Below are 57133 nucleotides of genomic sequence, written 5' to 3'. Positions count from 1 at the left end.
CTGCTTGCCCCAGCGGGTCAGTGGCCCCTTTGCCCCGCAGCCAAACCTTGATCCCCTACCTTGAGGCCCACCCTAACACCCTTGTCATTCGCTCGCTGACCAAGTTTTTTACTTTACCCGGGTTGCGCATTGGGTTTGCAGTGGGCCATCCGGAGCGCTGGCGACGCTGGCGGCAGTGGCGGGATCCCTGGAGCGTCAATGGCTTGGCGGCAGTGGCGGCGGCAGCGGCTTTGGCTGACGCGGACTTTCGCCAGCGCACCTTGATGTGGTTGCCCAGGGCCCGCGAGCATCTGCTCAGAGGTCTGCAGGCGCTGCCCGGTTGGGATCCCTGGCCCAGCCAAGCCAATTTTGTGCTGGTGCGCTGCCCCCTCTCCGCCACGCAGCTTCAAGAACAGCTGCTGCGGCAGTACCGCATCCTAGTGCGGGATTGCCTAAGCTTCCCAGAGCTGGGGGATCGCTATCTGCGTATTGGCCTAAGAACTCTGCCGGAGCAAGAGCGCCTGCTCTCGGCCTGTTGGGAGATCCTGGAAAATCTCTCTCCTATAGCACCCATTGACTGATAGGGGCTTCTTTGGGGCCAAGCTCTAGAGGCCGGCCTCAGCTCTGTGGCATGGTATTAATGGCGTTGTCTCTGTCCCTTGCCCCAGTCCTGCCGTCAAGCTGTCAACGGCTAGAGTGTGAGGTTGGCTTTGCATACTGGTTCCTAAGCGAGGGAGGGTAGGTTATCTATGGACTTTTCTCCACTTCACTCAGATCCTACTCAGCCCCTGCCGCCGCCTCAGAAAACGCAGCTGACGCCCCAACGAACGCTTTCGGAAGCTCCTAGCCGTCTGCATCTGGATCCGCCCAAAGAAGGGAAACATTTCCGTCTCTGGCCGCGTTTACAGCGCCGGGAGTCCATCTCACGGCTGCGGGGGAGCCAGTCCGCTAGCAGCCTTCCCACCCACCGTCCTTTGCCTGTGCTGATCCAAGAGGTGGTGGAAGATTTAGAGGAAGAAGAAGTGCCCCGCCCTTCTAGAGGAGTTTCGCCCCTGGCGGCTTTGCTGGTTTGGGTGCTCTCTTGGGTGGGGATTGGCTTTGGGGTGCGCTGGCTACTCTGGCCAGAGGAGCTGTCGCTGCCCAAAGCTGAAAAGAAACTTGCTTTGGTGGACTTGGCCCAGCTACCCCTGATTCCCGAGGTGGGGGAAGAGTCGTATTCAGGTGGGGTGACTCCCCCTGAGTTAGCGCTGGGGTTGACCACTCCTTCGGTGGAGGAACTGCAAGTTGAGCCTCTTGAAAATGTCCCCAACCCGCTGGATAGCCTGCAAACTCCTCCCAGCCAGGAGACATGGGTGGAGAAATTGGCAGCTAGCCTGGAGCGTCCCTCCCAAGACAAGCTGCCCCGGGCGGTACCTTTGACCGGCAGCGATCCCGACTCGCTGGGGCCAAACCGCGGCGAGGGCACTTTCTTGGTGCTGACCACCTACTCTGGGGAGGAGAGCTTGGCGCAGGCTCGCCGCATTGCCCGTGACGCCTTTGTTAAAGAGGTGAACGGCCAAAAGTTTGTACAGGTAGCAGCCTTTGCACAACTAGAATATGCCCGCTACCATGCCGAGACCTTGAAAAATCAGGGCTTTAACGTCACGATTGTCGAGCAGTAGCTTGGGCCGTTGAGTTGCAATCACCTTTGGCCTCCCCACAGCTCTTCTAGATAAGCTTGGCAGCGGCGTAGAAGCTGGCGGCTTTCTTCAAAGGTCATTTGTTCCAAAGCTTCGGCATAGGAGCACCAGCGGTAGGCAGCCACCTCCTCTGGTTGAACCTGTAGCTCAGGGGGAGGGAACTGGGTTGGCAGGAGAGCGACGTAGTAGGTAACGGTCTTGGCTACGGCATTCCCGGCGGAATCGGTGAAGGTGTAAACCTCCTGCAGCGATAGAGGCTCGGACTGGCCCGGCAACACTAGAAAGTGATACTCGGTCAGGCCGGTTTCCTCGCGCAGCTCCCGCTGGGCTGCCGCCAGCTCGCTCTCACCCTCATCTTTGTGTCCTTTGGGGAAGGCCCAGTGCCCCTTTTGGTGCTGAATGAGCAGATAGAGATGGGATCCCTGGGCAGGTGGGAGGGGAAGCACTGGGATCACGCCGTAGGCAGCGTCCGTCAGCATGGAAAAGTAGGCCATGTTTTTAGAGATTCTAGCTTTCCTGCCCCCCAAATCCTAGGCCTCAGCAGAGAGGGAGGATGCCAGCAGCTCATCTCCGGAACTGCTGTTGGTGGGGTTCGGGATTCTGGGCTGAGCTTTTGACTATAGCAGGCTAAGCCTAAGGTTTTTCCCGTAGCCTGGAGAACAGGTACACCCCATCGCGATGGTAGAGCAGTCGAAACGAGGTTTCTTTTTGTAAGGCTCGGATCAGAGCATGGGAGAACTCTAGGCTGCTGCGCCATCCTGGATGGCGGCTGTTCAGTAGCACATAATCAAAAAAATCCCACTGGTCAGGGGGGGATCCCTTAAAGCGGCTTTCGTCGGTAAAGTAAATAACCCGCCGGTGGGTGAGGTGGGGGCAGATCTCATGGGTGGTGAGAACGCCCCCTTGAGTGGCGATCTGGGCAAGGGCCTCTCGAGTGGCCTGCCAAGTGTCGAGAGACTGGAGATAGATGGATCCGAAAAAAGTGTATTTGCCCAGAGCCAGAAAAGCCAGCAGCGACCAGGTCAGGGCCGCTTTCTTGGCAAAACGAGCTTGAAAGCAAGGCGTTTTCATCCTTTCAATAATAGCCAGAAATAAGAAGGGGACAACAGGCAGCGCATACTGGTGCACCAGATCCCGATAGGCAGGATTGCTGGAGAGAATGTTCAGCCCCAAAGTTGGCAGAGCAGGGATCCAGGGATCCCAGTGGCGCCAAGAAAGCCCCCAGGCCACGGGGATAATCAACAAAAATCCATAGAATAGGGTATCGAGAGAGAAGAATTTGCCCAAGACTAATGTTGGCTTGAGCACCAAGTTTTGGATGATCTCAGAAACAGAGCTGCCCAAATAGCTATAGTGGGAGATGGCCGCTGGCTCGCTGCCGCTGAAGTGAGGGATAACCCAAAAAGTGGCTATGCCAAACCAGGCTGAACCTAACGCTATGGCCACCCAGCCGGCCACCTGGCAGCGCTGTTGCCAGCGCTTCTGGATTCGCCTGCTTTCGAAACGCAGTAGCCAAACTCCCAGGGCAACAACATTGAGAGACAACACTGCCTTGCAGCCAAGGATACCGCTCAGGCACAGCAAGAACCCCCACAGCTTGCCAGAGCGAATGCAGAGTATAGCTGCCAAAAAAAGGGGAACGGCCAACACCTCTGGGTGAAAATCAAAAAGGTTGGCGTTAAAGATAGCCGGGTAGAGAAGATAGGCGGCGGCAATGGTCTTTGCCTTTCCAGGATCAACCTCGGCCTGGAGCGCAAGATGGTAAACGGCCAGCGCTCCCAAAGTTAGCGCCAGAGATTGGATGCCGAACAGCCAATAAACCGAGGGGACAATGCGGTACAAGAAACTGATGGGATATAGGATGAAGGCCGCATGATCCCCGAGGATGTGGATCCCTCGGATGGTGGAAAAAGGAACTTCTCCACGGCTAATTAGATAAATTGATTGGTCAAAAATTCCAAGGTCATAGCCGCCCGACTGAAATAAGTGATGCCGCACAACGCTGCAGCCCAAAAGAGCCAAGAAAGCGCAGAGCAGCATTGCCAACATAGACATAGGCAGAGGACGATCCTTCAACACTCGCCAAGACTGGGGGATCCCACCGGAGCAGATCCAGTTGCTGCCAACGAACTGTCGGTTCTACCCACCGAAGCCGTATTGCCATCGCAAAAGCTAGGGATTGCTTGAACCCAGACGGCAGTGCAGACAGCTTGGCCCGAAGTCTGAGGCAAAAACCCCGACAGTCTTGCTAGAAGAGGCACCGCGACCGTCCACCGATGAGAAGGAGAGTTGGCCATTGTCTCGGCTGTGGAGGCAGCGCAGAAGCTTGAGAAGGTCTAAAGTTTTGCTTTCTTTCCACCGCCTCTCTTTAGGATACAGGCAGGGTATCCAAAGCCGCTGGGTGGGAATTCTGCATGGGTGAAGCCATCCGCTACGACCTGCTTTTGGTGGGGGGGAGCTGCTCGAACCTAATCCTGGCCCATCGCCTTCTGGATCTAGCCAAGCTCTCTGGGCTTAAAATCTCCATTGCCATTTTGGAAAAAGCCCGGCAATTTGGTGGGCACATTGTCAGTGGCGCTATCTGCAACCCCCAGGTGATTGCCAAGCTTTTCCCAGATTTTGAGAGCCAAGGATTTCCCCACGAGGGGCGGGTGGAGGTGAGCCACCTGAGCATATTGGGATCCCAGGAACGCTGGGACTTGCCAGAGGCAGTGATCCCAAAGGGGTTGCGCAAACAGGGGCAGCTCATCCTCACCCTCAGCCATGTCATTCGCTGGCTGGCCGAAACCCTCCAGGAAAAGGCCAAAGGGATCCCCAACGTCACCCTGGACGTATTCCCTGGCTTTGCCGCCCATGAGATCCTCTATGAGGGGGAGCGAGTCATTGGGGTGCGGGTGAGCGACTCCGGCCAGGTTTATGAAGACTGTGTCTTTGCCGAGCTCACTTGTTTTGGCGACAAGGGGTTTATCTCTAAGGACCTGATCGAAAGATTTCACCTGCGCCCCCGCCCGCAACTGTGGTCAGTGGGGGTCAAGGAGCTGTGGCAGATCCCTGGCTCACTGCAGGGGCAGGTGTGGCATACCCTGGGCTACCCCGTTTTGGATGGCAGCTTTGGCGGCGGCTTTGTCTATGGTCTCAAAGATAACCGCCTGGCTCTGGGCCTCATCATTGGCCTCGACAGCAAAAATCCCAACCTCAACCCGCAGCAGCGCCTGCAGGAGTTCAAAGCCCACCCCTGGATCCAGTCCCTGATTGCTGGCGGCAAGTTGCTCAAGTACGGGGCGGCTGTCATTCCCGAAGGGGGCTACTACAGCTTGCCCACCCGCTTTGGCGTCGAAGGGGCCTTGCTCTTGGGCGATGCCCTGGGGGTGCTGGATGTGGGCAGCCTGGCCGGGATCAACAACGCCATGGAGACCGGTTACCTAGCAGCGGGCCTCATTCACGACGGCTTCTTGAAAGGAGATCTGCGGATCCAAGAGGCCTACCAAAAGGCGGTGATGGAGAGCTCCGTTGGCCAAGATCTCTACCGTAGCCGCTACTTCCGGGAAGCCTTTTTGGAAAACCCCCATCTGCTGGAAGCGTACCTGCCCCAGATCTGCCGCAGCGTGGATGCCGGCCACCCTTGGCTGGGATCCCTGCGCTGGGGCCTGCAGGATCCCGTGCGTCGCGGCAGGGAACTCCTGCGTGCCTATACCCTGCTGACGGGACAGGTCAGCGCCAGCGAGCCGCCCCCACGGGGATATGTGGCCCCCCATGCCGCCATCCAGGCGGACTTTGTGGCCCCCAGCGTTGTGGATCCCGAAACATTGACCACTCGAGCGGGCTATTTCTCGCGATCCGAGGCCGTCTTTTTTGCGGATCCCCGCTACCCCGAAGGCAACCGCCATATCCTCGAGTTTAGCGCCGACACCTGCCGCCAGTGCATTGCCACCTACGACAAACTTAACCGCCCTACCCCCTGCGTGGCCGATTGCCCGGCAGAAGTCCACCACATCCGGGAACGCAACGGCCTCCGCTCCCACGCCATGGCTTTGGAAAACTGCATCCAGTGCCGCACCTGCGAGATTGTCTGCCCCTATCTCAACTTGCGGGTTAACCCCAGCTACGAGGGATCCGGCCCCGATTTCTACGGGCTGTAGTGTCCTCTAGGTTGGCTAGGGCAGCTCTCTGGCCAGTTGGGACGGCCAACCACTAGAATCCCAGTCTGGACTCTAGAGGAGACAGTTCTTGGCCAATCCCTTTAGCCAGAGGCAGTCCTCTTGGAGGAGGACGGGGCCCTTTTTGGGTAGCTACACCCTGAGCCTAGATCCGCACCACCTGTGGGTGCCCTTGGCCTGTTTTGGGGATGGGCTCTGTATTTGGCTGGCCTTCGGGGCAGCTTACTGGCTGCGCAGCCTAGGCCCTCACCAGCTTTTGCCGTGGGATGTTTACGCTGGCTTGGGGTTGCTGACCGTTCTCAGCTACTGGGGCGTTCAGGCCGGTTTGGGAGGATACGGCGAATCAAAGCGCCTATCTCGCTTTGAAGAATGGGCCAGCTTGCTGCTGGGGCTGGGGGTGACCTTCGGCCTGGTGCTGGCAGGGGCCTTCTTCGTGCGCTCCGTCTCGCTCTCACGCTTGGTGGTGGGCTATGCTGGCCTGCTGGCTCTGCTCGGCTTGACAGTAATGCGGGCAGCGCTGCGGCTGGGCATGGGCTGGCTATACGCCCGCGGTCAGGGGAGGCGACGGGTCATCTGGGTGGGATCCGGACTGCTTTTGGCCGAGGTGCTGGAGCGGCTAGAGCGCTGTCCGGCCTTGGGGTTCGAGATCAAGGCTTGGGCCGTGGCTGGGGATCCCTCGGCGCCAGAGCCGGGGCCTCTGCAGAAGCTGGAGCGGCTTGAGCCCGCTCATCTGGTGGCCTATGTACAGGCTCACCCTGAGATCCAGGAGGTGTGGTTTGGGCAGCCCCAGTTGGCCTCTGCGCCCCTCTTGCTGAGCTTGCAAGCCCTCTCCGTTCAAGTGCGCCTGGTGCCAGATTTTCTCAGCTTCTTAACCGTTAACCTCCAGTTTCACTCTCTGGATGGGATCCCGCTGCTGACGCTGCGGCAGCCCCCTCTGCGCTATGCCCACAACCGTTTCCTCAAGCGCGCTGTAGATATCCTAGGGGCCTCCCTGGGTCTGGTGTTGCTTAGCCCGCTCTTCCTGGTCATCGCTCTGCTGGTGGCCTGCAGCAGCCCTGGCCCCATCCTGTATTGGCAGGAGCGGGTAAGCTTGGATGGGCGGCGCTTTTGGATTGCCAAGTTCCGCACCATGCGGGTAGATGCGGAGGAGCCTGGGCAACCGGGCTGGACGCGCCCTGGGGATCCGCGTCGAACCAAGATAGGAGCCTTTTTGCGCCGCACCAATCTGGACGAGCTTCCCCAGCTTTGGAACGTTTTGAAGGGGGAAATGAGCCTGGTGGGCCCTCGCCCCGAGCGGCCCTACTTCGTGGAGCAGTTTAGCCAGGAGATCCCCAAGTATCCAGATCGGCACTTGGTGAAAAGCGGCCTTACCGGCTGGGCCCAGATCCACGGCCTGCGGGGAGACACCAGCATTGCCCGCCGCACCCAGTATGATCTCTACTACGTGCAAAACTGGTCTCTGTGGCTGGATCTGCGCATCCTGGCCATCACCCTCTGGCAAGGGATCCGCGGACGGTTGAACGGATATTAGGGGTTGCTCATGTCCTCCTTGCCCACGCCCCAAGAGCTCCTCTACGAGGGCAAAGCCAAACGGGTCTACCGCACCGCCGATCCCCAGGTTTACCTCTGCCAGTACAAAGACGACGCCACGGCTTTTAATGCCCAAAAGCGGGGATCTATCGCCGGCAAGGGGGAGGTCAACTGCACCGTCTCTAGCCGGGTGTTTGCCTACCTGGCGCAGCAGGGCATCCGCAACCACTTTCTGGCCCAGACCGGCCCTCATGAGATGCAGGTGCGCGCCCTGCGGATCCTGCCCTTAGAAGTGGTGGTGCGCAACCGTGCTGCCGGCAGCCTCTGCAAGCGCCTGGGCCTGGAGCAGGGGCTTCCTATCCAGCCGCCGCTGGTGGAGTTTTACTACAAAAACGACGCCCTGGGGGATCCCCTGGTGACTCCCGACCACATCCGCCTGTTGCGCCTGGCCACGCCAGAGCAAGTGGAGGTGTTGGGATCCCTGGCTTTGGCAGTCAACACTCACCTTCGCGACTTCTGGAGGCGCTGCCGGCTGGAGCTGGTGGACTTTAAGTTGGAGTTTGGCTTGGACGAGGAAGGGCAGATCTGGCTAGCGGACGAAATTAGCCCCGACACCTGCCGCCTGTGGGATCTGGAGGGAGCTGAGCCACGAGTGCTGGATAAAGACCTCTTTCGCTTTGATCTCGGCGATCCGGCAGCCGGCTACCAAGAGGTGCTGCAGCGGGTGCTCCAGGCTACGGATCCCAATCTCCCCTCTCCCTTTGGGAAAGGGGTTGGGGGTGGGGGCTAGAATACTGGCGACATACCCTGCTACACCCGGCACCTTGACGGGATCCCCTGTGACTTCTCCCCGCCCCGACGACCGCTTCCGCCGTCAACTGGCCGACCTGCTGAACACCTGGGTGGAGCAGGGGTTGATCGAACCTGCCCAACGGGATCGCCTGCGGGAGTACTACCAGCTAGAGAGCTTGCCGCGAACAGCCGGCAGCCGCTTTACCCTGTTGCTGCTGCTGTTTGGCGCCGTGCTAGTGGGCTTGGGGGCGATCTCCTTCGTGGCCGCCAACTGGGACGCCATTCCCCGCTGGGTCAGAGCCTTGGGATCCCTGGCTCTCACGCTGGGGCTGCAGGGGGCCGGCTTTCGGCTTAGGCAGCAGGGCTCCCCACGCTTGGGCAGCGCCTTGTTGATTGCCGGCGAGCTGTCTTTGGGGGCTGCCATTGGCCTGACGGCCCAGTGGGTTCAAATCGGGGGATCCCCGGCGGGCTTGTTCTTGGCCTGGGGGCTGGGCAGCCTGGCCATGGCCTACAGCTTGGTCCACACCCCCAGCGGCATCTTGGCCTGTCTCTTATTCGCCCTGGCTGGGATAACTACCCTGTGGGAGGAGGGGATCGGCTCGGCTCTGGATCCTCTCTACCCCTGGCTGGCCCTTGGCCTATTGCTGCCCCTTGCCTATGGGTGCCGCTCCCGTTGGATCTTGGCTTTGGCATTGGTGAATTTCGGCCTGGCGCTAGAAAGGTTGGCAGGGCGCTGGGACAGGTCTGCAGAAAGCTTGACCCTCTGGCTGCTGCTTGGTCTTGCTGTCGTCTGGGGGCTGGGCTTTTGGCACCAACGCCGTGGGCAGTGGCTAGGCCAGATCTTGACCGGAGAAGATGGCCAGGAGGGCGAGCAGGAGCAAGGCTTGGATTTGGACTCGACGGCGGAGGGGCTGGCCTTCCTGGGGTTGGGCTTTCTCCTCTACCTCTGGAGCTTTCGTGAGCTTTGGGACTGGGATCTCAAACCTGTACCCTTAGTCCAAACTGTGGATCCCTGGGCGGGCCTGTCGGCAGCAGGATTGCTATTGCTAGCCGGTTGGAGCTGGTGGCAGGGCTGGCAGGCAAAGAGTTCCCAGCCCGTTTCTGCTTGGCTGAAGGATGCTGCCGTTCTGTTCTCGCTGGTTGCCTTGGCGCTTTTGCTGGGGATCCGCAGCGCCCTGCCTTTGAACCTGACCGCAAAGGTAGCCTTGGCCTTCTTTGCTCCCTGGATCGTGACCCTTTTGCTCGTGGGATTGTCGGCAGTGCTCTGCTGGGAAGGGCTGCAGCAGGGGCGGCGGAGCCGCTTCTGGCAGGGGCTATTGGGCCTGACCTTGGTGGTGCTGACCCGCTTTTTCGAGTACCAGACCAACCTGATGACCAAATCGGCGGTGCTGGTGGTCTGTGGGATCGGCGTGATCTGGCTTGGGCTGAAGTTTGAGAGACGTATCTTCAATGCCTAGGAATCTTTCCTTTGGCTTTCTCAAGAGCTCAAGAGTCAATAGAAGTTTACAAAAATCGCGACACTTAGGGAACTTACTCTTCTCTGAAAAGTCTTTATTGGTAGAAAGTTTCTTGGAGAACGTCAATGAAAAAAACAGGCCTGGGCCTAGGTATACTGGCTCTAGTCTCTTTTGGTTTCTGGAGCTATGGCCCTTCCTCGATTGCCTCTGGTAGAGATCTGTTTTGGGGGCGACCCGCGCCCTCCCCTGTTCCCGAAACTGAGGCCATCGATGAGCTGTTCCGCCAGATCCCCATTCTCCCCTCTCCAAGACCGTTGCCCACGCTCCCCTGCCCTCGGCCCATGAGGTTGCAGTCGGTGAGGCTGCAGGCTCCGCCACCCAGCCCCGCTGTTCCTTTGCAGCCAGAGATTCCAGCCACCATTTGGAGCAATCTCCAGGGTCCTTATGGAACTACCAACTGGTCAGAACCAAACCCAAATAAAGTCTTTGCTCACACTTTTCAATGGAATCCTCCTTGTAAAGCAGGCTGCCGGCTGGGAGGTACTCTGACGTTTGCCTACCGCAACAATTTGCCGGCTAGCAGCAACAGTTCTCCGGATGCGGGCAACGACAAGTACTACGTGTATAACGGCGGCACTCTAACTCAATCGGGGTTCCTATACGCTTCACCTGTTAGTTCGACAGGTCAGACTTTTACCAAAACCCTAACGCTCTCGCCCGCTGAAGTTGCCAACAACAAGGTTACGTTGGTGGTTCAAGACGACACGGCTGTCTTGGAAGCTAAGGTGGAGCTCAACTACTGCTGCTGTGAATGTGAGTTCCCTATCTGAGGCAAGTCCTTGGCAGCAGTAACGGCAGAGGGGGGGATCTAAAACTCTCCCTGCCGTTTTTCTTTCCCTTGGCCAGTTTCCCGAGAGCTAGCCAAGAGAATTTAGCAGCGAGCCCGGGCAAAGATCTCCTGCAAGATCTCGTCGGCTCCCTGCTGCTTCAGCTTCTCCGCCAGGGCCACCCCAACCGCTTCCGGATCGGCGGTGGATCCCGTCTGAGTATCGCGGATGAGCCGTCGGCCATCCAGGTCGGCCACCATACCGGTTAGGTGCAACGCCTCCCCTTGGACTTGGCTGTGGACGCCGATGGGCACTTGACACCCTCCTTCCAAAGCCCGCAGGAAAGCTCGCTCGGCCAAACAGCGGGCTGTCGCCTCCGCATCAGCCAAGGGTCGGATGAGCTCCAGAATCCGCTCGTCCCCCTGCCGGCACTCGATGCCGAGGGATCCCTGGCCAACGGCGTACAGAGACACACTGGGATCCAGCACCTCGTGGATCCGGTCGGTTTTGCCCAGCCGCTTTAGGCCGGCCACCGCCAAAATCAGGCCGTCGTACTCCCCCCGATCCAGCTTGGCCAAGCGCGTGTTAAGGTTGCCCCGCACGTCCTTAAACTGCAAGTGGGGAAAGGCGTGGCGCAGTTGGGCCAGTCGCCGTAGCGACGAAGTGCCAATCACCGTCCCTTCGGGCAGGGTGGCGAGTTGGTAGCCACGCAGCTCCTCCCGCAGCACCAGCGCGTCCAAAGGATCCTCCCTCTGCGTAATCGCTCCTAGTACCAGGCCCTCTGGCAAACGGGTGGGCAAATCCTTGAGGCTGTGCACTGCCAGATCGCTACTGCCGTTGAGCAGACTGACCTCCAACTCCTTGGTAAACAAGCCCTTGTCTCCAATTTTGGCCAGCGCCACATCTAGGATGATGTCTCCCTGGGTGGAAAGCGTGTGCAGCTCCAGCGGCAATCCTGGATGGTGGGCCTGCAACTGTCCCATTACCCAGTAGGTCTGGGCCAAAGCCAGCTCGCTTTTGCGGGAGGCGATCCGCACTGGCTGGGCAGCCCCTGCCGAGGGCCGCAAGGGAGTTGAGGCCAGTTCGCTCATGGCTGCTGCAAAATCCGAGAACACCGTCTTTCACGCTAACTGACTTCGCGCCGCCGCAGGGCAGCGACCTTCAAGATCCTTAATCAAAGCTGCCATTTCGCCCCAGCCCAGACTTTACCGCAGGGATCCCAGCCAGTAGGATAGAGTAGGTGTGTTTTCCTTCGGCTCAGCAGGAGAGGATTTAGTCTGCTGAGCTTTCCTTCCCCAAGTCCAGGGTTTTGAGGGGAGATTTCTACAGCCCCAGTTTGCTCGATTGTCTGCCTGGTATCGGTCTTATGGAAGAAAACAACGTCGGCAACGGCACTCAGTTACTGCTCAAGCGCACCATCCCTGTTAAGGTGGTGGTCACCCCCCTCTGGAAGAAAGAAATGCGGGAGCAATTGGAGCGGCAGATTGAAGCCACCGATGCTCAGATACAGCAACTGGAGTTTCAGGGTAAGCGGGCCATTGCCGAAATCGAAAAGCAAAGCCCTAACCCCAATAGCCCTCAGGTGCTCCAGCAGGTGGAAGCAGTGAAAAGCCGCGTGAACGAGCAAAAGGTTAGGCTCCTGGATCAGAAAAACCAGTTGCTCCAGCAGCTCAACCAACTGAGCGACCTGGAACTGAACCGGGAGGTGCTGCAGGGCAGCGTGGAGAGCTTCTTCTACGTGCAAAAGGGAGACAATCTGATTCAGAAAATGCAGGTGGAGATCCTGCTTGAAGATGGGGTCATCAAGGAAATTCGTGGCAACCCATGAGCTCCCCATTGGGGCAGGAGGGATCCCTTGCTGCAGGGGTGGCAGCCCAGGAGCTTAGGTTTTCAGCCCAACTCGGTGACAACCCGGTGGTGACTATTAACGACCTCTGAACAGCCGCCAGGCCTAGGTTTAGGCAAGCCGGTTGATTTGGGCAAAGCTGTTACCGACAAGATGCTCCCCATGTCTGAGTTTGTCTGGTCAGAGGCGGTTCCCCTTGAGGATCTGGATCTCCCCGAGTGGCTGCTTACCTCAGCCCAGCGCCGCCGGCTTAAAGCTCTGCTAGTTTTGGCGATGGTGTGGGGGGTAGTGAGCCTGATGCATCAGGTAGCCGTGGCCCGTTGGCTTACTGTTGGCCTAGCTACCTTCATGGTTATCCACGTCAACCGCCTGTTTCGCCTACAGCCGGCAGAGCCGCCGCCTCCCTTACGGCTTCACTCCCTGGAAACCCCAGTTGGAGACGAGGTTGACAAGGGATCTCCCAACCTTCCCTCAGAGGCTTTGGCCTTGCAGGAGCCGCCTCTGCCGCGGGTAACGGTGCTGATCCCGGCCAAAAACGAGAGCGCTGTGCTACCGCGGCTGCTGCACAGCCTTAGCCAGCTGGACTACCCTCGCAGCCATCTAGAGCTCTGGGCCATTGATGACGCCAGCAGCGATGCCACCCCAGACATCCTGCAGGAGGCCCAAAAATGGCTGCCGCACCTCCGAGTTTACCGGCGGCCCCCAGGGCGAGGGGGCGGAAAGTCTGGTGCCCTTAACGAGGTCCTTCCCCTGACCCAGGGAGAGATTATCCTTGTCTGTGATGCCGACGCCATTGTGCCCTCGGATCTACTGGTTCGCACCCTGCCTTTATTTGCTCAGCCTCCTCGTCCTGGTCGGCGGGCAGTAGGTGCTGTACAGGTGCGCAAAGCCCTGAGCAACCCCGACGTCAACTTCTGGACGCTGGGCCAGGTGGCAGAGATGGCCTCCGATGCCTACTTGCAACAGCAGCGGGTACTCATCGGGGGTATTGGCGAACTGCGGGGCAACGGCCAGTTGGTACGGCGAGATGTTCTGGAAAAGTGCGGCGGCTGGAACGAAAGCACCCTCACCGACGACCTGGACCTCACCTTGAAGCTCCACCTGGCAGGGGTGGATATTGCCTTCCTCACCGAGCCCGCTATTGTCGAAGAGGGGGTTACCTCTTGGAAAAGCCTTTGGTACCAGCGTTGTCGTTGGGCAGAAGGGGGTTACCAGCGTTACCTTGACTATTGGCCAGGGATCCTCAGCGGTCGCCTAGGCGTGGCCAAGACCGTTGATCTCTGGGCTTTCTTTATCTCCCAGTATCTGCTGCCCATGGCTTTGGTTCCCGATACCCTCTGGGTGCTGTTGACGGGCCACTCCTCAGTGCTGCTTCCCCTGAACGCTCTAGTTATGGGATCCCTGACCCTGGCCTTCTATCGCGGCCTGCGCCAGGTGGAGGGGCTACGCGGGCGGCAACTGTGGTGGCGTACGGTCCTGGGGTTGCTCTACATGCTCCACTGGCTGCCGGTTATGATTGTCACCACGGCTCGGATGTGTGTGCAACCCAAACGGCTGAGGTGGGTGAAGACCGTTCACTATGGCCACTGAACCTGCTCTGTTTTTCCCTGCCATCCTGGTATCCTAGTTCAAACGCAGCTACTCCCTACCCAGCCTAAGTATGGCTCGCCTCTACTACGATACCGACGCCAACCTAGAGTTCCTAAACGGCCAGACGGTGGCCATCATTGGCTACGGCAGCCAGGGGCACGCCCACGCTCTCAACCTGCGCGACAGCGGTGTCAACGTCCTCGTCGGCCTCTACCCCGGCAGCCCCTCTTGGCCCAAAGCCGAGCAGGAGGGGTTGACTGTCAAGACGGTGGCCGATGCCGCTGCTGCCGCTGACTGGGTGATGATCCTCTTGCCCGATGAAGTCCAAAAGGCTGTCTTCCAGAGCGAGATTTGCCCCCATCTGCGGCCGGGCAAGGTGCTTCTATTTGCCCACGGCTTCAACATCCACTTTGGCCAGATTCAACCCCCCCCGGATATCGACGTCATCATGGTGGCTCCCAAAGGCCCTGGTCACCTGGTGCGGCGCACTTACCTAGAGGGGCAGGGGGTGCCCTGTCTCTTTGCTGTCTATCAGGATGCCTCCGGGATGGCGCGGGAGCGGGCCATGGCCTATGCCAAGGCGATTGGCGGCACTCGAGCTGGCATCCTCGAGACCACCTTTCGGGAAGAGGCCGAGACCGATCTCTTCGGCGAGCAAGTGGTGCTCTGCGGCGGCCTTACGGCCCTGATCAAAGCGGGGTTTGAGACGTTGGTGGAAGCAGGCTATCAGCCGGAGCTGGCCTACTTCGAGTGCCTGCACGAAGTTAAGTTAATTGTGGATCTCATCGTCGAGGGAGGGCTGGAGAAAATGCGCCAGAGCATCTCCAACACGGCGGAATACGGCGACTACACCCGTGGCCCCCGCGTCATCACGGAGCAAGTCCGTGCCGAGATGAAGCGCATCCTTGCTGAGATCCAAAGTGGCCAGTTTGCCCGCGAGTTTGTCCTAGAAAACCAGGCAGGTAAACCGGTGTTGACTGCGATGCGCCGCCGCGAGGCCGAGCACCCCATTGAGAAAGTGGGCAAGGAGCTGCGGGCCATGTTTAGCTGGCTGAAAAAGTAAGAAGTTCTTGCTAGACAGGTCTTGTGCTGGATCTAAAGCTGCTGCGGGATCGCCCGGAGGAAGTACGCCAAGCCCTGAACAAGCGCGGGGCTGCTGCCGATTTGGATAGGATCCTAGAGCTGGATGGCAAGCGGCGCCAGTTGGAGACCCGGCGCGTTGCTCTGCAGGCCGAAAGCAACAGCCTGGGCAAGAAAGTGGGCGAGCTCATCCGGCAGGGGGCGGATCCCCAGGGAGCGGAAGTGACGGCCCTGCGGCAGCAAGGAGCAGATCTCAAGGCTGAGATTGCCCAGCTGGAGCAGCGGGAGCGGGAGCTGGAGGAGGAGATACGGACTCTTCTCCTCACCCTGCCCAATCTGCCCTTACCCAGCGTGCCAGTGGGCCAGGATGAGACGGGAAACGTGGAGGTGCGCCGCTGGGGGGATGCGCTAAAACCCACCCACCCCGTTCTTCCCCATGACGAGATTGCCGAGAAGCTGGGCCTCTTGGAGGTTGGCCGTGCCGTCAAGGTAGCCCAGAGCCGCTTTGTGGCCATGGTAGGGGCAGGAGCAGCGCTGGAGCGGGCTTTGATTGCCATGATGCTGGAGCGCCACATTGCCGCTGGCTACACCGAGGTGATCCCTCCTTTTTTGGTCAACAGCGCCGCCTTAGAGGGGACAGGGCAACTGCCCAAGTTTGCCTCAGAGAGCTTTCGCTGTGCTGAGGACGACCTCTGGCTAATTCCGACGGCAGAAGTGCCCCTCACGAACCTGTACCGGGATGAGGTGATCCCGGCCGAACGTCTGCCGCTTTATTTTTGTGCCTACACGCCTTGCTTTCGCCGCGAAGCCGGCAGCTATGGCCGGGACACCAAGGGCCTAATCCGGCTACACCAGTTTCAAAAGGTAGAGCTGGTCAAGATTACCCATCCCCAGCAATCGGAGGCCGAGCACGAAAAACTCGTGCAGGATGCTGAGGCCATCTTACAGATGCTGGAGCTGCCCTACCGGGTGGTGGAGCTGTGTACCGGCGATCTCGGTTTTTCGGCGGCCCGCTGCTTCGATCTGGAAGTGTGGTTCCCCTCCCAAAACCGCTACCGCGAGATCTCCAGTTGCTCCAACTGCTGGGATTTCCAGGCCCGCCGCGCCAACCTGCGCTACAAAGAGGCTGGGCAAAAGGGCACCCACTTCGTCCACACCCTCAATGGCTCCGGCTTGGCGGTGGGACGGACTCTAGCCGCTCTGTTGGAAAATCACCAGCAGCCAGACGGCTCGATCCGCATTCCCCAGGCACTGCGTCCTTTTCTAAGCCCTCGCTTCCTAACAGAAGACGGCACTCTCCAGAGTGCCCCCTGAGCCTTTCTATAGACTTCTTGTTCAGGAAGGAAGGGCGCTGCCGAGGCTTAAGCTAGCCTGGACTAAGTGCCCCTTCTCAGGCAGGGGATCATGTTGCCAAAGCATCGTCCCAAGCAACTGTCACTGGGCCCTCTGGAGTCGGAGATCCTTGAAATCCTTTGGGATCTCGGCAGTGCCAGCACTCGTCAAATCCACGAGCGCATTCTGGCCGACCCGGATCGGGAGCTGGCTTATGCCTCGGTAACTACCGTTTTGCGGCGCCTGAGCCAAAAGGGCTGGGTAAGCTGTGAGCGGCGCACCGATGCCGAGGGGCGGTCTTTGCCAATGCTGTGGCGGCCCCGTCTCTCTCGCCAGGAAGCTGCTAGCCTAAGAGCCTTTGCCCACTTGCAGCAGTTTTTGGCGGTGAGCGACCCAGACACCGTGGCCGCCTTTGCCGACAGCCTGGATCAGGCCAGTGTTTCCCAGTTGCAGGCGATTGCCGAACGGCTGCGAGCAGCCCGCCAGGCTAGGAGGGATCCCCAGTGAGCCACCTGGGCCTGTTGCTGTTGGGCTTGGCCTTCAGTTGGCTGTGGCGAGCCCAAGTGCGGCTAGATAGGGCGGGCTCCTGGGCGCAGCGCTGGCAGTGGGCCTGGATCCACTTCTTGCTGCCGCCCCTGTTTTTGCTAACAACCGCCCTGGCTTTGGCCTGGATGGGGCCACGGGGACAAATGGCTGGAGCGGGAGGGTGGTTTTCCTACGGCTGTGCGCTGTTGGTACTGGCGGCAGCCACAGGCCTGGCCTTGCGCTGGATTGGGGAGTACTGGTGCTCCTGTCAACGCGCCCACCGGCAGGCCCTGGCGCAGGTGAATTTGTGTGGCTTTTCGGCTTACGTTTTGGATTTGGAGATCCCTTTTGCTGCCCAGGTGGGCGTGTGGAACTTGCAATTGGTAGTTAGCCACGGCCTGCTGCAGCAGTTGGATGAAGAACACCTGCGGGCAGTGCTGATCCACGAAGAGGCCCATCGCCACTACCGCGATACCCTGTGGATGTTGGCGGTGGGCTGGCTGCGCCGCTTTAGCGCTTGGCTGCCAAATACGGAGCTTCTCTGGCAGGAGTTGCTGACCCTGCGGGAACTGCGAGCGGATCGCTGGGCAGCCCAGCGGGTGGATCCCTTGGTGCTGGGAGAGGCGCTGCTGCAGGTGGTGAGCTATGGGAGGGGACAGCAGCCGTCCAATGCCTGGGTTGGCTTTGCCCTGGAAATGGACCCCCCTCCAGGAGGGCGCCTGCAAGAGCGCATTGAGGCTTTGCTGCAGCCCAAAGGGCCTGAGGTCTCCGGGCCCTCGCCGTCTCGGGAGAGTTGGGGTTGGCTAGGGTTGGCGCTGTTGCCCCTGCTCGCTATTCCCTTTCACACCTAAAAGTCCAGCTCTGCCTAGTGGCTGCTGCACAGGGGTGGGCAGTTCTTCTTGAGGGCTGAGGGTCTCCAGCGCTGGCAAGGCTGAACCTGGCATTGCCGCAGGGGCAGGGCTCGCGGCGGGATTGACAAGAGCCAACTCCTGCAGCGCCGCTTGGGCTGGCTGAAACTGGGGGTCTAGCTCTAGGCAGCGCTGCCAACTAGCCTGGGCCGCTTCCTGCTGGCCAGTCCGCAGTTGGGCTAGCCCCAAGGTATGCCAAAAGGCAGGCCGCTGGGGCTCCAGTTCTGTGGCCCGTTGGGCGTCGGCTAAAGCCAGCTCCAATTTCCCCAGCTTCAGGGCTTCCCAGGCGCGGTTGTTGAGGGCCACTGCGTCCTCGGGGGTCAGCTGCAAAACCCGCGAGTAGGCCTCCACCGCTTTTTCTGCCTCTTTCAGGTCGCCATAGACCAGCCCTAAGGCAAACCAGCCCCAGGGATCCTGCTCATTGAGGCTGGTTCTCTGCCGACTGGCAGCAAGGGCCTCCTCCAGCCGACCCAAGCGCCGCAGGCTTGTGATCTGGCCAAACCAGCAGGCTACGCTGCCAGGACGCTGCTGCAGTAGGCGTTGGAACTGCTCCAAACTAGCCTCGTACTGCCCCAACGCTTGCAGAACCGCCGCCAGGGCATAGCGGGCCGGAAAGTTCTCTGGCTGGATCTTCAGGGCCTCCTCGAAGTGGATGCAGGCCTCTTTGAGGTAGCCCAATTTCTGGAAAGCCACGCCGCGGGCATACCAGCCTTTGGGGTTGTCAGGGTCATAGCGCAGGGCGCGTTCCAGGGCTTTGCTGGCTAACCGGTACTGCCCCAGGCGCAACAGGGCCACGCCCAAGTTGTATAGCGTCACGGGATCCCGACGGCGCAGTCGCAGCGAGCGCTTGTAACACTCAATGGCTGAGCGCAGCCGCTGGCAGTGGAGGAGGGCATTGCCTTGGTAGCGCCAGACCCGCGCGCTTCTGGGGTTGAGCTTCAAGACCCGGGCAAAACTGGCCGCCGCTGCACTGGGCCGCCGCAGCCGTCGCAGGGCAATCCCACGCGCCAACCAGCTGCGGGGTTGCTTGGGGTTATGTCGCAACGCCTTGTTCAAGCTGTTGAGGGCCAGCTTTGGCCGTTTGAGTTGCAGCAGACGAATGCCGCGATTGTGCCAGGCCAAGGCATCTTCGGGGTTGCTCTCCAGCACCCTGTCGTAGTTGACCACCGCTGCTTTGTACTGGCCCAGGCGCCCCAGAATTAGGGCCAAGCGCAGCCGCGTCTCCTCGTCATAGGGGTTAATGCTCAGGGATCCGTGGTAGCTGTCGATTGCCTCGCGGTAGCGGCCTAACTGCACCAGCACGTCGCCGCGCCGACTCCAGGCCAGGGCAAAGTTGGGATCCATGTTCAAGGCGCGGTCGTAGGCAGCTAGAGCCTCGGTTAGGTTGCCTCGCTTGCGCCACTCCTCCGCTCGCTCAAACTGGATATCGGCGCTATTCCACTGAAACAGGCGCTGAAGAAATTGCAAAATGGCAATCTTGCGTGCCCCTTCCTCTGGCGTAGCGGAAGGCAGTTCGCCGGTGGCAATGCGCAGGATGGCTAGCTGAATGGCTCGTAGAAAAGCTTGGAACCCCCGCACTTCCTCATCCTCAGGAGGTTCCTCACGGCGGCGGTAGTGCAGCCGAAATCGCTGGAGATCCCCAGGGGCGGGAAAGCTGGGGTCCAAAAAGTGCATCAGCTCGCGGGCCCGGTACTCAAACAGCACCGGGTCTTCCTCAGAGCCGCTAAAATCCACCAGCGGCGCTTCTGCCAGGGGCTGAGGCAGCTCAGTGGGCGTGTGGAGCAGGGTCAAGAGACGCTGGTTTTGCCGGGGCGGGGCGTGGGAGAAGCCACTGTAGAGCTCATCTCGGGGCCAGGGATTGGCAACAAACTCCGGCGAGGCCACCACCCCAATCCAGCGGCACTGCTCGATGGCCAGTTGCAGTTCCAGCTTGCGGTTATCCCCGGGTTGCAGCATCCAGCGATCGAACCAGACCTTGAAACCCTCTCGGTCCAGCCGCTCGGCCAGTTGCCGTACCCAGCGGGTCTGGGCGCGGTGGTAGCGCAGAAAGAGATCGAATTTGTAGGGTCCTGAGGACATGAACGCCCCCTTGCTGCCTCCTTCCAGCTTATCTTTGCTACTGCCTCAGTGGCTTGGGGCTGTAAAATATCGCGAGGACAGCGCTTCTGTGCTGCGTCTTTTTCCGTGAAACCCGTTCCCCTTGGCACCCGTGGCACTTGGCAAGGGATCCCTGGCCCTGAGCACACGGCAGAGGCCCTGGGCAACCTGGGTGTGCAGGTCATCGCCTCCCCGGCTCTGTTGGCGCTGATCGAGCGATGTGGCCACACCACCTTGCAGCCCTTCTACGAGGCAGAAGAAGCTGCCGTCGGGATCCGCTTTGCCCTAGAACACCGCTCGGCGGCGGTAGTGGGGGATCCCTTGCAGGTTGAGGTTGAAGTCGTGGCTGTGGAGGGAAGGCGCGTTCAGTTTCAGGCAGAGATCACCCAGCAGGGGCGACTGGTAATGCAGGGATCCTATACCTGTCAGGTGATTGATTTGCCCCGTTTTCTAGCCCGCTATGGATTGACGTTAGGGGATCCCAGTCGGTGCTCAAGCTCCTAGGAGGATAGCTGCTGGCCAGCTTTGCGGGAGTTTGCCTCATGGGGCAACCTCGCCAACAAGCTAGGGGGCTAGCGGCTACCTTCTTCTATCCAGAGCGCGGCAGACGCTGTCTTTACAGAGATCCACCCCCAAGCAGAGCCCCAGAGCAAACCCCTGCTAGACTGTTGAATTGAATTAAAAAGCTGGCCAGTCTTCTGATGCAGCCGCTCCAGGTTGAACGCTCGGTAGGGGGGAGAGGACATCGTGGCAACAGGGGCCTACGCACTGGTGGATAGCTTACATCGCCATGGGGTGCAGCACATTTTCGGCTATCCGGGAGGAGCAATCCTGCCCGTTTACGACGAGCTGTACAAGGCCGAATCCCAAGGGCTACTCAAGCATTTCCTAGTCCGCCACGAACAGGCCGCTGCCCATGCTGCCGATGGCTACGCCCGCGCTACCGGCAAGGTGGGGGTGTGCTTTGCCACCTCGGGGCCGGGGGCAACCAATTTGGTGACAGGCATCGCCAACGCCATGATGGACTCTGTGCCTCTGGTGGCCATTACCGGCCAGGTGCCCCGCCATTTGATTGGTACCGACGGCTTTCAGGAGACTGACATTTTTGGCATCACCCTGCCCATTGTCAAACACTCCTACGTGGTGCGCGACCCCCGGCAGATGGCCCGGATTGTGGCCGAGGCCTTCCACATCGCCAGCACGGGGCGACCCGGTCCAGTGTTGATCGACATCCCCAAAGATGTGGGCCTGGAAGAGTTCGACTACCAGCCGGTCAGTGAGGTCTATATCCCCGGCTACCGGCCCACTGTGCGGGGCAACCCTCGCCAGATCCACGCGGCAGCCAAACTTATCCTGCAGGCCAAGCGACCCTTGCTCTACGTGGGCGGCGGGGCCATCATCTCCGGAGCCCATGCTGAGATTGCGGAGCTGGCCCACACTTACCAGATCCCGGTAACCACCACCCTCATGGGCAAGGGGGCCTTTGATGAGAATGATCCCCTCTCAGTGGGGATGCTGGGCATGCATGGCACGGCCTACGCCAACTTTGCTGTTACTGAGTGCGACCTGCTCATTGCCCTTGGAGCTCGCTTCGACGACCGTGTAACCGGCAAGCTGGACGAATTCGCCAAGCATGCCAAAGTTATCCACGTCGATATCGACCCAGCGGAGGTGGGCAAAAACCGCGTCCCTGACGTGCCGATTGTGGGAGATGTGCGCACCGTTTTGGTGGAGCTGTTGGCGCAGCTAAGCAAAATGCCCTACACCCCTGGCCAAACGCAAGCTTGGCTGGCGCGGATCGAGCGCTGGAAACGGGAGTACCCCTTGCAGGTGCCCTCCTATGAGGGTGTGATTGCCCCGCAGCAGGTCATTGAGGCGTTTCGGCGCCATGCTCCCCACGCCTACTACACCACTGATGTGGGTCAGCACCAGATGTGGGCGGCCCAGTTTCTGCGCACTGGACCCCGCCGCTGGATCTCCAGCGCCGGCTTGGGCACCATGGGCTACGGCTTTCCAGCAGCCATAGGAGTCAAGGTGGCCCTGCCTCACGAGGAAGTCATCTGCATCAGTGGCGATGCCAGCTTCCAGATGAATATGCAGGAGCTGGGCACGGTGGCCCAGTACGGCATTGCCACTAAGGTGGCCATTATCAACAACGGCTGGCAAGGCATGGTGCGGCAGTGGCAACAGGCTTTCCACGGCGAGCGCTATTCTCACTCCGATATGGCGGCGGGCATGCCAGATTTTGTCAAGCTGGCCGAAGCCTTTGGTATCAAGGGCCTGCGCGTCGATCACCCCGATCAAGTGGACGACGCTATCCAGGAGATGCTGCGCCATGAGGGGCCAGTAGTGGCTGATTTTGTGGTCAAGCGGGATGAGAACTGCTACCCAATGGTGCCTGCTGGCAAAGCCAACTACCAGATGATTGGCCTGCCGGAAAAGCGGCAACTGGAGCAGGCTGCCGAGTTGATCTATTGCCCCAACTGCGGCGCTAAGAACCCCAGCTCGCACAAGTTCTGCCCCGAGTGCGGCGCCAAGCTCTAGAGCCAGGGATCCCTGCAGAGATCCCCGGCTTTAGCTGGGGGTGGTTGGAACTCCAGCCCTTCTGGGCACTCTAGAGGGGCCGGTAAACCCGGTAGTTGATATTGGGGAAGATGTTGTCCATATATTCCACCTTGGCCAGCCACTGCTCGTCTTCGGGCGTAACTTTTTCCCGCCGAAACTGACCCGCTTGAATCTTCTCGTAGAGGTGGTTAAAGCGCAGTAGATGAGACTTGGTGCGGCGTACCGCGTAGGGAACCATCGTCCCCGTGCGCATGATAAAAGCCCAGTCCGAGGATTGAGCTAGCATCAGCTCCCGCGCCGCCTGGTTTAGGGCTCGCCACTCCAGGTCATCGGCAGGCTCACGGCGGCTCAGCTCAATCATGCGCTCGGTAGCCTTGTGGAGGTGGGGATAGATCCAGGCATTGGTGGGGTTGAGCCAGTACTCGTGGAAGCCGCGCGCCCCCCAGCTAGACTGAGCAGGTTTGCACACCTGGTGGGTAGGGTTCTCTCGCAGGTACTCCGCCAGGTGGGTCATGCGATAGGTATTTTGGTCAAAGTAGCTCTTGCGGATGAGGAAATCCAAAAACCAAGGTCCCTCATACCACCAGTGGCCAAAGAGCTCGGCATCGTAGGGAGCCACCACCAACGGCGGGCGTCCCATGACGCTGGACAAGTACTCGATTTGCCGTTGGCGGTTGAACATGAAGTTGCCTGCATGTTCGGCTGCTTTCTCTCGCGCCCAGTAGGGATCGTAGAGTTCCTTTTGCCCCAGATCCAGGTTGCGCCCGGTGATGCGGTGGTACTTGATGCCGGTGTTCTTCCGCTGGCCATTGGGCATGATGTAGGGCTTGATGTACTCGTAGTCGGCCTCGTACCCCAGGTCTTTGTAGAACTCGCGATAGACGGGATCCCCAGGGTAGCCCACCTCCGCCGACCACACCTGCTGGGAAGACTCGTGGTCGCGACCGAAGACGGCAACGCCGGTCTCGGTAAAGATGGGGGCGTACATGCCGTAGCGGGGCCGTGGCTTGGCATATAGCAGGCCGTGGGCGTCGGTAATCATGTAGCGCAGCCCAGCATCGGCCACCATCCGCTCCAACCCCTGGTAGTAGGCGCATTCGGGTAGCCAGACCCCCCGCGGCCATTGGCCAAAGTGCTCGTTGTAGTGCTCACAGGCTACAATCAACTGCGCCCAGACTGCCTGGGGATACATCTGCATCAGGGGCAGGTAGGCATGGGTAGCGGCACAGGTGATGATCTCCAGGTTGCCGCTGTCCTGAAACTGCTTGAAGGCCTGCACCAGATCCCGGTCGTACCGCTCCCAGAGATCCCGCACCATGGCAAATTGCTTGATGTAGTGCTCCGCTAGGTAGCGAATGTGGCCGTTGTGGGCATTCTTGTCGTACTCCAGTTGGGCTAGCTCTTCCAACTTGGTGAGGTAGTGGTCGTAGCGCTCCTGCAGCAAGGGATCCCGCAGCATCGACACCAGAGGTGGCGTCAGGGACATGGTGAGGCGAAAGTCAATGCCATCTCTCCGGAGCCCCTCGAACATGTGCAGCAGCGGGACATAGGTCTCGGTAATGGCTTCGTAGAGCCATTCCTCTTCCAGCACAAAGTCCTGCTCGGGGTGGCGCACAAAGGGCAGGTGCGCGTGGAGTACCAGGGCAAGATAACCTAAACTCATAGGTAGCGGAGTAAGCTCGCCTTCCTGGGCAATAAAAAAGAGCGGGATCGCTACCTATCGTCCAGCATTTCCCCCTTGCGGTCAAGGGCGGGGATCGCTGGGGATCGCTGGCTGGATCAGCGGTGACGAATGCACTCGTAGATCTCTAGGTATTCTTTGCCGGGGTAGTTCCAGGAGTAGTCGTAGCTCATGCCCTGGATTTGCAGCTGGCGAAACTGGTCGGGAGCGGTGTACCACAGGTCAATGGCCCGATCCAGCGCCGACTCCAGAGCCGCGTGATCTGTGTGGTAGAACACGTAGCCATTGCGTTGCTCCGGCAATTTGCGAGTGTCGTAGTCGCGGTCGAAAACCGTATCCGCCAGGCCGCCCACCCCTCTCACCACGGGCACTGTGCCGTACTTTAAGCCAATCATCTGCGTCAGTCCGCAGGGTTCGTAGTGGCTGGGCACCACGAGGATATCTGCCCCCGCATAGATGAGGTGGGAGAGCTCTTCGTTGAAAGCTAGCTCGATGTGAACATCGGGGTTGTCGTTGAGGTAACGTTTCTCATGGGCAAACCAGGCGCCAATTCCTGGCTCGGTGGCGGATCCCAGCAGGACAAACTGAGCATTTTTAAACAAGGAGCGATAGATGGCATGATGCACCAGATGTACGCCCTTTTGCTCATCTAGCCGCCCGATATAGGCCACAATAGGCTTGTCAACATCGCGTAGCCATAGCCGCTCCCGCAGGGCTTTCTTGTTTTTGGCCTTGTTTTCTAGGGTCTGTGCGGTGTATTGAAAAGGGATAAAACGGTCAATCTCGGGGTTCCAAATGTCGTAGTCAACGCCGTTTAAAATGCCGCGAAACTTGTGCTGATGCAAGTAGAGGGTGTGTCCCAGCCCATAGCCGTAGTCGCCAAATCGTGCTTCCAGGGCGTGGGTGGGTGAGACTGTTGTTACAAAGTTGGAAAAGACAATCCCCCCTTTCATAAAGTTGAGGACAAAAGGGTTGAAGTTATCGCGCAGGCGGTCGTAGTGGAAGTAATAGGGCTCGCGATTGAGTCCCGTGGCCCACAGAATTTCTGGCCCCCCAAAGCCCTGATGCTTAAAGTTGTGAATGGTGTAGCACACCCGCTGGTTTTCCATGCCGTGGTACTTATAAATCTCAAACAGCAGCACCGGCACCAGGCCTGTCTGCCAGTCGTGACAATGGATGATGTCGGGGCGCTTGTTGCTTTTGAGGAGAAACTCCAGGGCAGCCTTGCTGAAAAAGGCAAAGCGCATGTTGTCATCTGGGCAGCCGTAGTAGCAGCCGCGGTTAAAAAAGTTATCGCTGGAGTGGGGCTCAATGAAAAAGCAAAGGCGGCCATGCACCCAGCCGCAGTACACCGAGCAGTGAATAGCCCCGCCATACCAGGGCACCCAGAGGTCGCGGTAGGCGTCGTGCAGGCCCCAGATTTGGTCGTAGCGCATGACGTCGTATTTGGGTAGAATCAGCTCGACGCAGTGCCCCCGCACTTCTAGCTCCCGGCTGAGGCCGTACACCACATCCCCCAGCCCACCTGCCTTGATGACTGGGGCACATTCCGACGCAATCTGCACGATGTACATTTCGCAATCCCCCGCAGCATCGCCTTACCTTTCTTCACAAAATAATCCCTCCCCCCTTGTGAGCACATCTCCCGCAAGGCTAAAAAAGGATCCCGATGGCGGGATCCACAGGGTTAGCCAGGAGCTCCCTCAATACCACTGCTGGGCGTAGAGGCGCTGCACCAAATAGAACACCAACAGGGGCACATCGACGCGGCGCTCGTCGATCATAAAAGACTCGAGGGTGCTGGCCGGGGATCCTGCAGTAGTGCAGCGGAAGAACTTACGGCCGTTTAGGGATCCCTCGGCAAAGAGGACGCTAAACTGCTTCTGGCCGCCGGCAAAGGAGCCAATCAGCGTCTTGCCTTCCAGGCGCAACTGCAAATCGTGGACGCCGCGTTTTTGAAAAGCGGCAATGGCCGCCGGGATCACCTCTTCTGTAATCAGTTGCTCGAAGGGTTTTTCTTCTTTGACTTCTTTGGCGGGTTTTTTTGCAGCAGCCTTGGGAGGGCGGGTTGCTTCCTCAGCAGGCTTGGCGACTTCGGCGGTAGTCTCCTGGGCGGGGGTAGGTTCTCCAGACATGGGCTGGACTCCGATAACAGCTAATGGGGAAGGGGGGAAAAGCTATCTCTTGGGAATGTACTGATCCACAACTTTTTCCGCAGGGATCTGGGGAAAGCCTAGACTGTAGTTGAGGGTGCGCCCTTGCAGGTTGTAGGCAATCTCCCCTTGCCTCAGCAGGGAGCGGATGAAGTGTTCCAGCTCAGACCCGATGCGCCGTAGGTTGTACTCCGTCAGATCCCGGCCTCGGTACTCCTCCACCAATTCCTCGAAGCGGGCATAGACCTTCTGCAGAGCAGCGTCGTTCCAGACTAGCTCGTTATCGGGATCCACATCGAGGGTCAGCACATCGTCGCGGGGCACCAAGCGGTTATCAGCCGTCACCTCGCCAGCAAAGATGTGAATGTGGCGGGTGGTGCACTTGAGCATGGCGGTCGCTCCGGTTGTAATCCTACACTTTTCCTCAGGGTATCACTCCTAGAGGCGTGTGGGACACCTGGATCCCCGCCGCCAATGGAGGGGAAGAGGCAGGATCCCCAGAGTGCAGGTAGGGCAGGCAGGGACTTCGACGTCCAAGGGGGGATCAGCCAGCTACAAAGACAGCCATCGATGCGGATAGGTCATACCTAGGCGGCATCCTTTTCAGGCACCTTCTCTGCCTTTGGCTTCTCAGCGCTAGTAGGAGACTCCTCCTCACGGCTGGGGTTATTCATCTCTTCCTTAAAGCTGCGCAAGGCTTTGCCAAGGGCGCTGCCCAACTCTGGCAGCTTCTTGGGGCCAAACACCACCACTGCGATCAGCCCAATCACCGCCAGCTCTGGCAGGCCCATGCCAAAGATGCTAACAGCCAGGATAGGTTTGCTCAACAGCAGGATAGCCATAAATCCTCAGAACCTGAAAAACAGAACAGGCTGACCAACCCAGCTTGGAAAGGGATTGCCCGTCTCACTCTAGCAAGTTCTCCCTTCCAGGAGAAAGCGCTTGGCTCCTGCTTTCTTGGGAGCTGGTTCTCGAGGAGGATAATGTCAAGGCAAGCTGGAGAACTCCTAGCGGGGACGCTCGAGCTAGAGCGGTAGCCAGCCGTCGTTAGACTGAGATCAAGGGTCTGCTGGGGGTTGCCATGGGCTTTCTCCTGTCTGCCGAGCAAGTGGTTCAGTTTGTTACCAACCAATGGCAGGATCCCTATGCTGTTTTGGGGCCGCAGCAGATAGAGCAGGGGGAGGTGTCCTTCTGGCTGGTGCGTGCCTTGGTGCCTAACGCGCGGCAGGTTTGGCTGGTGGAACGTGCCACTGGGCAGGCCCACCCCATGCAGCCGCTGCATCCAGAAACCCTGTTTGAGCTGCGCTTCGAGCCAGGAACCCCCCTGCCAGACTACTTTTTGCGAGCGCAGCGGGTTTGGGATCCGGAGGGCCAACACCTTGAAGAATGGGAGGATCCCTATCGCTTTCCGCCGGAGAAGGTCAACCACATCGGCGAGCTGGATCGCTACCTCTTCAACGAGGGCAACCACCACCGCATCTACGAGAAGTTGGGCGCTCACCCCATAAGCGTGGACGGGGTTCAGGGAGTGCACTTTGCCGTCTGGGCTCCCAATGCCCGCAACGTCAGTGTTATTGGCGACTTCAACCACTGGGATGGGCGCCAGCACCAGATGAAGCGCCTAGACGAAAGCGGCATCTGGGTCCTGTTTATCCCCGGCCTTGGGCCAGGAGCCATCTACAAATACGAGGTGAAGGCCCCCTGGGGGGACATCTACGAAAAGTCGGATCCCTACGGCTTCCAACAGGAGGTTCGCCCCAAAACCGGCTCCATTGTGGTTGACCTCAACACCTACACCTGGCACGACCAGGAGTGGATGGAAAAACGGGCTGCCACCGACCCGCTGCGCTCCCCCATTTCGGTGTACGAGGTCCACCTGGGATCCTGGATGCACGCCTCCACCGAAGACCCGCCCGCCGATGGCCACCTGGTGCCAGTGGAGCGCAAGCCCAACACCCGCTTTCTCACCTACCGGGAGCTGGCGGACAAACTCATCCCCTACGTCAAGGAGATGGGCTTTACCCACATCGAGCTCTTGCCCGTGGCCGAGCACCCCTTCGACGGCTCCTGGGGCTACCAGGTTATCGGCTACTACGCCGTAACCTCCCGCTACGGCTCCCCGCAGGACTTCATGTACTTTGTCGATCGCGCCCACCAGGAGGGAATTGGTGTCATTATCGATTGGGTGCCAGGGCATTTTCCCAAAGACGGGCATGGGCTGGCCTTTTTTGACGGTACCCACCTCTACGAATATGCTGACCCCCGCAAGGGCGAACACAAAGGCTGGGGCACCTTAGTTTTCAATTACGGCCGCAACGAGGTGCGCAACTATCTGGTGGCCAACGCCCTCTTTTGGTTTGACAAATACCACGTTGACGGCATTCGGGTGGATGCAGTGGCCTCGATGCTCTATCTGGATTACGACCGCAAGGAATGGATCCCCAATTGCTACGGCGGTCGGGAACACCTAGAGGCCATCGACTTTTTCCGTCAGCTCAATACCCTTATTTTCAAGTACTACCCTGGCGTTCTTTCCATTGCCGAGGAATCGACTGCCTGGCCAATGGTGACCTGGCCAACTCACGTGGGCGGTCTGGGCTTTAACCTGAAGTGGAACATGGGCTGGATGCACGACATGCTGGATTATTTCCGCATGGATCCCTGGTTTCGCCAGTTCCACCACAACCTCGTGACTTTCAGCCTCATGTATGCCTTCAGCGAAAATTACATGCTGGCTTTTTCCCACGATGAGGTGGTACACGGCAAAAGCCACATGCTGGGCAAAATGCCAGGAGATCTGTGGCACAAGTTCGCCAGCTTGCGGGCTCTCTACGGCTACATGTTCACTCACCCTGGCAAGAAAACCTTGTTCATGAGCATGGAGTTTGGCCAGTGGAACGAGTGGAATGTTTGGGCAGATCTAGACTGGGAGCTGCTGCAGTATGAGCCCCACGCCAAGCTGCGCCACTACGTAGCCACTCTCAACCAGCTGCTGCGCTCGCAACCGGCTCTCTACACCCAAGACACCAAGCCGGAAGGATTCCGCTGGATCGACTGCAGTGACCATCGGGGCATTATCTCTTTCATCCGCTATGGGGAGGATCCCAAGGAGTGGCTGGTGGTGGTCTGCAACTTCACCCCCGTGGTCTGGCCAAACTACCGCATTGGGGTGCCGGAGCGGGGGTTTTACCGGGAGCTCCTCAACAGCGACGCGGTGGAGTTCTGGGGCAGCGGCGTTGGCAACCTAGGAGGCAAGTGGACAGAGGACTGGCCCTACCACAACCTGCCCTACTCTCTTGATCTCTGCCTGCCCCCCCTTTCTACCTTGGTGCTGAAGTGGCAGCCGGAGGACTCCGCCGAAGACAAAGCTATGCTGGATTGAGTACGGCCTTCCCTCCTCATTGCCATGCGAGATTTCCTGTGCGACATCCTTCGGGATTACTCCGGCTTTGTGGAGCTGCGCTACCACAGCAAAGTCTTTCGCAGCGTTACGGCGGAAAAGGGCCGCATTGAGCGCACGGTAGTTCGGCGGCGCTCGGGGGTGGGGGTGCGGGTGCTAGAAGACGGCACCTGGGGCTTTGCCGCCACCGGGGATCTCTCACCCGCAGCCATTCGCAAGGCCATTGCCGAGGCCCAGCAAGCGGCCCGCGCCAGCGCCAACTGCCGCAAGCAGAAGCTGAAGACTTTGCCCCGCGTCCAACTAGCCCAGGGGGAGTTCTGTGAGCCCGGGGTGGAGGAAGTGGTCAACAAGCCGCTCGAGGCGAAGATTCAATTGGCTTTGGAAACAGAAGCCCAGGCGCGCAAGTCCTCCACTCGCATCACCTCCGCCAGTTGCACCTACAACGAGATCTACGAGGAGAAAGCCATCGTCACCACCGATGGGGCGGATGTAGCCTTCCGGCTGGTGCGCCCCGAATTGCGGGTGCAGGCGGTGGCTGAGGCCGATGGCCAACTCAGCAGCGGCACGGAGTCCATTGGCGTGACGGGGGGGTGGGATTGCCTTTTTCGGACGGATCCCTTGCAGATGGCGGAGAAGGCGGCTGCCACGGCAGTTGATCTCCTCTCTGCAGGCTATGCCGAGGGGGGATGGGCCACCGTCATCCTCTCCCCTTCCATCGTGGGACTGCTGGTGCATGAAGCCATTGGCCACACGGTCGAGGCCGATTTCGTCCTCGCGGGCTCGGTGGCGGCTGGCAAGCTAGGGCAGCGGGTGGCCAGCGAACTGGTTACTCTCAAGGACTCTGGCCGTTCTGAATTTATGCCGGGGGCAGGGGGAACGCTGCCCGTGGACGATGAAGGTGTTCCTACCCAAACCACTACCATCATCCAGAATGGCATTTTGGTGAGCTACCTGCACAACCGGGAGACTGCCGCCCACTTTGGCGTCGAGCCCACCGGCAATGCCCGCGCCTGGGAGTACGCCGACGAGCCGCTCATCCGCATGCGCAACACCTACATCGAGCCGGGATCCCAGACGCTAGAAGAGATCCTCGCCAGCACCCCCGACGGCTACTTCCTGGATGGGGCCAGGAACGGGCAAGCCGACTCCACGGGCGAGTTCATGTTTGGCGTGGAGCGGGCCTACCGCATTCGCAATGGCAAGCTGGCGGAGCTATTGCGGGGAGTTACTATCACCGGCAATGCCTTTGAGGTGTTGCAGTCAGTGGACGCTGTGTCGCGAGATTTCCTTTGGGATCTCGGATCCGGCCACTGCGGCAAGGGCCAGCCAGCCAAGGTGGATGCCGGCGGGCCCTACATTCGCTGCCGCGCCATTGTGGGTGGCCGCCAGCCCGCCTCGTAGCTCCTTGGGTAGGGGGGAGTTAGTTAGGGAGCAACTCGCAGCACCAGCCGATCCGCCTCCCACTCCCGGAACAGGCGAAGGACGTGCTCGGCTCTCTCGGCGTGGTCGGCCAAGATCTCGGCGCCAGAACGAGCTTGCTTGGCTAGGGGCAACAACAGCTCCACCACCTGGTAGCGGCTGGAGGCGATCATCTTGCCGGGAATGCGAGCAATGGACCAGAAGATGTCCATTTTTTGAGCCGCGATCTGGGCCGGATCCACCTTGCCCAGCAGATCCGAAAAGGGGATGGTTTGATCCCAGTAGCGCACTTTGCCGTGCTGGACAAAGAGGGGGTTGAGCTGCCAACGGGAGCTTTGGAAAAATTCAGGGGTAAAAGGATCCCAACTGGCCACCTTTTTGCCCTGATGGCAGCACCAAAAGAGATTTTGCGTGTGGTAAAGAGGCTCCAGATGCTCGATAACTCGTAGCTGGTCGAGGCGAGAAAGGGCCTCGTAGCGGCGATGGAACTCGGTGTGAGTAGCAGCAATTAAAGGCTTGGCGTTCCAGTAGTCCAAGTAGGGGGCTACATCGATAAACTCCAAGCCCGCCTGGGCCAGAAGGTCGGGGATTTCGCCGATGTCAAAAGGAATGTCGTTGGCGTGGAAGAAGTTGTCGACGATGTTCTCGTCTGCTAGGTAGTATTCCTCATGGGCCTTGGCGTGCTTGGCCAAAAGGGAGTTGGGATGAGCTGCCTTCAGCAGTTGCCGCACAAATTCGATCTTTTCCCGGGTGGCCGGTGGAGTAATCCCCAGCAGCTCCAAGGCACGACGAATGCGGTAGACATGCCAACGGCCTGAGCGGTTGTAGAGCATCAGGGCCATTACCCCGTCGGGAGCCAGGCGCGAGGCCAAGTTCTTTAGGGCCTTGACGGGATCGGCGGTGTGGTGGATTACCCCGTAGGAGCTGATCATGTCAAAGCTTCCCTCCGGCCAGGTGGAGGGATCCATGAGATCCCCATAATGCACCGAGCAGTTGCGCAGGCCGTGGTACTTGATCCGCTTCTGGGCAATTTCCAGAGCTGGGCGGCTGAGGTCGATCCCTACCACGGCGCCATATCCGGGGTTGCTGGCGGCGATGACGTGCATCTCCCAACCAGTGCCGCAGCCGGCCACCAAAAACCTGGCCCCAGTGGGCTCTTGCAAGGTGCGGGTGCGGGCGTATTGGGCCAAGGTATAGCTGCCCAGGCTGGAAAAGCCCTCAAAGGGCTGGTCGTAGGGAATAGGGGGATAGGGGAAGGTTTCGTACTGGGCTTGCACTGCCCGTGTAATCTCGGCTTCGGTAACCAAGAGGACTTCCTCCTGCGTACTTCCCTCCCAATCCTATGGCTTTCTCAAGGGCTGGAGGGGAAACCTGCTGGCTAGGCCACTGCCAAGCTGTGGGCAGCTCGCCGGTAAGCTTCTTCCAGTGTCTCTGCCAGGGTGGGGTGAACATGCACCAGGCGAGCCAGTTCTTGCACCGTGGCGCGGCGGGCAATGGCCTGGGCCGCCTCGTGGATGAGATCCGCTGCGTGGGGACCAAGGATGTGGGATCCCAGCAAAAGCCCCGTCTCCTTGTCGAAGACCAGCTTCACCATGCCCTCAGTCTCGCCAGAGGCAATGGCCTTGGAGTTGCCGCCAAAGTAGGTGCGCACCGTGCCCACGCTATAGCCCTCGGCTTTGGCTTGGGGCTCGGTTAGCCCCACAAAGCCCATCTCGGGGTGGGTGAACACTGCTGCCGGGATGCTCAGGTAATCCATGTAAGCAGGGCGGCCACAGATGTTTTCCACCGCCACCCTCCCCTGGGCTGCTGCCGCGTGGGCCAACATCATCTTGCCCGTCACATCGCCGATGGCCCACAGGTGAGGCAACTCCGTGGCCATGCGGCTATCCACCGGCACGAAGCCGCGCTTGTCTAACTCCACCCCTAGCTCTGCTAGGCCCAGTTCCTCTGAGACCGGGATCCGCCCAGCGGCCACCAGACAACCATCCACCTGCAGCGTCTCGCCATTGGATAGGTGGATGGTTACCGGCTGCCCAGGGATTACCTGTTTGGCCAGAACCCCTACGTAGGTCTGGATTTGCCTGGGTTTGATCAGCACCCGCTGGGCCAAGCGGGCAATGTCGGGGTCAAAGGCTGGCATCAGCGTCTCCAGGGCCTCGATGAGGATCACCTGGGATCCCAGCGCCGTGTAGACGTCGGCAAACTCCTGTCCAATGTAGCCGCTGCCGATGATGGCCAGCCGCTCCGGGATCCACTCCAGCCGCACCGCCTCGTTGCTGGTAAACACCGTGCGGCCATCCACCTCGATCCCCGGCGGCACGAAGGGTCGAGAACCCGTAGCCAAGATAATGTCCCGCGCTGTGTAGGCCTGGGCTCCTTCTTCCCCCTGCACTTCGACCGTTTGCGGCCCTGCCAGCCTGCCCCGTCCCCGCAGGATCGTTACCCCTAGCTTTTCCAGCGAGCGGGTCATGTCGGCGCGGATCTTCTCCACCACCTGGGCAGCGTGAGCGGCAATCGCTCCCCGGTCAGCCTGGACGGATCCCACCTGCAGCCCTAGCTGGGAGCTGTTTTGCAGTTCCCGCAGGCGTCCTGAGGCGGCCAGCAGCGCCTTGGAGGGGATGCAGCCGCGATTGATGCAGGTGCCGCCCATTTCGGCGCACTCGACGATGGCGGTTTTCAGGCCGGACTCGACGGCATGCAACGCCGCGCCGTGGCCGCCAACGCCGGCACCGATGATGATCAAGTCAAAGTCAAAGCTCATGGCGAGACTTGGATAACCGGTGCCTCATTTTCTCATCTTGTTGGCCTTCCTAGGAACCGGCTAAGAGGATCTAGCATAGGGTGGCTTGCCCCCTTGACCAGAGGCTGGCCGGATGGAGCTGCAAGCTTTGATTTTCGACGTGGATGGCACGCTGGCAGATACAGAGCGGGATGGGCACCGCGTGGCCTTTAACGCGGCCTTTGCTGAGGCAGGGTTGGACTACTGGCACTGGTCGGTGGAGCTCTACGGCCAGCTCCTGGCTATCACAGGCGGCAAAGAGCGCATTCGCCACTTCATCGAGACCTGCCAGCCGCCACTGCCTGCCGAGGAAGACCTGACGGCCCTGATAGCCCGGCTGCACCAGGCTAAAACTCGCCACTACACAGCTTTGTTGGCCCAAGGGGGGATCCCTCTACGCCCTGGAGTCAAGCGCCTCTTGCAGGAAGCCAGGGCCGCCGGGATCCGCCTGGCCATCGCCACCACCACCACGCCCGAAAACGTGACGGCTCTTCTGGAGCGCGCCCTGCCAGAGAGCCTGAGCTGGTTTGAGGTCATCGCTGCCGGCGATATCGTCCCTGCCAAAAAGCCTGCCCCCGACATCTACTGCTACACCTTGGAGCGGATGGGCCTAGATCCCCAGGAGTGCCTGGCCTTTGAGGACTCGGAGAACGGGCTGCGCTCGGCACGGCAGGCAGGTGTCCCCACCGTGGTGACGGTTAACGATTACACTCGAGATCAGGATTTTTCTGGGGCGGCTTTGGTGCTGGATCATTTGGGAGAGCCCGATCTGCCTTTTCAAGTGTTGGCAGGAAGGGCGGGATCCCACAGTTACTTCAGCCTGGAGCTGGCCCGCCAGGTTCACGCCCAAGCCATCCACTCTGAGGTAGAAAACTGATGCCGGAGGTGGGGAGCGAAGACCTGCAGCGGCGCCTAGAAGCCCATCTCCGCCAGGTAGCCCAGCCCCGCGATCCCGACTGGTCGCCTTGGGGCCACCGGCAGGTGGAGCAGTATATCCAAAAACAGCTTTCCGAGTGCGGCCCGGTGGAGCCTTTCCCCTTTGAGGCCAACGGCCGCCAGCACTGCAACTGGATCTTGAAGTTGCCCGGATCCCGCCCGGGTCGGCCGCCTATCCTGGTGGGAGCCCACTTTGACGCCGCTCCGGCCACCCCTGGAGCCGACGACAACGCCAGCGGCGTGGCGGTACTGCTGGAGTTGGCCCGCCATTTTGCCGCCAAGCCTGCCCCTTCTCCTCTGTGGCTGGTGGCCTTCGACCTGGAAGAGCGGGGAATGGTGGGCAGCACAGCCTACGCCCGCTTTCTTAAACAGCAGCGCCAGCCCCTGCGGCTGATGCTGTCGTTGGAGATGCTGGGCTACCGGGATCCCACCCCTGGATCCCAGCGCTACCCCGCCGGCCTGGAGCGGCTCTACCCCAACCGGGGAGATTACATTGGCCTAATTGGCAACTGGCCCACCTGGGGGGATCTGCTCAAGCTGCAGCGGGATTTTCAGAAAGTGGGGATCCCCTGTTGCTGGCTGCCAGCCGGACAGCGAGGCCTAATCCTGCCTGCCACTCGCCTCAGCGACCACTCCCCCTTTTGGGATGCGGGTTACCCCGCCGTCATGGTGACCGACACCGCCTTCTTGCGCAATCCCCACTATCACAAGCTGAGCGACACCCTCGAGACCCTAGATCTTGACTTTCTGAGTGGGGTCTGCCGCGGCTTAATGCAAGGGATCCGATCCCTCTAGGGAAAACGACCCCTCACTTTCCCTGGCAGCCAGTACGGAGATCGCTCCAGGAGTTTCGCGATCCCTTGACCCCCACTTGGGTCACAGACGGAGATAATAGGCTGCACAGGAAACCTCAGCCACTTTAAGTGCCGGCCCCGCTTAGCCTACCTGGATATTTTGAAAGCCTTAGCCTAACCGATTGACAGTATGAGGTGAGCCCATGGTTGCGAGTGATTTTAAGGATTACTACAAGATCCTGGGCGTCAGCCGAGATGCTTCCTTAGAGGAGATCAAGCGCGCCTATCGCAAGCTGGCTCGCCAGTATCACCCCGACGTTAACCCCGGCAACAAAGCAGCCGAGGAGCGCTTCAAGGAAATCAACGAAGCCTACGAGGTGCTCTCCGATCCAGACAAGCGGCGGCGCTACGACCAGTTTGGCCAGTACTGGCAGCGAGTAGGCACTGGTGCGGCGGCGGGGCCGGGCATGGAGGGATTTGCCCAGTACGCCACCTTTGAGGACTTCATCAACGAGCTGCTGGGCCGCATGGGATCCCGCCGCGGCGGCTTTCAGGGCTTCACCACCGGGTTTGGGCCGTTCGTCTCGGTGAATCTGCCGGGGCAAGACATAGAAACTACGCTGGGCCTCACCTGGGCAGAAGCTTTCCACGGCACCCAAAAGCGGCTAAGCGTGGACGGCGAAACCCTCACCATCCGCATCCCCCCCGGCGCCAAACCGGGCAGCCGCCTCCGCGTCAAGGGCAAGGGTCAATATAGCCCCTTTGGCGGCCCAAGAGGAGATCTCTACCTCACCCTGGAGCTGCCTCCCCACCCCTTCTTCCGCTTCGAGGGCGACAACCTGGTTTGCGAGCTGCCCATCACCCCTGACGAGGCGGTTTTAGGCGGCACGGCGGAAGTGCCCACCCCCACCGGTCGGGTGCAACTGAAGATCCCTGCCGGCGTGGATAGCGGCCAAACCCTGCGGCTGCGCGGCCAAGGTTGGCGGGATCCCCAAGGCCAGCGAAGTGACCTGCTGGTGCGGCTGAAGGTCGTCACGCCCAAATCCCTTTCCCCAACTGAGCGGGATCTCTACGAAAAACTGCGGCAAAATCGAAGCTGGGATCCCCGCGCCCGGCTGCAGGAGGTGAGTCTATGAGCCTGGCCATTGTGCGGGTGGAGGAGCGGCTCTATACCTTTGAGCAGGCAAGCGAAGTAGCCGGGATCCCTCCTCACCTGCTGGAGTGGTTGCTCGGGCAAGGCCTGGTGGAAGCCGAAAGCTGCTACCTCAACCCCCAGCAACTGCGGCGCTTAATCCAGATGACCCGCCTGCATCGCGACTTGGGCCTTAACTGGGTCGGGGCGGCCATGGTTTTGGACATGGCCCAGGAAATTGCCCGCCTCAGGGCGCAGCTACACTACTACCGTGGAGGCTAAGCAGCCCAAGGCTTTAGCCCCCTTGAACTCCGCTGCTTGTCAACTGCAGGAGAACTTCTGTATGGAACAAATCGTCCGACGCAGCCAAGTGGTGGGCCTGCTGGCCATAGATGGCAGCACTGCCACAGCCCTGGGCACTGTCGAGGAAGTCTGGGTCGATGGGCAGGGACGGGTCTGCTACTTTACCAGCCAGCAGGGATACACCCCCTTGGAGCAAATCTCTCTCATCGGGCCGGACGCGCTGCTGACCTACTCCAGCGTTTTCACCACCCCCGCCATGCCGCTCAGCTCCCTCTATCGGCGAACCGTGCGCCTTGGGGATCAGCCAGTAGGCTGGATTGAGGATTTTCTCTTCGACTGGGAGACTGGATCCATTGCTGCCTATATCCTGGGGGGCAGCATTGCTGAGCCCTGGGGGGGACGGGCCGTCCTGTTACCTGAGGACGTAGAGGCCATCGACGTGGACGCGGTGGTAGTCAAGGAAGATGCTCCCCAGCGACTCCAATCGGAGGCCGAGGGCCTAAAGAACTTTTGGAGCGAAAAGTCTCGCCAAGTCAAGCAGCTCATCCAGCGCATGGGGGATCGCCTCAAAGCCCTAGTCAGCCCGCAGGATCCGCCCGAGGTAGTGCGTGTCAAGGTCAACCAAGTGCGGGACGAGCTAGCCAAAGGGGGCAAGTTCGACCTTTCCCTGCTGGATGAAGCGGCAGAGTTCCTACAGCAGAAATGGGAAAGCTGGCAGCAGCGCCTTAAACGGGCTGCCCAGCGCATGCAAGCTGCCCTCCAGGCCGCTTGGGAAAAGCTGACCGAATGAAGCTGACAGGAAGCAAGTTTTTCCGCTAGGATTATAAATTGCTGTCAATGCTCGGATCAGGTTTTAAGACCCGCAGGGGCACCTGTACGGCAAGGAAAAGGCATGACCTACGCGATTGTGGAAACCAGTGGCAAGCAGCTTTGGGTAGAGACGGGGCGCTTTTACGACATCGATCACCTGCCTGACACAGAGGAAAACAGCTCTTTGGCCCTCTCCCAGGTCTTGTTGATCAACCACGAGGGACAAGTAACCCTAGGGCGTCCCTATATTCCCGAGGCGGTGGTGAGGGCGCGGGTTTTGCAGCACCGCCGGGGCAACAAAATCATCGTCTACAAGATGAGGCCGAAGAAGGGAACCCGCAAGAAAAGAGGCCACCGTCAGCTCTTGACCCGTGTGCTCATTGAGTCCATCGAACTAAACGGGACACCGCTAGCCACAGCCCCAGCAACTTTGCAGCCTGCTCCAGAGCCAGGGATCCCTGCGGCGGAGAACTAGAAGTTTTCAGCGGCAACACAGGTGCATAGGAGGCGCTATGGCTCATAAAAAAGGAACGGGCAGCACCCGCAACGGCCGTGACTCCAATTCCAAGCGGCTGGGTGTGAAGTGCTTTGGCGGCGAGCTGGTTCATCCCGGCTATATCCTGGTCAGGCAACGGGGCACCAAGTTCCACCCAGGGGTGAACGTGCGCATTGGTAGAGATGACACCTTGTTTGCGGTAGCTACAGGCATTGTTACCTTTGAGCGCTACGGCAAACGGCGGCAGAAGGTGAGCGTTTACCCAGTAGCTGCGCAATAGGCAGCGATTTTTCCAAGCAACCTGTCCCCCAGCCTGCTCTTGTGCAAGGGAAGGGATCCCAGTTTGGCCCAGTGCCCAATGTGGAGAGTGCCTGTGAGATTGAGGGGGGTGCGGGTGCATTTGTTCCGTTGGGTGGGGTTGCTGCACCTCATTGCCGGGGTGGCCTATCTTTACTGGCGGATTACCGAGGGGCTGACCGGTCTGGGATCCCTTTTGTTTTGGGGTGCGGAGGCCTATGTCTGGCTGGCAGCAGTGGGGTTTACCCTTAGCCGCTACGCCCAGGTGCCGAGCGAGACCCTTCCCTCTCCCGAGGTTCTGCAGCCGGCGTTTTCTCAGCTGCCGCGGGTGGACGTGCTGGTCATACGTCAGCGGGACTCTCTGGAGGCCACTCGGCAGACGGTGCTCTCAGCCCTACGCTTGGATTACCCCTGGGAGCGGCTATTTGTCCACATTGTGGATCGGGTTGAAGACAGGGAAATGGCCAAGGTGGCGCAGGCCATTCCCTGCGAGTACTGGCCTTGCCCCAGCCCCACGACCGATCCTCTAGCCTACCTACTGAGATCCGGCCATCTGCAAGGAGAGTACCTGCTGCTACTGCAGCCAGGCCATTTTGTCGAGCCGGACTTTTTGTGGCAGACTCTGCCTCTGTTTTACAACTTTCCAGAGCGGGCCCCCATCGCCAACTCAACCGGCTTTGTCCAGGCCATGCTGCGCACCCTAGGTCGGCCCCAGGCCGTTCACCCCCTGCAGCAACTGCTGGCGGTGGGATCCCAAGGATACCAGGCAGCGCCGCTATTGGGATCCGGCTGTCTCATTCGGCGGGCGGCCCTGGAGGGGATCCCGCACATCGACATTCGCCGTCCTGTGCAGTTGGGGTGTCAGATGCACTGTCGCGGCTGGCAGTCCTACCTGGCTCGCCAAGCCCAGGTCACCGGCGCTTTGTTACCCTTGCGCAACCGCCGCGTGGCTCTGCTGGCAATTTTTTCGGCCTTGCGGGAAAATCCCTTCTGGGGCAAGCCGACCACCCAGCAGCAGCGCTTTCAGTACCTGTGGCTGGCCCTCTGGGCCGCTGGAGGGGCGGCGGAGCTAGCCTATTTGGCGGTGCCGATCCTCTTCCTCTGGACGGGCTGGATGCCAGTGCCGGCCTTTGACAGGGTTTTTTTTGCCTGGTTTCTGCCCTATGCCCTGCTGGGGCGGCTCAGCTGGCTGTTGGCCTTTCCTCCCTCTCGGTGGGGGGCTGCGTGGCAGTCAGAACGCCAGACAGGTAGCCAGTTTTTCCAGTCCATCCAGGCGTTGGTGCAGGCAATGCGGGGGGTGCCTTCTTATCCCGAGCAGCCATCCCAACTCTCTCTTGGCCCGCAGGCCTTGGCCATTGTGCTGACCCTAGCAGCAATGGGGGTGGGATCCCTGCGCTTTGCTGGCAACTGGGATCCAACCTGGCTAGAGCTGCTGTTTGGCTTGGCCTGGGCCTTCTACAACCTGATGATCTTGACGGTGCGCCCGGACGATCACGATTTCGCCGGCTTTGCCTTGCGTAGCCGCAAGTCGGCGCCAGAAGAGATCTCAGATGCGCTCCCCAGCTCCTACAGTGGAAGCTCTTAGCTGGCTGGAGGCAGGCCAGAGGCCAAAAGCTATGCTGGAACTAGAGAAGCAATGGCGCTATCGATAGGGCGAATTGCTAGAGACTGCCCCCATGGACGGATGGAGAGCAGGGATCCCCGCCTAAGCCCTCCGTGGGTTCGGCAAAGCTTGAGCGTGCTCTTCTAAAAGACAACCGAAGACAACGCACCTGTGGAGTCAAAGAGACCTCCCCTTCGACTATTCCCCCTAGGCACAGATCCCCGCTGGCAGGGCTGTGCCTACTGGCTGGAGATGGGATCCTACTGTTTGCTTCTCGATTGTGGCTTGCCTGCTCCCGCTCTCCTCAAAGCTTTGCCAGGGATCCCCGATGCTGTTATCTGCAGCCACGCCCACTTTGACCATGTGCAGGGGCTACCTGGCTTTTATCGCCGCTACCCACAGGTGCCCATCTACGCCACCCCGGTAACGGCTCATTTGGCCAGCGGCCTCTGGGAGCGCGGCATCTGGCCAGACTACGACCGGGAGATTCGCTTTCCTCCTTTTCGGGCGCTGCCTTTTGGCCAGGCGCGGGAGATCTTGCCTCACTTGATGCTCACCTTCTTTACCGCCGGGCACCTGCCGGGGGCAGCGGCAACCCTGTTGCAAAATACCCAGACTACTCCAGCTCAAACCTGCCTGTACACTGGCGACTGTTCCCTGGCCTCAACTCGCTTTGCCCCTGGCTTAGATCTGAGCGCCTTGCGCCATTGGCAGCCGGATGTGCTGCTCATCGAGGCCTCCCTAGGCTCTACTCGCCATCCACCCCGTCGCCATCTGGAAAACCGCCTGGTGGAGCGCCTGCTTGGCGCCTTGGCGGCAGGCCAGACGGTGCTGTTCCCGCTGCCAGTGCTGGGGTTGGGCCAGGAGTTGATTTTCCTCCTCAAAGCTCACCACCGCTTTACCCAAGCTTCCCAGGAGCTGACGGTGTGGGTGGCGCCAGGCCTAGCTGCAGGCTGCGATCTCTACGAACGCTTGCTCCCCTACCTGCCGGAGCCCGTGCGCAATTTTGCCACCTACCAGCCCTTGTTCTGGGAAGACCGCCTGCAGCCGCGGGTGCAGCCCCTTACGGCGGTGGATCCCTTGCCCCAGGGCCTGTTGCTGTGCGACGCCGATGCCGATCCGGAGGCCTGGGAGCCCATCTGGTTACGCCTGTTGGCCCAACCGCAGCGCTCCTGCCTGCTGCTGCGGCTGCCGGAAGTGGAGCTGGCTACGCCGTTTGAGCAGTGGCCAGCGCCGCTGCGCTCCCGCGTTGGGGTGGAGTGGTTGGCCTGGCACAGCCACAACGATGTTGGGCATCTTGCCCAGATCGTCCACACCTTTCGCCCCCAACATGTGGTTTTGGTGCACGCCAGCCCCCAGCAAGCGCAGGAGCTGGCGGATCTGCCCGAGCTGTGCAACCGTTACCATGTCCACTGCCCCCAGCCTGGCCATTGGCTGGAGCTGGTCGACAGCCGCCTGCAAACCTTGGTCAAGCCGTCCGAGTTCCTTGGGGATCCCGGCGTGCGCTACGAGGGGGAGGTGGAGGAGATCTGGCAGGAACAGGGCTCGCCTCGCTCCTTGGCCGGGGTTCAGGTGCGCCTACCCCCCCAGATTACCGAGGATCCTCGCTGGGCCGCCTGGGCTGAGACCGGCTTGGTGGAGGCTCGCTGGCAGGGATCCGAACTGGTGCTGCGCGGCCTTTCGCCGCGAGAGCTGATCCGTCCAGCGGAGGTTGCCCCCTCCTCTGGCCTTGTGCTGCGCCCCAAACCCGCCCCTGTCTTTGCTGCCGGGGGCATGAGGTGCCAGAGCTGCCGCTTTGCCCGCCAGAGCTTGTCCGCCCACACCCAAGTTCTTCGCTGCGATCAAGAGCGCTCCCCCCTCTACCGCCTCCAGGTAGATCCCCAGGGGAGCTGCCCCTATCACCAACCGCGGGAGATCTGCTCTTCCGGCTAGTGCCCAGGGCAGTCGCCGCCCAAAAGCCGGCTAGAATGGGGCCAGTTGCGGTGTCAACCATGCTCGAGCAACAACCCTGGGCAGATCGTCGCCAGGGGGCGGTTGGATCCCTGGAGCGTCCCGCCGAGACCCTGGCCCCAACCCGCCTGCCCTTGGTGCAAATGGTGGGGGTTAACAAAGTCTACCCGCTGCTAGAGGGCAGTTTCCAGGCTCTCTACGACATCAACCTGACAATCTGGCCGGGAGAGTATTGCGCCATCATGGGACCCTCGGGCTCCGGCAAGTCCACCCTGATGAACCTCATGGGCTGCTTGGATCGGCCTAGCTCGGGGCGCTACTGGCTAGACGGCGTGGAAGTCTCTGCCCTGCCGGATGGGGAGCTGGCCCGGATTCGCAACCAAAAAATTGGCTTTGTCTTCCAGCAGTTTCACCTCCTGCCCGTCTTAACCGCCCTGGAGAACGTGATGCTGCCCCTGGCCTATGCCGGGATCCCCGAGTCAGAACAGCGCCGGCGAGCTAAACAGGCTCTAGAACAAGTGGGCTTGGGAAGTAAACTCCACCAGCGCCCAGCCCAGCTCTCTGGCGGCCAGCAGCAGAGGGTGGCGATTGCCCGCGCCATTGTTAACCGGCCACAACTGCTTTTGGCCGATGAGCCGACTGGCGCCCTGGACAGGCGCACCGCCCAGGAAGTGCTCAGCCTTTTTGCCGAGCTCCACAGCCAGGGCATTACTCTCGTCGTAGTTACCCATGACCTAGAGGTGGCGCGGGCCGCCCAGCGCCTCATCCACGTTGCCGATGGACATTTGCTGCCCTAGACCTGGACCTGCCTGAACAATTGGGCTCTTGAGGACTGGCCGGCTTCCTCCTCTCTAGGACTAGCTAGCTTGCGCTAGTCTAAACACAATCCCCTGAGCCTCTAGCAAACTTATGGGACTCATTGAAGATATCAGCCGGTTTTTGGAAACCCGCCTAGAGGAATTCCTCAGAGCCCATCCGGAGATTGAGCTGCAGCTCCTTGCCGAGGAATTGCGCCAGCAAGAAGAAGAAACTCGGCAGCTGCTCCAGGAAAGCCTTGCCCAGCGGCAAGCTCTCCAGCGCAGCATTCTCCAGTTGGCAGAGGAAATCAAGACCTGGCACTTTCGCATCGAAAAGGCCGAACGGGCCAACCGCCCGGATCTGGCTGAGGGAGCGCGCCGACGGGAAGCCGAGCTTTTGGAGCAAGGGAGCCGGTTATTCAACCAAGGGAAGGCTCTGGAGGAGAGAATCCGGCAACTGGAAGCTCTGCTGCCGCAAATTGCCCAGCGCCGCCAAGAGGTGCGCAGCAAGCTGCAAGAAGTCAAAGCCGCCCAAACCCAGAAGGCCAGCGAGCCGGATCGGAAGTTCAACCCCTGGGGCAGTCTGTTTGAGGATAAGTTGGAGGAGGAATTTCGGCGGCTGGAGATGCAGCTCGAAGTGGAAAAAGAATTGGACACCATAAGGAAGAAGGTGCAGGAACAGCGGCGGCAATAACGGCTTCCTCGTGAAAAACGCTTTCTTATAGCCCCGGTGATGCTGTCTTTGAAACAAGTTCCTTCCCCCAAGAGCGGCCCAAGAGTGGTACGCTATTGCGCATGAAAGAGTTCTATCTAAATCACCCCACATTTGGTCTGCTCTACGGCCTGTGTCAGGTTAACGAAGGGGAGGCCATCTTCACCACCCTTTATGCCCAAAGGCTGTTTTTTCGGGTCTACTTCAAGCCCCCCGCTGACGACGACCCCTCTGCTGTGGAAGAATTGGTCTTTGACCCGATTAGCCGCAACGAAGCCCGCCAAGTTCTCGAAGAGCAGATGCGCTTGCTGCGCCGCGCCAACCGCAAAGACGAGCTGGAACATCTGCAGTTGGTTTACAAACGCACCTTTTCCTAAGCCGCTCTAGAATTGCGACAGAAAGCGCAGGTCGCTGCTGTAGAACAGCCGGATATCCTGAACGCCGTGCAGGAGCATGGCCACCCGCTCGACACCGATCCCTGCCGCAAAGCCGGTGTAGCGCTCTGGGTCATAGCCAACTGCCTGAAACACATTAGGATCCACCATGCCGCAGCCGAAAATCTCCAGCCACTTGGAGCCAAAGCGTACGTCCATTTCAGCCGAGGGCTCCGTGAAGGGAAAGTAGCTAGGCCGAAAGCGGGTTTCCTGCTGGCCTAACAGGCGAGTCACGAACTCCTTGAGGGTGCCCTTGAGGTCAGTGAAGGTAAGGTTTTCCCCTACTGCCAAGATTTCCACCTGGTGAAACACAGCCGAGTGGGTGGCATCGACCTTGTCGCGGCGCATCACCCGTCCCGCGTGGACAATGCGCAGAGGCGGCTGGTGTTGCTCCATGTAGCGCACCTGCACCGAAGAAGTTTGGGTGCGCATCAGATAACCCTTTTCTAGATAGAGGGTATCCTGCATGTCCCGCGCCGGGTGGTCGGCAGGGGTGTTGAGGGCTTCGAAGTTGTAGTACTCCGTCTCGATCTCCGGGCCATGGACTACCGTATAGCCCATTCCCACAAAGATGTCGAGCATGCGGTCAATGGTGGCCTGCAGCGGGTGAACCCGGCCCAGCGGCCGGCGCGGCCCCGGCATAGTGACATCCAAACGCTCTGCTTCTAGGCGGGCTTGGAGCTTGGCTTCAGCTAGGGTCCGTTTGCGCTCCTCCAGGCTGGATTGCAGGGCCTCTTTGAAGCTGTTGGCCAAAGCTCCGATAGCTGGCCTTGCTTCCGGCGGCAGCTTCCCCATTCCCCCCAAGATCTTGGAGAGCTTTCCCTTCTTGCCCAGGTAGTCGATGCGGATTTGCTCCAGGGCGTCTAGCTCGGCAGCCTGGGCCACTTGGGCAAGTGCTTCTTCCTGGAGGGCAAGCAGCTGTTGGCGCAGGATGTCCTGTTCCTCTTGCATGGAGTCGGTTATTCCCCCACTTGTGGTAGCCCAGCCAAGCAGCTAGGAAGGAGGATCCCTGCTGTGGGCTAGGTCACTTCTTCAACCGTATCATTTTTGCCTGCAGCGCCTCCTACTGCAGCAGCTCCCTCTGCCAATCGACAACTTTGCGAAAGCGAAAAGGGCCTGCCAATGCCCCCCACACCTGGCGGTGGGTAACTGGATCCATGCCCCGGTCGTGGCTGCAGAACTCGCTTTCGCTCAACTGCAGCGTGGTCTGCAAATAGGTGGTTTGGCCGTTGCGCACTACCCAACAGCGACACCCCGGCTCTGTGGTGCCGACAAAGTGGGATCCCTGCCTCTTCACATGCACATCACACCCCGGCAGGTAGGCCAGATCCGCAGGGCTCAATTGGCTGAGCTGCCCGGCTCTTTCGCGGGCACAGCCCCGCCACCGCTGGGGCTCCAGAGGACGGTAGTTGCGAATCACGATCCCGTCCCCTACTTGGGTAAGCTCCACCACCGCCTGACGATAGGGCTCCTCCAGATGGCCGCTGTAGGCCTGCTCCACATAAAAGCCGATCCCTGCCAACACACCGGCTGGCAAGGGGCGATAAGCCACCCGGATGGAGGCAAAAAAAGGCGGGTTCTCCCAGGCTTGCTCTTGGTTGCTGAAGTCTCCCGCTAGCCACCGCGCCATTTGCAGCAGCTCGGAAGAGAAGGTGGGCTGCAACTGGATCGCCATAGCCTCAAAGCCAGAGTAGGGGCCACTACACGGCTAAGTCTGGGGTTTTCCGGGCCGCGTTTTCCCGGTGAAAGCCTGCTCAGATTTTCTCTCAGCTTTGCCTTACCTAGGAGACTGGCGCAAGTATTAAATTATGTGTACTTTATGAGAAGGTTTACTTGGATACAGAAGCGGGCCTCTTGACTTGACTGCAAAGCCATGAGCAAGGCTGTCGTTGTTCCTGATATTGTAAACTCATGTAAAGTAGCATTGTTTTTTGTAAAAACCAAGGCCTCAAAGGATTTGGACAAAAAGGCCAGAGTTGCCCACTAGGAGCAGATCTGGGGCTGTTTGCATCTAGTAAAGACCCTTTACATTTTTTGATTCAATCCCTCCCCGCCCTCGCGGTAGAAGTAAGAACTGGAAGCAAGGCAAGCTGGCTTTTCCTCACTTACCTAGTGCAGGGTGTCAGCAGCAAAAAATCCTTGTTTCACCCCGATTCCCCACAGTCTGCCAGCAAGTGGCTTCATTCTTGAAGCTGGCTAGGCAAGGGGAGGTGAGGAGGTTCCTGCCGGTGGTTCTGTTGGGGCAAAGATTTGCGCTAACAGGGCTCTTCGGTAGGGAAGCTGCAAAAGACTGCTGGGTTCATAGAGCGCTTTTGCCCTCTAGTAGAGATTTAACCTCTTTTGCTTTCGCTAGGAGATTGAGAACCATGAACGACGTATTTAGCAAAGTTGTTGCCCAAGCTGACGCCAAAGGCGCTTTCCTGGGAGAAAACGAGTTTGCGGCACTGCAGCAGGTGATTGCTGACGGAAACAAGCGTTTGGACGCAGTGAACCGCATCACCAGCAACGCCTCCAAAATCGTGACCGATGCTGTCCGCGAATTGTTTGCTGAGGAGCCTAATTTGAATGCTCCTGGCGGCCCTGCCTATCCAAGCCGCAACGTGGCTGCCTGCTTGCGGGATATGGACATCATCCTCCGCTACATTACCTACGCCGTGGCGGCTGGAGACCCGAGCGTCCTGGATGAGCGCTGCCTGAATGGCTTGCGGGAAACCTACCAAGCTCTTGGCACCCCTGGCAGCTCTGTGGCCAATGGCATCCAGAAGATGAAAAAGGCGGCAGTGGCAGTGGTCAATGATCCCAATGGCATTACGCGCGGTGACTGCAGTGCTTTGATTGCCGAAATCGAGTCCTACTTCGATCGCGCCGCTGCTGCAGTGGTCTAGTATTCCGCAGCTATTTGCAAGCTAAGCTTTGAATCCTTTGTATTGTTGCCTTGACTTGAGCTGAGGTAAAGGAGCGTTTTGAGTCATGCAAACCCCAATTGTTGATGCCATTGCCACTGCCGATAGCCAAGGACGCTATCTCAGTAACAGCGAATTGCAAGCCATCAGCGGCCGTTTTCAGCGGGCAGCCGCCAGCATGGAAGCAGCTCGCGTCCTGAGCAGCCGTGCCGAGGAGCTGGTGCGCGGTGCCACTGAGGCCGTTTATGCCAAGTTCCCCTACACCACTCAGCCAGGGGGACAATGCTGCACCCAGGCGGGTAAAGACAAGTGTGCCCGCGACGTGCGCCACTATCTGCGCTATATCACCTACTGCTTGGTTACCGGTGGCACTGGCCCCCTGGACGAATGTATGCTGGCCGGGATCCGAGAGATCAATGCTGCTTTTGAACTCTCTCCCAGTTGGTACATTGAAGCCCTACGCTACATCAAGGCCAACCATGGCCTGACCGGGCAAGCAGCCACTGAAGCCAACGCCTATATTGACTACGCCATCAACGCGCTCAGCTAGTTCTTAACCCCAGAGCTGGGTTCAAGGCAGTAGGGATCCCCGGGGTGAAGGGGATCCCTCTCCGTAGGCTGCAGTGGCCGTGGCTCTGCAGGGAGGAGATCTTGAGGGGGTAAATCTTTCAGTTTCAAAGTTGGTCTAGCTGGTTTGTTGGATTTGAGGAGTTAGCATGAGCGGAATTACAGCGGCAAGCCGGATGGGGATCCGGGGCATCACAGAGACAACTCCTTTAGAGTTGCGCCCCAATGCTAGCCAGGAGCAGCTCAACGCCATCCTACGGGCTATCTATCGCCAGGTTTTGGGCAACGATCACCTATTTGCCTCCGACAGGAAGGAGCTGGCCAGTGCGGAATCGTTGCTGCGCCAGGGCAGCTTGACGGTGCGAGAATTTGTGCGTTTGCTTGCCAAGTCGGAAGCCTACAAGCGGCGGTTTCTCTACCCCAACTCACAAACCCGCGCTATCGAGCTTAACTTCAAGCATCTCTTGGGGCGAGCTCCCACCAGCCCAAAAGACATTGCCCGCCACCTAGATATCTATCACTCGGGAGGCCACAGCGCGGAGATTGACTCCTACATTGACAGCCCAGAATACCTAGAAGCGTTTGGCGATAACATTGTTCCCCATCCACGCGGCTTTGAATACCGCAAGGCCCACACTACCCGCGACTTTACCAACCTCTTTGCTCTTTACGGAGGCTATGCCAACAACGACCGCTCCCAGGGGCGGAGGCCGCGCCTGATGATTCCCCTGGCCACTGGGTTTACCCCAGCTATTCGCCGCATTGGGGTACGAGGACTGCTGCCACCCAGCCCCATTTCCAAGCACTTGGGGCCGCCCACGGGTCAGTCTGACCGCATGTTTTGCATTGAGGTAACGCGGCTGCTCAACCCACCCTCGGCCCTAGCGACTTCTAGCCGCGTGCGCAAATCCAACCAGCAGATCTTCGTTTCTGCCGATCAACTCTCGGCAACAATGCAGCGACTTCTCAAAGCGGGCGCCAAGATTGTCAGCGTCCGCAGCGCCTAGCTGTTGGAGTTTTGGCCTGTGGACTCCTTGAGCCCAGTAGCTCCTCCAGACTCCTATCCGTCGGCGGATCTCACCCCGGCTGGGCAAATTGCCAAGCTGCGATACGGGGATCCGGGAGAACGCTACTACGCGGCTTGGTGGCTGGGGCGCATGCGGGTGAGAGAGGGGATCCCGGCCCTCATCGAGGCGCTGGCCGATGAGACCGATCGCACGGCCCAGGGGGGATATCCGCTGCGGCGCAATGCCGCCCGCGCCCTGGGCAAGCTGGGATCCCCTGCGGCGATCCCGGCTCTAAAAGAGGCTTTGCGCTGCTCCGACGGCCAAGTGGTGGCGGCAGCAGCCCAGGCGCTGGTCGAGATTGCCCTAGCCAACTTCCTCGACCGGGATCCCGCCCAGCTTGAAGACTTGGGAGGAGCATTGCTGCAGGGGCTGCGCCGCGCGGAGCAGGGTCTCCAGACGGAAGCCCTTGCTGCCTTAGAGGCCCTCATCGAGGCGCTTGGACAACTGCAGGTGTCTGCTGCCCTGGAGCCGATTCGCCTCTACCGAGATCACCCCTCCCTTCGTTTGCAATGCGCGGCAGGGCAGGCCTGTTACCGCTTGACGGGAGATCCCACTTTTCTTGAGCCTCTGCTGTCGCTGCTGGCTCATCCCAACGTTCATCTGCGGCGGGCTGCCCTCCTGGATCTAGGGGCCAGCGGCTATTTGCCGGCAGCTCCGGCCATGGCGAGAGCGGCAGTAGAGGCTAACCTCAAGCTGCTTGCCCTCAAGCAGTTGGTGGAGGTGAGCCTCAGACGTGGAAAGGAAGACGGAACTAACTTGCACCAGGTGCTACGGCTAATCGACGAGCTGCTTTAAAGTTGACATCCAAAGGCTTATTTTGTTAAAACTGATACAGAATGAAGTTGGGTTTTACCCTCTGGGCCACGCCAGGGAAGCTGAAGCTGTTGTCCTACAGCTCCCGAGAAGCGGGCTACGGAAGTTGCTTTCCCCGTCAGATGGCCGCCGTCTACTTGGGGGACTCTTCATATGCAACTGACCTATCGCGGCATTGCCTACGTCTTTGTCCCTTCTGCCCCCGCGAGCTGCCAGCGGCAGGCGGTGCGAGTGCGGTACCGGGGCTTAGCGTGGGACTGGCCAGCTCAATCGGCATCTGTGGCGCTGCCACAGTCTTTTGCCCTGACGTATCGAGGCCTTGTCCTCAACCCAGTGGCGAAGACAGCGAGCAGGCCGCCGGCAGCTATCTCCCCGCATATGGAAACCCATCGGCAGAATCTGCTGCGCCGGCTGCAGGAGCGCATTCGTTCTGCCCAGCTCCGCGGGGATGAGCATCTGTTGCAGCAACTGGAACAGGAGCGACAACTCCTGGCCTGAGCTCTTCCTCGACCTCCCTCCACAGGTCAGGAGAATGCGGAATAATAGTGCTGCCCTATGCCGAACGAGGGGGGTAGCGGCTGTGAGCTTGCGGGTGGATTTCGAGAAGGAAGGGACGGCAGCATCTCGCCAGTTGCCCCCTGCCAAGGCGGCGGTGGGGAGCTAGGGCATGAAGGAAGGGATCCCAGGGGCCTCTTCCTCCCGCCGTTCCTTGCTCTCAGTAGCGGGGCTAGTGGCTGGTGCTACCCTGCTCAGCAAGGGTATGGGGTTTGTCCGGCAGGCTCTGATTGCGGCAATCTACGGCTCGGGGCTGGAGTACAGTGCCTTTGGGGTGGCCTATGTCCTGCCCGGTTTCTTGTTGATCCTGCTGGGCGGGATCAACGGTCCTTTTCACAGTGCCATCGTCAGCATTCTTAAAAAGCAGCAGCTCTCAGGAGAAGCAGCAGCCCGCTGGCTGGAGTCAATCTCCACCTTGGTGGGCTGTCTTCTCTTAACCGTGACCTTGGGCCTATGGTGGGGAGCAGACTGGGTAGTGCGCCTGACGGCGCCGGGATCCAGCCCCGCAGTCCATGCCCTTGCTGCCCAGCAACTGCGGATCATGGCGCCGCTGGCCTTGCTCTCGGGGTGGATTGGCATTGGCTTTGGGGCACTCAATGCGGCCGAGCACTACCTCTTGCCTGCCCTCAGCCCCCTAATCTCCAGCCTGGCAGTCATCGGGATCCTGCTTAGCTTGGGGTGGACAGGGATCCCAACCTTGCTGGCCTGGGGCGTACTTGTCGGGGCCATTGCCCAGTGGTTGGCTCAGGTACCGTTGCAGCAGCGGCTGGGGCTGGGGCGGCTGCGGCTGCGCTTTGAGTGGGGATCCCCGCAGGTGCGAGCCGTGGGCCTGCTCATGCTGCCAGCGGTCATCTCCTCTGGCATGATCCACATCAATGTCTACGTGGATCTCTTTTTTGCCTCCTTTGTGCCCGGGGATCGCACCATCGGCAACTTGGGCTACGCCCAGCTTTTGGTGCAAACCCCCCTGGGGATCCTTTCCAACATGGTGCTGGTGCCTTTGATGCCCCTCTATGCCCAACTAGCAGGAGAGAGAGACCGATGGCCCGAGCTGTGCCGGCGCATCCGGCAAGGGTTGATGGTGACCGCCATCCTCACCCTGCCCCTTGCAATGCTGTTGGTGGCCTTGGCCGAACCCATTGTCCAGGTGGCCTACCAACGGGGTCGCTTTACGGCGGAGGCAACCCAGGAGGTGGCGGCTCTGCTGATGGCCTATGGCCTGGGGATGAGCTTTTACCTGCTGCGGGATGTGCTGGTGCGCATCTTTTACGCTCTGGAGGACGGAACCACACCCCTGCGCATCAGTGGCCTAGCCATTGGCCTCAACGCCCTTCTGGACTTCCTATTTCTACAGGTCTTTGGGGCACCAGGCATTGCCCTGGCCACAGCAGGGGTTAACCTAGTAGCCCTGATTGGACTGGGGATCTGCCTTCACCAGCGCCTGCCAGGGATCCCCTGGCAAGAGATGGGACAAGCCCTACTGCCCCTGCTGGGGATCACCGTCCTAGCTGGTGGGCTTAGCCACTGGCTGTGGATGCAGCTACGCGCCTACGAGATCTTGGGATCCCCCCTGCTCACCGCCCTTGTCTGGGCTGGGCTGGCCGGTGGCCTGGGCCTAAGCCTAGTGGTAGCTGGAGCTCTGTATCTGCGGATCCCGGAGGTGGAGGGGCTGGCCCTCCAGATCTGGAGGCGGCTTGCTCGCCCCTAATTGATGGCCTCCAGGTAATCCCGCACCCGGTTGCGCCGCTTAGGCTGCCGCAGCTTCTGCAAGGCTTTGGCCTCGATTTGCCGTACCCGCTCCCGCGATAGATCCAAGGCGCGGCCAATTTCCGCTAGGGAGTAGGTGCGACCATCCCCCAGCCCAAAGCGCATGCGAATCACATCCCGCTCGCGGCTGGTGAGATCCTCCAACAGCTGCTGCAGATCGCGCTGGAGGGCCTCGCGCATCATCATCTCCTCGGGAGAGATGTCATCGGTCTCCAGCAGATCCCCTAGCTCGGTGTCCTTGTCTTTGCCCACCTTGGTTTCTAGAGAAACCGAGCGCGGCACCCGCACCAGCAGCTCCCTGACCTGGGGCACTGTCATCTCCAGCTCGGAAGCAATGTCCTCAATGGTGGGGGTACGGCCTTTTTCCTGGGAAAGCTTGCGCTGGGCCTTTTTGATCTTGTTTAGCTTCTCGGTTATGTGGACAGGCAAGCGGATGGTGCGGCTTTGGGTGGCGATAGCCCGGGTGATCCCCTGCCGGATCCACCAGTAGGCGTAGGTGCTGAAGCGGTAACCCTTTTTGGGGTCAAACTTCTCCACTGCTCGCTCCAGGCCCAGCGTGCCCTCCTGGATCAAATCCAGCAGCTCCAGGCCGCGGTTTTGGTATTTTTTCGCCACCGACACCACCAGGCGCAGGTTGGCCTTGATCATCTGTTCCTTGGCCCGCTTGCCGATGCGCTGGATCTGTTGCAGCTTTTCAGGCGTAAGGTTTGCCCACTCGGGGAACTGGTTGGCCCTAGCCACCCATTCTGCCAGAGTAGGCTCCCGCCCCAGCTCTTTCTGCAAACGCAGGCGCACATCCAAGAGCTTCATGTAGTCTTGGACTTTTTGGGCCAGCGCCACCTCCTCGTCTCGTCCCAAGAGGGGAACACGTCCAATCTCCTGGAGGTAAAGGCGCACCAGGTCGGTGGAGGGTCGAGCTGGCCCCTCTTCGGCGTACTCGCTTTCGGCAAACTCCGCCTCTTCCTCCTCCGTCAGGTCGAGGAGGTCGGTTGGGGTTTCCAACAAAGTGTCGTTGGCTTCAGGTTCGTAGATAGACATGTAAGTGCTACTGAGTGAAATAGCAACAGAGACAGTCAAGCAGCTGGACTAACATTGAAGAGGGGGCTAAGTTGAGGGTTCCCCAGGGACAGTGGCTGTGCGCTGTCATCATCCCCGCGGAGACAACACTCTCCTCTGGCTAAGTCCAACCCTGGAATCCTGCCCTCGGTAGGGAACGGCTGAGATAGCCACGAAGGAAGCCACCTGCTGGCGAAGTGTAAGCCCCTTATCATAACTTAATTATAGTTGCCTCTCTCAGCTTAGCTGCATGAGATTGGGCGCAGATTTCTCCCCCCTGAGCCGTCGTCACGGTTGCTGGAAAGCGCAGGGTTTTTGCTTGTCGTCGAGGTAGGATCTACCAAGCGTGGCTACTGCCGGAGGCAACCAACCTCTCCGCAGAACTTAAACTAGGAGGTAGAGGGTCAACTTCCACGAGCTATTTTTCTGCCCCTTCCCTGCTACAGTGGAGAGGCTACAGGTCAAGCCGCCCGACCAGATGGGGCTCGTTCCTGTCATCCCTATGAATTGGGTAGCTACATCACCCCCCCTCTCCCTGAAGGGAGAGGCCATTTCTACCCTAGCGCTGACGCTGCTTCTGGGGATCGGCCTATTCTTTTTTCTGCGAGCCTCAGGTAGAGATCGCAGCGAAACCCGCTTCTATTCTAGCAGCCGCAGCCTGGAGGAAATAGGATCCCTTCTCCGAAAGCACCTGGAAGGGCGGGCCTATCGCTTGCAGTTTGCCGATGCCGAGGGGATCGCCACCTTTATCGGTCAGGCTCGGCCCAGTGTGGGGTTGGCTGTTTTTTTGACAGGGCTAGCAGGAGTGGGTCTGGCCTGTTTGGCTCTGGTGCTGTCCATGCTGGAGCCGGCGTGGGGAGCCTGGCCCTGGACCCTGGTGCTGGCCGCTCCTTGGGCAGGCTGGTACTACTGGCGGCGCAACTACCGCCTGGAGCGGCTTCGCCTGAAGTTGCAAGAGGCTGACCCACCCCCTGGATCCCTGCTGTGGGTGGAGGGGCAGCGAGATGAGCTGGAGGTGCTGGCCGCCAGCTTGGGGCTGCAAGAGCGGGAGCCGGAGCGAGGGTAGAGCCCTAAGGCTCCTCGGAAAAGAGGGAGCCCGGGATCAGAGACAGTTGCTCCGCGGGGGCGGGGTTGCGGATCTCGAGGGGCTCAGGGTGTTGTTCAGGCTGTTTTTTCTTGGAGGAAAGGCGGCTTTTCCCTTGGTTGCGCAGGCCCAGGCCAATGCGGCTGTGTTGTTCCACTAGGGCCAGCACCTGCTTAGCCCGCTCGATCACCGGCTGGGGCAGGCCGGCCATGCGCCCTACCTCGATGCCGTAGGAGCGGTCGGCCCCCCCGGGCTGCACCTGGTGCAGGAAGATGATGCGATCCGGCAGCTCTTTCACCACCACCTGGAAGTTGGCCACGTTGGGCAGCAGGGTCTCCAGTTGGTTGAGCTCGTGGTAGTGGGTGGCAAAGATTGTGCGGGCGCGCACCTGGGTGGCAAGGTACTCAGCCACCGCCCAGGCAATGGAGAGGCCGTCGAAGGTGGCGGTGCCGCGGCCAATCTCGTCCAAAAGCACCAGGGAGCGCTCGCCGGCGTGGTTGAGGATGTTGGCCGTCTCGTTCATCTCCACCATGAAGGTGGACTGTCCCGTGGCCAGGTCATCGACAGCACCGATGCGGGTAAACACGCGGTCACACAAGCCCAGCTCCGCCCGCCGCGCCGGGACGAAGCTGCCCATCTGGGCCAGGATCTGGATGAGCCCGATCTGCCGCAAATAGGTGGATTTGCCCGACATGTTGGGGCCAGTGAGGACAATCAGATCCGGGCCGTGGGGGGATCCCAGACGCACCGAGTTGGGGACAAATAGGCCCTGGGGCAAAGACTTCTCCACCACCGGATGGCGCCCTTCCTCGATGACTAGGCGGCGATCTTCCGTGATCACGGGACGGGTGTAGCCCTGCTGCACGGCCACCTCGGCCAGGCCAAACAGGGCATCGACGGCGGCCAGGGTCTGGGCCACCTGGCGGATGGCGGCAGCTTGGGATCCCGCCTCTTGGCGCAGCTGCACAAACAGCTCGTATTCCCGCTGGTTGATCTCAGTCTGAGCGGTGAGGACGCGGGCTTCTTTTTCTTTGAGCTCAGGGGTGATGAAGCGCTCTTCGTTAGTCAGGGTCTGCTTGCGGATGTAGTCTTTTGGCACCTGCTGGGCCTTGGCGCGGCTGATGCTGATGTAGTAGCCGAAGGCTTTGTTGAAGCCGACTTTGAGGGTGGGGATCCCAGTGCGCTCGCGCTCGGTTTTCTCCAACTGGGCAATCCACTGGCGGTCTTGCTCCACCTGCTGCCGCAGCCTGTCCAGCTCCGGATCGACGCCGGGCCGGATTAGCCCCCCTTCGGTGAGCACAGGGGGAGGGGAGGGCAGGAGAGTGTGCTCGATGCGGCGGCCCAGGTCAACCAGGGCGGGATCCACCTGCTGCAAGCTCTGCAGGAGAGGGGTCTTGGCTTCGGCCACCAGCTCCGCCAGTTGGGGCAGTTTGCCCAAGGAGGAGCCCAGGGCCACCAGCTCGCGTGGGTTGGCGGTGCCGGAGGCGACGCGGTTGGCCAAGCGCTCCAGGTCATAGAGAGAGTCCAGCAGGGATCCCAGGCGGGTGCGCAGGGAGGGGTTTTCCAACAGCTCCTGGATGGTGTCCTGGCGGAGGCGGATTTGCTCAAGATCCCGCAAAGGCTGCAGCAGCCAACGGCGCAGGGTGCGTCCTCCCATGGCAGTGCGGCTGTGATCCAGCACCCAGAGCAGGGATCCGACAAAGGCCCCCTCGCGGATGGTCTGGGTGAGCTCCAAGTTGCGGCGGGTTTGGGGATCCAAGATGAGGTAATCCGTCAACTGGTAGGTGCGAGGGGGACGTAGGAGGGGGTGGCCCCCCTGGGGAGAAGGCTGCACCAGGTTCTTTTGCGTCTCCTCCAGGTAGTGCAAGAGCCCTCCCGCCGCCCGAATGGCCAGGGGCAGCCCCTCGCAGCCCAAGCCCTCCAAAGAGCGCAGGCCATAGGTCTGTAGCAAGTTTTCTCGCGCCACCGCCAGCTCAAAGGGCTCCGCCGGGCGCAGGGTATAGGTGTACTGGCCGGGCAGGCCCAGGGGAGCTTGGGGATCCCCAGGCCGAATTAAGCCCAGGCCTAGCCCTTCCTCGGTGGGCAGCAGGATCTCCGCCGGCTGCAGCCGGGCCAGCTCCTGTTCTAGCTGCTCTTGCCCCTCGCTCTGGCAGACCCAGAACTCGCCGGTAGAAATGTCGGCGTAAGCCAGGCCCCAGGGGGTTTGCTTGGAGCCTCTCAGGCGGACCACGGCGGCCAAGTAGTTGTTTTGCCGTGCCTGCAGCAGCTCCTCTTCGATGACCGTGCCGGGGGTGATGACCCGCGTCACTTCCCGCCGCACCAAGCCTTTGGCCTGATCCGCCGGCTCCATCTGGTCGCAGACGGCCAGGGCATAGCCTTTGGCCACCAACTGAGCAGCATAGCGGTCAAAGGCGTGGTAAGGGATCCCGCACATGGGCACCCGTCCTATGGCCCCTGCCTCCCGCCCGGTGAGCACCAGCTCCAGCTCCCGCGACACCACTTCCGCGTCCTGGAAAAACATCTCGTAGAAATCCCCTAGGCGGTAGAGCAAGATGGCGTGGGGATACTGCCGCTTCAGCTCCACATAGTGCTGCATCATGGGGGTGAGCAGGGCGGGATCCACCTCTAAGGCATCCCAAGTAGGCTCGGCGGAAGAACTCATGGCATCAAAACGTGGGCAAGCAATGGGCTGAAGGTTCGGAGTCTAGCCAACTCGGGCCGACCAGCTTGGGCCATTCTAGATCCAGGTCTAGATGAAGTTTGAGACGTTTCCCCAGCCCTTCTCCCCTGATTCCCATTTCGCGGTTGGTTGCCATGACCTCGCTCAGGGTAGTTGGATCCCCCCTGAGGTAAGTCCGAATGGCTGGGCAGAGGCGCTGCCCGGTCTTGTCCAAAAGCCCTGAAGCGCAAGAGGGAGAAATTTAGGCACAAGCTATTGAAACTGACTTGCAACATCCAAGAAGACTTGCTATTCTAGCGGCTACGTTTTGTTGAGTTTACTTTCAATAAAGCTCGGGAGGGAGGCCTGGCCAACTTGGCTGAGTTTTCCATCCCGCCCTTGCGGGCGGAGGGGGTTTCTTGGCCTCAGAAGGCTCTCTTCCTGGGCAAAGCTCGAGAGGTTTTCCCGGTGCTGGTCGATCGCGAGTGTCCGTATACAGAGGTTGAGGGGGGCAGAGGCTGGGGGCAAAGAAAGCGGCTGCTCTCGCCAATCGGTTTGACCTGTTTGCTATTGAGTTTCATTTTCCTAGTACTTTTGGTCTC

General features: G+C 60.0%; 51 protein-coding genes and 1 pseudogene (1 of these 52 cut by a window edge). 37 read left to right on the top strand and 15 right to left on the bottom strand.

Annotation, left to right across the window (positions count from 1 at the left end; genetic code table 11):
* Positions 1–560, top strand: the 3' portion of a protein-coding gene (locus NW806_RS09185) for a pyridoxal phosphate-dependent aminotransferase (RefSeq protein ID WP_414410875.1). Its footprint begins 622 nt before the window's first position; only the last 560 of its 1182 coding nucleotides appear in the window; the start codon falls outside the window, past its left edge; it ends in the stop codon at positions 558–560.
* 168 nt (positions 561–728) lie between these two features.
* Positions 729–1640, top strand: coding sequence for a hypothetical protein (locus NW806_RS09180; RefSeq protein ID WP_414410874.1), 912 nt, complete (start codon positions 729–731; stop codon positions 1638–1640).
* Between the two features lie 20 nt (positions 1641–1660).
* Here the strand turns inward: NW806_RS09180 and NW806_RS09175 are convergent, their stop codons facing one another.
* Positions 1661–2152: a bis(5'-nucleosyl)-tetraphosphatase gene (locus NW806_RS09175; RefSeq protein WP_414410873.1), complete on the bottom strand. Its 492-nt coding sequence runs from the start codon at positions 2150–2152 to the stop codon at positions 1661–1663.
* Between the two features lie 139 nt (positions 2153–2291).
* Complete coding sequence (locus tag NW806_RS09170; RefSeq protein ID WP_414410872.1) at positions 2292–3713, bottom strand: DUF2079 domain-containing protein; 1422 nt, start codon at positions 3711–3713, stop codon at positions 2292–2294.
* A 359-nt stretch (positions 3714–4072) separates the two neighbouring features.
* Between NW806_RS09170 and NW806_RS09165 the strand changes: the two genes are divergently transcribed.
* From NW806_RS09165 to NW806_RS09145, 5 genes are all read left to right on the top strand, one after another.
* Positions 4073–5797: an electron transfer flavoprotein gene (locus NW806_RS09165; RefSeq protein WP_414410871.1), complete on the top strand. Its 1725-nt coding sequence runs from the start codon at positions 4073–4075 to the stop codon at positions 5795–5797.
* A gap of 142 nt (positions 5798–5939) precedes the next feature.
* Complete coding sequence (locus NW806_RS09160; protein ID WP_414410870.1) at positions 5940–7346, top strand: sugar transferase; 1407 nt, start codon at positions 5940–5942, stop codon at positions 7344–7346.
* Between the two features lie 18 nt (positions 7347–7364).
* The gene (gene purC / locus NW806_RS09155; protein ID WP_414410883.1) at positions 7365–8135 is read left to right on the top strand and encodes a phosphoribosylaminoimidazolesuccinocarboxamide synthase; all 771 of its coding nucleotides are present in this window, start codon (positions 7365–7367) and stop codon (positions 8133–8135) included.
* 49 nt (positions 8136–8184) lie between these two features.
* Complete coding sequence (locus tag NW806_RS09150) at positions 8185–9594, top strand: DUF2157 domain-containing protein (protein ID WP_414410869.1); 1410 nt, start codon at positions 8185–8187, stop codon at positions 9592–9594.
* A gap of 569 nt (positions 9595–10163) precedes the next feature.
* Positions 10164–10424 carry a hypothetical protein gene (locus NW806_RS09145; RefSeq protein WP_414410868.1) on the top strand — a complete coding sequence of 87 codons (261 nt, stop codon included), beginning with the start codon at positions 10164–10166 and terminating at the stop codon, positions 10422–10424.
* A 101-nt stretch (positions 10425–10525) separates the two neighbouring features.
* Here NW806_RS09145 and hemC read toward each other — a convergent pair whose 3' ends face one another.
* Positions 10526–11512, bottom strand: coding sequence for a hydroxymethylbilane synthase (hemC, locus tag NW806_RS09140; RefSeq protein ID WP_414410867.1), 987 nt, complete (start codon positions 11510–11512; stop codon positions 10526–10528).
* 275 nt (positions 11513–11787) lie between these two features.
* Here hemC and NW806_RS09135 point away from each other — a divergent pair, with 275 nt between their 5' ends.
* From NW806_RS09135 to NW806_RS09110, 6 genes are all read left to right on the top strand, one after another.
* On the top strand, positions 11788–12249 hold the full coding sequence (locus NW806_RS09135) for a YlqD family protein (protein ID WP_414410866.1): 462 nt from the start codon (positions 11788–11790) through the stop codon (positions 12247–12249).
* Between the two features lie 180 nt (positions 12250–12429).
* Positions 12430–13857: a glycosyltransferase family 2 protein gene (locus NW806_RS09130; protein ID WP_414410865.1), complete on the top strand. Its 1428-nt coding sequence runs from the start codon at positions 12430–12432 to the stop codon at positions 13855–13857.
* Positions 13858–13927: 70 nt separating this feature from the next.
* Entirely contained in the window at positions 13928–14920 is a 993-nt protein-coding gene (gene ilvC, locus NW806_RS09125) for a ketol-acid reductoisomerase (RefSeq protein WP_414410864.1), read from the top strand.
* A 23-nt stretch (positions 14921–14943) separates the two neighbouring features.
* On the top strand, positions 14944–16251 hold the full coding sequence (gene serS, locus NW806_RS09120) for a serine--tRNA ligase (protein WP_414410863.1): 1308 nt from the start codon (positions 14944–14946) through the stop codon (positions 16249–16251).
* A 90-nt stretch (positions 16252–16341) separates the two neighbouring features.
* Positions 16342–16776, top strand: a complete 435-nt coding sequence (locus NW806_RS09115) for a BlaI/MecI/CopY family transcriptional regulator (protein ID WP_414393902.1) — start codon at positions 16342–16344, stop codon at positions 16774–16776.
* Complete coding sequence (locus NW806_RS09110) at positions 16773–17645, top strand: M56 family metallopeptidase (RefSeq protein WP_414410862.1); 873 nt, start codon at positions 16773–16775, stop codon at positions 17643–17645. The genes NW806_RS09115 and NW806_RS09110 overlap by 4 nt, the downstream gene beginning before the upstream one ends.
* On the opposite strand, the gene NW806_RS09105 is transcribed toward NW806_RS09110, so the two are convergent.
* On the bottom strand, positions 17598–19781 hold the full coding sequence (locus tag NW806_RS09105) for a tetratricopeptide repeat protein (RefSeq protein ID WP_414410861.1): 2184 nt from the start codon (positions 19779–19781) through the stop codon (positions 17598–17600). The two genes, NW806_RS09110 and NW806_RS09105, sit on opposite strands and share 48 nt — an antisense overlap.
* A 105-nt stretch (positions 19782–19886) precedes the next feature.
* Between NW806_RS09105 and NW806_RS09100 the strand changes: the two genes are divergently transcribed.
* Positions 19887–20303, top strand: a complete 417-nt coding sequence (locus tag NW806_RS09100; RefSeq protein WP_414410860.1) for a thioesterase family protein — start codon at positions 19887–19889, stop codon at positions 20301–20303.
* A gap of 243 nt (positions 20304–20546) precedes the next feature.
* On the top strand, positions 20547–22343 hold the full coding sequence (ilvB, locus tag NW806_RS09095; RefSeq protein WP_414410859.1) for a biosynthetic-type acetolactate synthase large subunit: 1797 nt from the start codon (positions 20547–20549) through the stop codon (positions 22341–22343).
* A 70-nt stretch (positions 22344–22413) separates the two neighbouring features.
* Here the strand turns inward: ilvB and NW806_RS09090 are convergent, their stop codons facing one another.
* The 5 genes from NW806_RS09090 to tatA all read right to left on the bottom strand — a co-directional run bounded on the left by NW806_RS09090 (position 22414) and on the right by tatA (position 27040).
* Positions 22414–24027, bottom strand: coding sequence for a glycoside hydrolase family 57 protein (locus tag NW806_RS09090; protein ID WP_414410858.1), 1614 nt, complete (start codon positions 24025–24027; stop codon positions 22414–22416).
* Between the two features lie 116 nt (positions 24028–24143).
* Positions 24144–25619 (bottom strand): glycogen synthase GlgA, encoded by a 1476-nt coding sequence (gene glgA / locus NW806_RS09085; protein WP_414410857.1) that lies wholly within the window; start codon positions 25617–25619, stop codon positions 24144–24146.
* Between the two features lie 129 nt (positions 25620–25748).
* Complete coding sequence (locus tag NW806_RS09080; RefSeq protein ID WP_414410856.1) at positions 25749–26180, bottom strand: DUF2996 domain-containing protein; 432 nt, start codon at positions 26178–26180, stop codon at positions 25749–25751.
* A gap of 42 nt (positions 26181–26222) precedes the next feature.
* Positions 26223–26588 carry an NAD(P)H-quinone oxidoreductase subunit M gene (locus NW806_RS09075; RefSeq protein WP_414410855.1) on the bottom strand — a complete coding sequence of 122 codons (366 nt, stop codon included), beginning with the start codon at positions 26586–26588 and terminating at the stop codon, positions 26223–26225.
* Positions 26589–26785: 197 nt separating this feature from the next.
* Positions 26786–27040 (bottom strand): twin-arginine translocase TatA/TatE family subunit, encoded by a 255-nt coding sequence (gene tatA / locus NW806_RS09070; RefSeq protein WP_414405971.1) that lies wholly within the window; start codon positions 27038–27040, stop codon positions 26786–26788.
* Positions 27041–27279: 239 nt separating this feature from the next.
* Here tatA and glgB point away from each other — a divergent pair, with 239 nt between their 5' ends.
* Positions 27280–29580 (top strand): 1,4-alpha-glucan branching protein GlgB, encoded by a 2301-nt coding sequence (gene glgB, locus NW806_RS09065; protein WP_414410854.1) that lies wholly within the window; start codon positions 27280–27282, stop codon positions 29578–29580.
* A 24-nt stretch (positions 29581–29604) separates the two neighbouring features.
* Positions 29605–30999 (top strand): TldD/PmbA family protein, encoded by a 1395-nt coding sequence (locus NW806_RS09060; RefSeq protein ID WP_414410853.1) that lies wholly within the window; start codon positions 29605–29607, stop codon positions 30997–30999.
* A 23-nt stretch (positions 31000–31022) separates the two neighbouring features.
* On the opposite strand, the gene NW806_RS09055 is transcribed toward NW806_RS09060, so the two are convergent.
* Both NW806_RS09055 and lpdA read right to left on the bottom strand, forming a co-directional pair.
* On the bottom strand, positions 31023–32324 hold the full coding sequence (locus NW806_RS09055) for a class I SAM-dependent methyltransferase (RefSeq protein WP_414410852.1): 1302 nt from the start codon (positions 32322–32324) through the stop codon (positions 31023–31025).
* A gap of 71 nt (positions 32325–32395) precedes the next feature.
* Positions 32396–33778, bottom strand: coding sequence for a dihydrolipoyl dehydrogenase (lpdA, locus tag NW806_RS09050; protein WP_414410851.1), 1383 nt, complete (start codon positions 33776–33778; stop codon positions 32396–32398).
* Between the two features lie 112 nt (positions 33779–33890).
* Here lpdA and NW806_RS09045 point away from each other — a divergent pair, with 112 nt between their 5' ends.
* The 12 genes from NW806_RS09045 (at position 33891) to NW806_RS08990 (ending at position 44003) form a co-directional block, all read left to right on the top strand.
* The gene (locus NW806_RS09045) at positions 33891–34673 is read left to right on the top strand and encodes an HAD family hydrolase (protein WP_414410850.1); all 783 of its coding nucleotides are present in this window, start codon (positions 33891–33893) and stop codon (positions 34671–34673) included.
* On the top strand, positions 34673–35527 hold the full coding sequence (locus NW806_RS09040) for a M28 family peptidase (protein WP_414410849.1): 855 nt from the start codon (positions 34673–34675) through the stop codon (positions 35525–35527). The genes NW806_RS09045 and NW806_RS09040 overlap by 1 nt, the downstream gene beginning before the upstream one ends.
* 202 nt (positions 35528–35729) lie before the next feature.
* Positions 35730–36662, top strand: coding sequence for a DnaJ C-terminal domain-containing protein (locus NW806_RS09035; RefSeq protein ID WP_414410848.1), 933 nt, complete (start codon positions 35730–35732; stop codon positions 36660–36662).
* On the top strand, positions 36659–36940 hold the full coding sequence (locus tag NW806_RS09030) for a chaperone modulator CbpM (protein WP_414393933.1): 282 nt from the start codon (positions 36659–36661) through the stop codon (positions 36938–36940). Before NW806_RS09035 ends, NW806_RS09030 begins: the two co-directional genes overlap by 4 nt.
* Positions 36941–37001: 61 nt before the next feature.
* Positions 37002–37751, top strand: a complete 750-nt coding sequence (locus NW806_RS09025; protein WP_414410847.1) for a photosystem reaction center subunit H — start codon at positions 37002–37004, stop codon at positions 37749–37751.
* Between the two features lie 102 nt (positions 37752–37853).
* Positions 37854–38246, top strand: coding sequence for a 50S ribosomal protein L21 (rplU, locus tag NW806_RS09020; protein ID WP_414410846.1), 393 nt, complete (start codon positions 37854–37856; stop codon positions 38244–38246).
* Positions 38247–38283: 37 nt separating this feature from the next.
* The gene (rpmA, locus tag NW806_RS09015) at positions 38284–38547 is read left to right on the top strand and encodes a 50S ribosomal protein L27 (protein WP_414393939.1); all 264 of its coding nucleotides are present in this window, start codon (positions 38284–38286) and stop codon (positions 38545–38547) included.
* 93 nt (positions 38548–38640) lie between these two features.
* A complete protein-coding gene (locus tag NW806_RS09010; protein WP_414410845.1) occupies positions 38641–40149 on the top strand; it encodes a cellulose synthase in 1509 nt (502 codons plus the stop codon).
* A 189-nt stretch (positions 40150–40338) separates the two neighbouring features.
* The gene (locus NW806_RS09005; RefSeq protein ID WP_414410844.1) at positions 40339–42099 is read left to right on the top strand and encodes an MBL fold metallo-hydrolase; all 1761 of its coding nucleotides are present in this window, start codon (positions 40339–40341) and stop codon (positions 42097–42099) included.
* Between the two features lie 59 nt (positions 42100–42158).
* Complete coding sequence (locus NW806_RS09000; RefSeq protein WP_414393944.1) at positions 42159–42914, top strand: ABC transporter ATP-binding protein; 756 nt, start codon at positions 42159–42161, stop codon at positions 42912–42914.
* A 112-nt stretch (positions 42915–43026) separates the two neighbouring features.
* Complete coding sequence (locus NW806_RS08995) at positions 43027–43608, top strand: TIGR04376 family protein (protein ID WP_414410843.1); 582 nt, start codon at positions 43027–43029, stop codon at positions 43606–43608.
* A gap of 101 nt (positions 43609–43709) precedes the next feature.
* Positions 43710–44003, top strand: a complete 294-nt coding sequence (locus NW806_RS08990) for a PipX family protein (protein WP_414393947.1) — start codon at positions 43710–43712, stop codon at positions 44001–44003.
* Positions 44004–44009: 6 nt separating this feature from the next.
* Here NW806_RS08990 and pheS read toward each other — a convergent pair whose 3' ends face one another.
* Together pheS and NW806_RS08980 are read right to left on the bottom strand one after the other, a co-directional pair.
* Positions 44010–45011, bottom strand: coding sequence for a phenylalanine--tRNA ligase subunit alpha (gene pheS / locus NW806_RS08985; RefSeq protein ID WP_414410842.1), 1002 nt, complete (start codon positions 45009–45011; stop codon positions 44010–44012).
* A gap of 112 nt (positions 45012–45123) precedes the next feature.
* Positions 45124–45735: a chromophore lyase CpcT/CpeT gene (locus tag NW806_RS08980; protein WP_414393949.1), complete on the bottom strand. Its 612-nt coding sequence runs from the start codon at positions 45733–45735 to the stop codon at positions 45124–45126.
* 691 nt (positions 45736–46426) lie between these two features.
* On the opposite strand from NW806_RS08980, the gene NW806_RS08975 reads away from it, so the two are divergent.
* The 6 genes from NW806_RS08975 (at position 46427) to murJ (ending at position 51673) form a co-directional block, all read left to right on the top strand.
* Entirely contained in the window at positions 46427–46945 is a 519-nt protein-coding gene (locus NW806_RS08975) for a phycocyanin subunit beta (protein ID WP_414393951.1), read from the top strand.
* A gap of 85 nt (positions 46946–47030) precedes the next feature.
* On the top strand, positions 47031–47513 hold the full coding sequence (locus tag NW806_RS08970; RefSeq protein WP_414410841.1) for a phycocyanin subunit alpha: 483 nt from the start codon (positions 47031–47033) through the stop codon (positions 47511–47513).
* 166 nt (positions 47514–47679) lie between these two features.
* The gene (locus NW806_RS08965) at positions 47680–48537 is read left to right on the top strand and encodes a phycobilisome rod-core linker polypeptide (protein ID WP_414406279.1); all 858 of its coding nucleotides are present in this window, start codon (positions 47680–47682) and stop codon (positions 48535–48537) included.
* 18 nt (positions 48538–48555) lie between these two features.
* Positions 48556–49392 carry a HEAT repeat domain-containing protein gene (locus NW806_RS08960; protein WP_414410840.1) on the top strand — a complete coding sequence of 279 codons (837 nt, stop codon included), beginning with the start codon at positions 48556–48558 and terminating at the stop codon, positions 49390–49392.
* Positions 49393–49563: 171 nt separating this feature from the next.
* Positions 49564–49908: a DUF4278 domain-containing protein gene (locus NW806_RS08955; RefSeq protein ID WP_414410839.1), complete on the top strand. Its 345-nt coding sequence runs from the start codon at positions 49564–49566 to the stop codon at positions 49906–49908.
* 169 nt (positions 49909–50077) lie between these two features.
* Positions 50078–51673: a murein biosynthesis integral membrane protein MurJ gene (murJ, locus tag NW806_RS08950; protein ID WP_414410838.1), complete on the top strand. Its 1596-nt coding sequence runs from the start codon at positions 50078–50080 to the stop codon at positions 51671–51673.
* Here murJ and sigC read toward each other — a convergent pair.
* Positions 51670–52764: an RNA polymerase sigma factor SigC gene (gene sigC, locus NW806_RS08945; protein ID WP_414410882.1), complete on the bottom strand. Its 1095-nt coding sequence runs from the start codon at positions 52762–52764 to the stop codon at positions 51670–51672. The genes murJ and sigC overlap by 4 nt on opposite strands.
* A 502-nt stretch (positions 52765–53266) precedes the next feature.
* On the opposite strand from sigC, the gene NW806_RS08940 reads away from it, so the two are divergent.
* Positions 53267–53854 carry a cofactor assembly of complex C subunit B gene (locus tag NW806_RS08940; protein WP_414410837.1) on the top strand — a complete coding sequence of 196 codons (588 nt, stop codon included), beginning with the start codon at positions 53267–53269 and terminating at the stop codon, positions 53852–53854.
* Between the two features lie 4 nt (positions 53855–53858).
* Here NW806_RS08940 and mutS read toward each other — a convergent pair whose 3' ends face one another.
* Entirely contained in the window at positions 53859–56534 is a 2676-nt protein-coding gene (gene mutS / locus NW806_RS08935) for a DNA mismatch repair protein MutS (RefSeq protein ID WP_414410836.1), read from the bottom strand.
* A gap of 372 nt (positions 56535–56906) precedes the next feature.
* Here mutS and NW806_RS08930 point away from each other — a divergent pair.
* Positions 56907–57133 (top strand): annotated as a pseudogene (locus NW806_RS08930) (hypothetical protein); the annotation flags it as partial.

Source organism: Synechococcus sp. W65.1 (genome assembly GCF_047461615.1).
Classification (GTDB): domain Bacteria; phylum Cyanobacteriota; class Cyanobacteriia; order Thermostichales; family Thermostichaceae; genus Thermostichus.
The sequence above is the reverse complement of the archived record's forward strand: the minus strand, read 5'-3'. Positions and strand labels throughout refer to the sequence as shown.

What these genes read in the sequence shown, in the direction of transcription:
- murJ (WP_414410838.1), top strand. Translation starts at nt 50,078, where the DNA reads ATGAAGGAAGGGATCCCAGGGGCCTCTTCCTCCCGCCGTTCCTTGCTC.
- NW806_RS08975 (WP_414393951.1), top strand. Translation starts at nt 46,427, where the DNA reads ATGAACGACGTATTTAGCAAAGTTGTTGCCCAAGCTGACGCCAAAGGC.
- NW806_RS08995 (WP_414410843.1), top strand. Translation starts at nt 43,027, where the DNA reads ATGGGACTCATTGAAGATATCAGCCGGTTTTTGGAAACCCGCCTAGAG.
- NW806_RS09045 (WP_414410850.1), top strand. Translation starts at nt 33,891, where the DNA reads ATGGAGCTGCAAGCTTTGATTTTCGACGTGGATGGCACGCTGGCAGAT.
- NW806_RS09170 (WP_414410872.1), bottom strand. Translation starts at nt 3,713, where the DNA reads ATGTCTATGTTGGCAATGCTGCTCTGCGCTTTCTTGGCTCTTTTGGGC.
- NW806_RS09135 (WP_414410866.1), top strand. Translation starts at nt 11,788, where the DNA reads ATGGAAGAAAACAACGTCGGCAACGGCACTCAGTTACTGCTCAAGCGC.
- glgA (WP_414410857.1), bottom strand. Translation starts at nt 25,619, where the DNA reads ATGTACATCGTGCAGATTGCGTCGGAATGTGCCCCAGTCATCAAGGCA.
- pheS (WP_414410842.1), bottom strand. Translation starts at nt 45,011, where the DNA reads ATGCAAGAGGAACAGGACATCCTGCGCCAACAGCTGCTTGCCCTCCAG.
- hemC (WP_414410867.1), bottom strand. Translation starts at nt 11,512, where the DNA reads ATGAGCGAACTGGCCTCAACTCCCTTGCGGCCCTCGGCAGGGGCTGCC.
- rplU (WP_414410846.1), top strand. Translation starts at nt 37,854, where the DNA reads ATGACCTACGCGATTGTGGAAACCAGTGGCAAGCAGCTTTGGGTAGAG.
- NW806_RS08970 (WP_414410841.1), top strand. Translation starts at nt 47,031, where the DNA reads ATGCAAACCCCAATTGTTGATGCCATTGCCACTGCCGATAGCCAAGGA.
- rpmA (WP_414393939.1), top strand. Translation starts at nt 38,284, where the DNA reads ATGGCTCATAAAAAAGGAACGGGCAGCACCCGCAACGGCCGTGACTCC.
- NW806_RS08940 (WP_414410837.1), top strand. Translation starts at nt 53,267, where the DNA reads ATGGGGCTCGTTCCTGTCATCCCTATGAATTGGGTAGCTACATCACCC.
- NW806_RS08955 (WP_414410839.1), top strand. Translation starts at nt 49,564, where the DNA reads ATGCAACTGACCTATCGCGGCATTGCCTACGTCTTTGTCCCTTCTGCC.
- NW806_RS09035 (WP_414410848.1), top strand. Translation starts at nt 35,730, where the DNA reads ATGGTTGCGAGTGATTTTAAGGATTACTACAAGATCCTGGGCGTCAGC.
- ilvC (WP_414410864.1), top strand. Translation starts at nt 13,928, where the DNA reads ATGGCTCGCCTCTACTACGATACCGACGCCAACCTAGAGTTCCTAAAC.
- NW806_RS09025 (WP_414410847.1), top strand. Translation starts at nt 37,002, where the DNA reads ATGGAACAAATCGTCCGACGCAGCCAAGTGGTGGGCCTGCTGGCCATA.
- NW806_RS09060 (WP_414410853.1), top strand. Translation starts at nt 29,605, where the DNA reads ATGCGAGATTTCCTGTGCGACATCCTTCGGGATTACTCCGGCTTTGTG.
- NW806_RS09080 (WP_414410856.1), bottom strand. Translation starts at nt 26,180, where the DNA reads ATGTCTGGAGAACCTACCCCCGCCCAGGAGACTACCGCCGAAGTCGCC.
- NW806_RS09130 (WP_414410865.1), top strand. Translation starts at nt 12,430, where the DNA reads ATGTCTGAGTTTGTCTGGTCAGAGGCGGTTCCCCTTGAGGATCTGGAT.
- NW806_RS09115 (WP_414393902.1), top strand. Translation starts at nt 16,342, where the DNA reads ATGTTGCCAAAGCATCGTCCCAAGCAACTGTCACTGGGCCCTCTGGAG.
- tatA (WP_414405971.1), bottom strand. Translation starts at nt 27,040, where the DNA reads ATGGCTATCCTGCTGTTGAGCAAACCTATCCTGGCTGTTAGCATCTTT.
- NW806_RS08990 (WP_414393947.1), top strand. Translation starts at nt 43,710, where the DNA reads ATGAAAGAGTTCTATCTAAATCACCCCACATTTGGTCTGCTCTACGGC.
- NW806_RS09075 (WP_414410855.1), bottom strand. Translation starts at nt 26,588, where the DNA reads ATGCTCAAGTGCACCACCCGCCACATTCACATCTTTGCTGGCGAGGTG.
- NW806_RS09165 (WP_414410871.1), top strand. Translation starts at nt 4,073, where the DNA reads ATGGGTGAAGCCATCCGCTACGACCTGCTTTTGGTGGGGGGGAGCTGC.
- NW806_RS09090 (WP_414410858.1), bottom strand. Translation starts at nt 24,027, where the DNA reads ATGAGTTTAGGTTATCTTGCCCTGGTACTCCACGCGCACCTGCCCTTT.
- glgB (WP_414410854.1), top strand. Translation starts at nt 27,280, where the DNA reads ATGGGCTTTCTCCTGTCTGCCGAGCAAGTGGTTCAGTTTGTTACCAAC.
- NW806_RS09000 (WP_414393944.1), top strand. Translation starts at nt 42,159, where the DNA reads ATGCTCGAGCAACAACCCTGGGCAGATCGTCGCCAGGGGGCGGTTGGA.
- mutS (WP_414410836.1), bottom strand. Translation starts at nt 56,534, where the DNA reads ATGAGTTCTTCCGCCGAGCCTACTTGGGATGCCTTAGAGGTGGATCCC.
- NW806_RS08965 (WP_414406279.1), top strand. Translation starts at nt 47,680, where the DNA reads ATGAGCGGAATTACAGCGGCAAGCCGGATGGGGATCCGGGGCATCACA.
- NW806_RS09030 (WP_414393933.1), top strand. Translation starts at nt 36,659, where the DNA reads ATGAGCCTGGCCATTGTGCGGGTGGAGGAGCGGCTCTATACCTTTGAG.
- lpdA (WP_414410851.1), bottom strand. Translation starts at nt 33,778, where the DNA reads ATGAGCTTTGACTTTGACTTGATCATCATCGGTGCCGGCGTTGGCGGC.
- NW806_RS08980 (WP_414393949.1), bottom strand. Translation starts at nt 45,735, where the DNA reads ATGGCGATCCAGTTGCAGCCCACCTTCTCTTCCGAGCTGCTGCAAATG.
- NW806_RS09180 (WP_414410874.1), top strand. Translation starts at nt 729, where the DNA reads ATGGACTTTTCTCCACTTCACTCAGATCCTACTCAGCCCCTGCCGCCG.
- NW806_RS09105 (WP_414410861.1), bottom strand. Translation starts at nt 19,781, where the DNA reads ATGTCCTCAGGACCCTACAAATTCGATCTCTTTCTGCGCTACCACCGC.
- NW806_RS09175 (WP_414410873.1), bottom strand. Translation starts at nt 2,152, where the DNA reads ATGGCCTACTTTTCCATGCTGACGGACGCTGCCTACGGCGTGATCCCA.
- NW806_RS09040 (WP_414410849.1), top strand. Translation starts at nt 34,673, where the DNA reads ATGCCGGAGGTGGGGAGCGAAGACCTGCAGCGGCGCCTAGAAGCCCAT.